Source organism: Photorhabdus hainanensis (assembly GCF_018448965.1).
Taxonomy (GTDB): domain Bacteria; phylum Pseudomonadota; class Gammaproteobacteria; order Enterobacterales; family Enterobacteriaceae; genus Photorhabdus; species Photorhabdus akhurstii.
In genome coordinates, this window is record NZ_RCWD01000030.1 from 1 (window position 1) to 57,671 (window position 57,671).

The following is a 57,671-nucleotide window of genomic DNA, read 5'->3' on the forward strand; positions in this document are numbered from 1 at the left end:
CTACCAGGATTGCGCCGTCCATCTGAGCCGCGCCGGTGATCATGTTTTTCACATAGTCGGCGTGGCCTGGGCAGTCAACGTGCGCATAGTGGCGGCTTGGGGTGTCGTATTCTACGTGAGAAGTAGAGATGGTGATACCACGCGCTTTTTCTTCTGGCGCGTTATCGATTTGATCGAATGCGCGAGCGTTACCACCGTAGGTTTTAGCCAGTACAGTAGTGATAGCAGCAGTCAGGGTAGTTTTACCGTGGTCAACGTGGCCGATAGTACCAACGTTAACGTGCGGTTTTGTACGTTCAAATTTTTCTTTAGACACGACTCTATTCCTTAATATCGCTCCCTCATCATAGGGGGAGGGAGCTGAATCTAGATATTAAACCCGAAAAACTTATTTAGCTTTACGAGATTCGATAATAGCCTGAGCGACGTTGCTCGGCGCTTCATTGTACTTCAAGAACTCCATTGAGTAAGAAGCACGACCTTGGGTCTGAGAACGCAGGTCAGTAGCATAACCAAACATTTCAGATAATGGTACCTGAGCACGTACGATTTTGCCGGTAGTCATATCTTCCATACCGTCAATCATACCACGGCGGCGGTTTAGGTCACCGATAACGTCACCCATGTAGTCTTCTGGTGTTTCAACTTCAACTTTCATGATAGGCTCCAGCAGAACTGGTTTCGCCTTCATAAAGCCTTCTTTGAAGCCCATAGAACCTGCGATTTTGAACGCCATTTCAGAAGAGTCAACTTCGTGGTAAGAACCATCGAACAGCGCCACTTTGACGTCAACAATCGGATAACCGGCCAGAACACCATTTTTCATTTGTTCCTGAATACCCTTATCTACTGCCGGGATATATTCTTTAGGAACAACGCCACCAACGATTTCGTTAGCGAATTCGTAGCCTACGCCACCTGGTTCCATTGGCTCAATACGCAGCCATACGTGACCAAACTGACCACGACCACCAGACTGACGAACAAATTTACCTTCTTGTTCAACAGTAGAGCGGATGGTTTCACGGTAAGCAACCTGAGGTTTACCAACGTTCGCTTCAACTTTGAATTCACGACGCATACGGTCAACCAAGACATCCAAGTGAAGCTCACCCATACCAGCGATAATCGTCTGACCAGATTCTTCATCGGTAGACACGCGGAATGATGGGTCTTCCTGAGCCAGACGGCCTAAAGCGATACCCATTTTTTCTTGGTCAGCTTTAGTTTTCGGCTCGATAGCAACAGAGATAACTGGCTCTGGGAACTCCATACGCTCCAGAATAATTGGCGCGTTGATATCACACAGCGTATCGCCAGTCGTCACGTCTTTCAGGCCAATCGCAGCGGCGATGTCACCTGCACGAACTTCTTTAATCTCTTCACGTTTATTAGCATGCATCTGAACGATACGGCCAAAACGCTCTTTTTTGTCTTTCACTGGGTTAAGAACGGTATCACCGGAATTAACTACACCAGAGTAGACGCGGAAGAAGGTCAAGTTACCAACGAATGGGTCAGTCGCGATTTTAAACGCCAGCGCTGAGAATGGTTCGTTGTCGTCAGAATGACGTTCTGCCGGCGTATCTTTACCGTCTGGCAGAATACCTTTAATAGACTCAACATCCGTTGGTGCTGGCAGGTACTCAACAACCGCATCCAGCATTGCCTGAACACCTTTGTTCTTAAATGCAGAACCACAGGTAACCAGGATGATTTCGTTAGTCAGAACACGATGACGAAGACCAGCTTTGATCTCTTCTTCAGTCAGTTCTTCACCGCCAAGGTATTTTTCCATCAGCTCTTCTGATGCTTCCGCAGCGGCTTCAATCAAATTGTTACGCCATTCTTCCGCCAGATCCTGCATATCAGCCGGGATATCTTCATAAGTGAAGGTAGTTCCCTGATCTTCATCGTTCCAGTTGATGGCTTTCATTTTCACCAGGTCAACAACACCGGTGAAAGCATCTTCTGCGCCAATGGCTAATTGCAGAGGTACTGGGTTTGCCGCCAAGCGAGTTTTGATCTGCTCAACAACACGTAAGAAATTCGCTCCCATACGGTCCATTTTGTTAACGAACGCGATACGTGGAACTCTATATTTATTTGCCTGACGCCATACGGTTTCGGACTGTGGCTGAACACCACCAACCGCACAATAAACCATTACCGCACCGTCAAGAACACGCATGGAACGTTCTACTTCGATAGTGAAGTCAACGTGCCCTGGGGTGTCGATGATGTTGATACGGTGCGCGTCAAACTGCTTAGCCATACCTGACCAGAAAGCAGTTGTTGCTGCGGAGGTGATGGTAATACCACGCTCCTGCTCCTGTTCCATCCAGTCCATAGTAGCAGCGCCATCATGAACTTCACCGATCTTATGGTTTACACCAGTGTAGAACAGAATACGTTCGGTAGTGGTGGTTTTACCGGCGTCGATGTGTGCACTGATACCGATGTTACGGTAACGTGCAATGGGTGTTGTACGAGCCATTTGATTCCTCTATATCCTAGGACGTTCAATGTAAATCTGGGTGGCAGAACAGCCACCCAGGGCATCATCACTACGATGGGATTACCAACGGTAGTGTGCGAACGCCTTGTTAGCTTCTGCCATACGGTGAACGTCTTCACGTTTCTTAACGGCAGTGCCTTTATTTTCGGCTGCATCAGATAATTCGTTCGCCAGGCGCAGAGCCATAGATTTATCACCGCGTTTACGAGCAGCTTCAACGATCCAGCGCATTGCCAACGCATTGCGACGAACCGGACGAACTTCAACTGGTACCTGATAAGTAGAACCACCAACACGGCGGGACTTAACTTCCACGGTTGGACGCACATTATCCAATGCAAGTTCAAACGCTTCCAGATGTTCTTTACCAGAACGCTGAGCCAGGGTCTCAAGCGCACTATATACAATTGCTTCCGCAGTAGATTTTTTACCATCTACCATCAGGATATTGACAAATTTGGCCAGTAATTCAGATCCGAACTTTGGATCTGGCAGAATTTTACGCTGACCAATTACACGACGACGTGGCATGGAAATACTCCGTTTCGAATTCAGGGTTGTCCAAAACTCTACGAGTTTATTTTGACATTAAAGTAAATAATGTTTGGCCTTACTTAACGGAGAACCATTAAGCTTTTGGCTTCTTCACACCGTACTTAGAACGACCTTGTTTACGGTCTTTAACACCGGAACAGTCCAGTGCGCCGCGAACAGTGTGGTAACGCACGCCTGGCAAGTCTTTAACACGACCGCCACGGATCAAAATTACGGAGTGCTCTTGCAAGTTGTGGCCTTCACCACCGATGTAAGAAGAAACTTCGTAACCGTTAGTCAAACGCACACGACATACTTTACGCAGTGCGGAGTTTGGTTTTTTAGGAGTGGTGGTATATACGCGAGTACATACGCCACGCTTCTGCGGGCAAGCTTCCAGAGCAGGAACGTTGCTTTTTGCAACCTTCATGCTGCGGGGTTTGCGCACCAGCTGGTTAATAGTTGCCATTATTAAAAAAACTCCTGGTTTTTTTGCTTCGTAAACACGGATTAAATCTCTTGTCTGCCCAACGGCAAAACACGAGGACGCGGAATTTTATGGCTGACTCGTCAGGGTGTCAAGAAATATACAGCGTTTTCTCAACTACCAGGCGAATTGTTGATGGTGTTTTACCGTCAGGTTAACAAAGTCAGTATAGTCGATCACTTGCACTTTGTCTGAAACCTGCCCGTTCAATCCCCGCGCCTCGATATCTTCTTTCAGCGCATACAAGGCTGCGCCACAACTGATCAGAGTCGGCAGATAACAATTACCTTCAATTCCTGCCAGTACGCCATCCTGAATAAACAGGATGTCATCACCACGGGCAAGCAGCTTGAATATCGCATTGAAATCACATTGATAAGGCGATCGGCCAACAGTATATAGCATATTATTGTCCTTCCAATAGCTCAGAATGTCAGCACAACATCATAGTCAACCAACTTCTCACGGATTGTTTCTGCGGGTATCACTTCCGTATCCAGAACAAAACGATTGATTGAGCTTAACCCACGCATCGTAAGGTCTTCCTGGCACAAATAACATTCTTCAATATCGTACAAAGGCAACACCTTAAAAGTAGCGATATAGTTTCTGGCAAGGATTCCGTCAGGCTGCTGATTCGGTAATAGTTGGAGTACGCCGTCAGAAATAAAAAACACACCTATCTTTTCTGTTAATGCCGAAGTTGCCAGCAATGCGTCTAAGCCTTCTCTACCCCCTGCGTCACCATGAGGCGCTTTAGTGAAGACAAAAGCAATTTTTTTCATTTTTGCCTCTCAAAATTGCACCACACGGTCACAAGTCAACATAGCCTCAGCCAGTGTTCCCAATCCACTTAATTCAAACCCTTCAGCCAAGTTCGCTACCGGTAAATTCAACTCATTCGCCTGCTGAACATCAAGAACACCACGGCGCAGGGCAGCGGCAATACAAATATGCATGCTAAACCGGTGCTCCTTTGCCATCACTTGCCATGCAGTAACCAAGTTAAACTCATCACCGGCTGGAGCAGTCAACTGATTGCCGTTATAAACCCCTTCCCGATAAAAAAATACGGTATTAAGTTTATGTCCCATCGTAATCAAGGCTTGCGCGAATTGGTAAGCGCTGCTGGCTTGTTGGGCGCCATATGCAGGCCCCGTCACCAGCAGACAATAAGACAGTGAAGACATTACCGCTCAGGCCCTAAACATTCACCATTTTTAAACTGACGAATATAGAGATAAACAGTATGTTTAGAAATATTTAAACGCTCTGCAACCTGATTGATTGCATCTTTAATATCAAAAATGCCTTTCTCATAGAGATTTAGAACCACCTGCCTATTCTTGGCATTATTGGAGACACTGCGATCAATATTGACTTCTTCGATAGTATATTCCAGCGTTTGCGCGACCAAATCATCCACGGATGAGGCAAAATTTACATTTGGTGCGACATCATGTGTTTCCTCTGGAATAAACGTCTGAATAATTTCAGAGAAAGGAACATCAAGATTCATATTAATGCACAGGAGGCCGATCACTCGGCGATTCCGATTGCGGATAGCGATCGTGACTGATTTCATCAATGAACCGCTTTTCGCCCGGGTGAAATAGGCTTTGGATGCACTACAATCTTCGTCTGTAATGTCATGCAACATGCGCAACGCAAGATCAGTGATAGGTGAACCTATTTTACGACCTGTATGTTCTCCGTTAGCTATTCTGACGGCTGAACATTTAAGATCTTCCAATGAGTGAAGGACAATCTCGCAATGCCCACCAATCAGCATAGCCAAGCCATCAACTGCGGCTTCATAAGATTTTAAAATTTCGTGGTCCGTTTCAGTAAACGGTTGGTTTTCCAGTAAATCGACATCACTGATATCACCAGATAATAACGGGTTAGACATTCAATACACCATCCTTCAAACGCAGACAATAACGTCTTGCTAAAAACACAACGTGATAAACCTATAAAAATTTCTTGTGAAAACTCAATTGTTGCAGCTTAACAGAGATCCTAATCAAAGATCTTTGCATTCACATGAAATATTGACGTTAAAACCACATGACATCATCGTCAAGCCATTGCAGCTCAGACATTTGGTCTCTATCACAGCTTTCAGCAATAAAAAACCGTTGACAGAATCTCTACCAACGGTTTTATCCGTATTGATCAAAGATATTTAGCTGACAGATTACTTAGCTTTGGTATCCGCTTTAATATCCAACAACTCAATATCAAATACTAATGTGGAATTTGCAGGAATACCCGGCAGATCCGCTTTACCATAGGCCAGCTCTGGTGGAATAACCAGTTTAATTTTTCCACCTTTTTTCACATTCTGTAAACCTTCTGTCCAACCTGGAATAACGCCATCTAGGCGAATAGAAAGCGGCTCATTACGCTTATAGGAACTATCGAACTCTTTACCATCAATCAATGCTCCCCGGTAGTTCACAACTATCGTGTCGCTTGCCACAGGTTTCTTACCACTGCCGTCCTTCTCTATTTTATACAAAAGGCCGGTTTTGCTCTTAACGACGCCTTTTTCCTTAGCAAATTCTTCACGATATTTAGCGCCTTTAGCTTCATTTTCGCGAGCTTCTTTTTCCATCTTAGCTTCAGCGGCAGACTTCACTTTTCCTTCAAATGCACGCAGCGTATTTTCAATTTCGCTGTCAGTCAGTTTGCTTTTGTTATTAAAAGCATCCTGCACACCCGATAACAATTGATCTTTATCCAATGGGATACCCAGAGATTTCTGTTCTTTCAGGGTGTTTTGCATATAACGCCCTAAAGATGCACCCAGAGCATAAGCATTTTGCTGATCTTCTGTTTTAAATGCGCTGTTCAATTCTGTGCTACTCTGACTATCCGCTTTAGCCGCCAACACCTGAGGGGCGCTGAAAGCCATCGCTAATGTGGTAGCAAGCAGGGTAACTTTAAACAATGATTTCATCTGTTTCTCCAATAGCTTTGGGGGATTTTACCGTCAGCAAAAGTTATGCAATCAAGCCACTATAACTGCCTACAGGAGCACAACACAATATTTGTTGAACACAATGTTTGTTGAACATAATGTTTATTGAACACAATATTTGCTGTTTTAGTGCCCTAAGCTTATTAGGACAACATAAATGGCAAGAGGTTTCATAATAACCGCATTTCACAGAATATTCTGGGCATAGTAGGCTACTCTTAATTAATATGGGACATTTAACACTGGCAATACAGGGCCTGAAATGGGAGGAGATCATGGATCTGTCAGAATTTGAGCAACGGCTTGAACATTTGGAAAGTCGAATTGCCTTTCAAGACATAACTATCGAAGAATTAAATCAGGTAGTGACTGAGCAGCAAATGGAGATCGCCAGATTAAAAGAGCATTTGCGGTTGATGACAGAACGATTAAAAGCCACTCAACCCTCAATGGTCGCTTCACCATCAGAGGAGACGCCTCCGCCTCATTACTAGAAAAACATTAAATTACAATAAATCAGGGCAAGCATCGAAACTGAATACTCCGAACTTGCCCCGCTTTTTTAAATATTAAAAATGTACCATCCGCTTTAGCTTATCAGTGGCAACTGCCGCCACCGCAGCATCCGTGCCCTTCATCATGATGGTGGTGATGACCGTCGTCATGACCATGACCACCACAGCAACCGCCCTCGCCATGCTCGTGACCATGAGCGCCATGAACATGACCATGAGCCAATTCTTCTTCAGTCGCTTCACGAATGGCAATGACTTCAACATTGAATTTCAGGTTCTGACCAGCCAGCATATGGTTGCCATCAACCACAACATGCTCATCTTCAACCGCTGTAATTTCTACAGGCACTGGCCCCATATCAGTATCAGCCAGGAAACGCATGCCAACTTCCAGCTCATCAACACCAACAAAGACATCTTTTGGCACACGCTGAACCAGATTGTCATCATACTGACCATAGGCGTCATCAGCCTGTACGCTAACATCAAAACTCTCACCAGCCTCACGGCCTTCTAGCGCCTTTTCCAAACCGCTAATCAATGAACCACGGCCATGCAGATAGTCCAACGGCGCACTCGCCGGTGACTCATCAACTAAAACACCATCTTCTGTTCTTACTTGATAAGCCAGGCTGACTACCAAGTCTTTTGCTACTTTCATGACATCTCCTACCCGTGGGTCTAAAAATTTTTACCGATTGTAGCGGAATTTTCAGTCTCTGTACTCACTCGCGCTAATATTCACATAATTATTGTGGGGTAAAAATACCAATAACCTGCTCTTGCTTTCTGACATGAGAGGTCACTTTCTCATCAGTCTGGCGTTGTTGGTAACCACAATGGACACATTCCACCACATCTACCTGATCTTCTTGCCACATTGCTAGTGTGTCCTGAGAGTGACATTCTGGGCAGACAGCACCAGCAATAAATCTTTTACGACTTACTGACATGATTCGCTCCGCTATTATTCATGTATTCATGCTCATTCCAACCATCCGGTTGGCGGCGTTCATTGAGCATTTCCCGTTCGAACAGCTCTTCCAGTTCCCGCCGCGCCTCTTTTATACGAGATATGTGAGCGACATCACCCTGTAGCTGCGGCATAAGTTCTCTCAGCATCCGCATATCTAACCGCTGGAAATGTTGTTTTGCGCGATTAGCTTTATGCGGATGCATTCCTAATTCAACTAAGGTTTTACGCCCCAGTTCCAGGGCACTGGAAAAAGTTTCACGGGTGAAATTTGTCACTCCATTTTGCAACAATTCGTGCGCTTCCAAGCGTCCTCTGGCCCGCGCCATGATATGCAGATTCGGGAAATGTTTCTGGCATAAATGAACGATCATCATGGTATCTTCCGGCTCATTACAAGTGATGACTATCGCTTTGGCTTTATCCGCACCCGCCGAACGTAGCAACTCCAATTCAGCCGCATCACCATAATAAACTTTATAGCCATAACGCCGCATAGTACTCACAGCGCTGACATCGCGCTCTAACACCGTTACACGGATTTTATTCACCATCAGAAGACGACCGATTACTTGTCCGAACCGGCCAAAGCCCACTAAAATCACCTGCGGATCATCATTTTCCACAAAGGGCTGTTCATCAGTCTCCTCTTGGGCATTAAAACGGCGTGCCAGAATAGCATCTATCAATTGCATGACAAGCGGCGTTGTCATCATCGATATTGTCACCACGACCAGCAGCAAAGCCATCTGCCCGCTGTTAAGCACATTCTGGCTCAGCGCGGCGGAAAACAGAACAAAGGCGAATTCTCCCCCCTGACTGAGTACGCCGGAAAATTGCAGACAGGATGAACCCCGTAAGCCAGCGCTCATTGCGATAAGATAAAGAACAATGCCTTTCACAATCACCAAAACCAGCACACCAAGTAACACTTCGGGCAAATGTATCAGTAACACCCCCAAATTCAGCGACATACCGACCGAAATAAAAAACAGCCCCAACAGTAATCCTTTGAACGGTTCTATGGATATTTCCAGTTCATGGCGATATTCACTATCTGCCAATAATACTCCGGCGATAAAGGTTCCCAGCGCCATAGAAAAACCGAGCGCCTCCATAAACAACGCCGAACTGAGTACCACCAGTAACGCCGCCGCCGTAAATAACTCACTAACTCCAGCTCTAACAACCAAACGAAACAGAGGACGTAACAGATAACGGCCACCGAGCAACATGCCAGCAAAAGCAGCAATTTTTAATGCTATTCGATACCAGTCGCCGGATGCCGTTCCGCCGGCCAACAGCGGAATCAACGCCAAAGCCGGAATTACCGCCATATCTTGAAATAGCAAAACTGAGAAACCAAGCTGCCCGCCTTCATTGCGGTTCATCCCCTTCTCTTTCATGAGTTGCAGGGCCATTGCCGTTGAGGACATCGCCATACCGATACCACCAATAACCGCTGCTTGCCATGAAAAATCAGTCAGATAAAGCAGCACGGCCAGCACACTCGCCGTGAAAATAACTTGAGCCGCACCGACACCAAAAATAGATCGCCTGAGTTGCCAGAGTTTAGCCGGATTAAGTTCAAGCCCGATGATAAACATCAGGAAAACAATCCCCAACTCAGAGAAATGAAGAATATCATCAACATCCCTGATAAAGCTCAGCCCCCACGGCCCCAGGACAATCCCCGCCAACAAATAACCTAATACGGCTCCAATCTTGCATTTCTGTGCGATTGGCACTGCCACAACGGCAGCAAATAAAAACAATACACCGGCGCTCAATTGCGCTGAATGCTCCATAACTTATAGCCCTCCTAGTGACAATGGCGATTTGAGCCATTCACGATAATCATTAGCATGGATGGCGAGAAGTTCAGGTTTTTGGCGACGTGCCCAATAAATAATAATCGGTGATAACCAATGCATACGGCACATCGCCGCGGTGAGTTCAAAAGGACGAAGGATCTCTTCCATTGGATAGAGATTATACCCATCGGCCCGGAAAGTGCTTTCCGGTTCCCCTGTAGTAATCACTGAACGCCAATATTTTCCCTGTAATGCCAATCCGGTAATACCACTGGCAACCCCCCGAGTCAGTACACGATCCATCCACTCCTTTAATAAAGCGGGACAACTGTAGGTGTACAGTGGGTGTTGAAAAACAATCACCTGATGTTCTCGAAGCAGTTGTTGCTCATAATGAACATCAATAAAAAAATCTGGATAAGCTCCATATAAGTCGTGAACTGTGACATGCTCTAAACCCTGCACAGGTTGTAACAAAACACGATTTGCTACTGAATCCTGTGGCTCAGGATGGGCATACAGCAGCAGGACTTTAGGCGGCTGTAACATCGTTCCCTCCTCAAGAACGTGTCAGGACACGTATTTTCCGTTAACATGCATACAAAGTTATAAAATAAGACGCTTATTATCTGTTACTGCTAATTTAACATATTTTATACAAACGATACTTATGATTGTTTTCTCTTCATTACAAATTCGTCGCGGAACCCGTGTCTTGCTGGATAATGCCGGCGCCACTATTAATCCCGGACAGAAAGTGGGTCTGGTAGGGAAAAATGGCTGTGGCAAATCTACCCTACTTGCATTATTAAAAAATGAACTTCAGGCTGAGGCAGGAACATTCACTTTTCCCAGTAACTGGGCGCTGTCTTGGGTGAATCAAGAAACGCCCGCCCTAGAAATACCTGCTCTGGAGTATGTTATTGATGGTGATCGTGAATTCCGCCAACTGGAACAACAACTGCGGATAGCCAATGAAAAAAACGACGGCAATCTGATTGCTCACCTGCATAGTCAACTGGACACAGTTCAAGCCTGGACAATCCGTTCAAGAGCATCAAGTTTGTTGCACGGCTTAGGTTTCTCTCAGGAGCAACTTGATCAACCGGTACGTGCCTTTTCCGGTGGATGGCGTATGCGCCTCAATCTAGCTCAAGCACTACTCTGCCGTTCTGATTTGCTGTTGCTTGATGAACCAACTAACCATCTTGATCTGGATGCAGTTATCTGGTTGGAAAAATGGCTGAAAAGCTACCCCGGAACATTAATCCTTATCTCCCATGATCGGGATTTTCTCGACCCTATTGCCGATAAGATCCTCCATATAGAGCAACAATCTCTATTTGAGTACAGCGGCAACTACTCATCTTTCGAACGCCAACGCGCGACCAAGCTAGCGCAACAACAGGCCCTTTATAAAAGTCAGCAAGAGAAAGTCGCCCATCTGCAAAGTTATATTGACCGTTTCCGAGCCAAAGCCAGCAAAGCTAAACAGGCTCAGAGCCGTATCAAGATGTTAGAGCGGATGGAATTGATCGCCCCTGCCCACGTTGATAACCCATTTCATTTCAGTTTCCGTAAACCGGAGAGTCTGCCCAACCCACTCCTGAAAATGGAAAAAGTCAGCGCAGGCTATGGCGAACGGACTGTTTTAAACTCCATCAAACTGAATCTGGTTCCCGGCTCTCGCATTGGTCTGCTTGGCCGTAATGGTGCGGGGAAATCCACGTTGATTAAACTGTTAGCTGGAGAACTGCAATCTCAGAGTGGAACCGTAGAATTAGCTAAAGGGATCAAACTGGGGTATTTCGCCCAGCATCAACTGGAATATTTGCGTGCTGATGAATCACCATTACAGCATTTAGTCCGCATTGCGCCACAGGAAACAGAACAACAACTCAGAGATTATCTGGGGGGTTTTGGTTTCAAAGGCGAGCAAGTGACTGACCCAAGTGGACGTTTCTCCGGGGGAGAAAAAGCGCGTTTGGTTTTGGCATTAATGGTCTGGCAACGCCCTAACCTTCTGTTGCTTGATGAACCAACGAACCATCTCGACTTGGATATGCGTCAAGCACTGACAGAAGCTTTGATCGACTTTGACGGTGCATTGGTTGTAGTTTCCCATGACCGACATCTATTACGTTCAACAACAGATGAATTGTATTTGGTTCACGATGGTCAGGTAGAATCGTTCAATGGCGACTTAGAAGATTATCAACAATGGCTGACAGATCAACAACGTCAACAAAATCAGCAATTACGTGAAAACAACGATAAGGAAAAAGAGTCATCCAGCCAAAGCGCTCAGGAAAGAAAAGATCAAAAACGGCGTCAAGCTGACTTCCGTAACCAAACGCAACCATTGCGCAAACAGCTTGCTGATCTGGAAAAACAGATGGAGAAACTGGGTAACGAACTGGTCGCACTAGAGAATCAACTTTCAGACAGCGCTATCTATGATAACAGCCGTAAAACCGAATTGACTGAATATCTGCAAAAGCAGAATCAGACCAAATCAAAATTGGAAGAAATTGAATTATCATGGATGGAAATTCAGGAACAACTTGAAAAAATGACACAAGAGTTTGAAGGATAAATGATTTCATAAATTATCATTCAATAAAAATAGAGCGGAGAAAATAATCCGCTTTATTTTTCGATAATAGTCATATTATTTCATTTAAAATAGCAATAGATAAATCCAACCATAATACCCCATATATATTTCATCTTTATCCACAATAATATCACCACACAATTTCAATATAATCACCCCTATATAAATAACAGCTATCTTTCTGATTCACATATTATCGATTAATGAAGAGAATAATTCCGCTTCACTTACCAACTCATAATCGATAACAGGACTCCATAAGATACCAAAGTCAATCTCCATATCAGTTTTCAACACCTCTAATGAATCCAGATATTGTGATGGAATTGAGCGAATAACTTTTTCCGGCACTAAAGAAAAACCATTGCGTTTAATGATCAACTCAATCATGACCATAATATCATTAGTTCTTAACATTAAATTCATATTATTATTATAAATAGAAAATGTATTAATACCATCGGTAAAATCAAACGATATATTACTCTCACCAGTATCAACAAGGTTATATAATGATACTATTTCCTTATTTAACTCAGCAAAATTCTGATTCCAATCACTGCCTTTTTTAAAAAGATAAACGAGTTTTTCAGTAAAAATCTTCCTTGGCATAAGTGATGAAGTTAACGGTAAAGGAACAATAGCGATATGTAATAGACCTGAGTTTAATAGATTCATTTGCTGCTCAAATGTCAGCCCCGTCATTAGCACAAGCACCACCTTTTCCTTACTACCTAGAAAAAGCCGCTCTTCCATTTTCCCGGAATCATAAATAGGAAAACAAGAGCTAACATAGAGGTAATGTGGAGAATCATATTGCAAATCATGATTCACCTGAGTCTGAAACTGCTCAAAATGACTCAATAACTTCTGAGCATTCTCAAAGGTCTTTTGCCCAAAATCAGTCAATCTAGTACCATTCGGCCCTCTGGAAAACAAAGAAGCCCCGAACTCTTCTTCCAGCGCATTAATTTTCTTAGTCAGCCCAGGTTGTGAAATATGTAGTATTTGAGAAGCCTGATGATAATTAAGTGTTTCAGCCAACACGATAAAAGCTTTGAGATTACGTATATCCATATCTCCACCATTCGGGTTTATCTTTCAAACTTTGCTTGCGTTATTATTTCAACAATAGCCTAAATATTTTAGACTTAACTGAAATTAATTAAACAGAGATTAAACAACAATTATAAGATGATCAATTAATTTATTATAAAAATGTTGACAAAATTTTATTTTTACCATAATTCCTTTCTACTCCCTGAGGTAAATGACTAAATAATCCATCTAAATTAAACGCTTTAAAATATAATGAATTTTACGCTTTTTAGGTGTTTTACCTATAGCAATCCCTATACATCCTGTGACATACATTCGCTACTACACAAGGTAGATAAATTTATCTGGTGAATATCATTATGAAAACATCGCTATTAGCCTTAATTTTTAAATAACACAGGCAAAATCAGCGATAATATGGAGGTATTTATTATCTATAAATGATGATATATCATAAAATACGCAATTATAGATAAATCATTATTTGATTCTTATTTTTTCGATAAACAATAATAAAATGGCATCGTATAAAAATACTCCTATATAGCCAAACTAATATTAATCACACAGTTTAATATCTTTTACATAGGTATTAGGAGATTTCCATGATATTCTTTTACATACTAAGTAGCTCTCACTTTTTAATTTATAATCCACATAGAAAGATATGGGAAAACTTAGAAAAAGCGCGACAATAGCTATCGAAAAGAAATATTTAACACAATTATCATGATGCTTTGGATAATGACCAGTCACAGTAAAGAAAATAATAAGGAATGTAGCATAAGAGATCAAAGGAAAAGAAAAGAATATTATAAAAACACTACCTGAGAATGTTATTTTTTCATTCATTCTAACTAAAGAAATTAAATTTTCTCCTGTCAAAAAGAAAGCGAATAACATCAAAATAAAAATAGCAAGAGCGCCGAGGATCTGTATAACCTTTTTTTTAGTTTCCATAATCACCCCAATCATTAAGAGATTAATTAGAATCAAAATAAACAATATCAATCACACAGTTTAATATCTTTTACATATTTATTCGGTGACATCCAAGATATCTTTTGGCATATCAAGTAATTCTCACTCCTCAGTTTATAATGCACATAAAAAGATACAGGAAAACTCAAAAAAAATGCAACAATAGCTATCATACCAAGATATTTAACATAAATATCATGATATCTCGGGATACGCGTTGTTAAATTTAAATAAATAGAACAAATCAAGAAATAAAAAACCAACGGGAAGAAAAAAAACGCAATTATTATACTGTTGGAAAAAGAGATTACCTCAGCCATTGTAATCAATGAAAATAGACCATCAACAGAAGCAAACATACCCAGAAATACCAGAAACAATACAAAAATCGCCAAAATAATATGTATTATTCTCCTTTTTTTATCCATAACCCTATCACTCATATCAATCACATAGCTTCATATCTTTCACATAAGTATTCGGAGACATCCAAGATATTCTTGGACATACCAAATAGTTATCACTTTTTAACTTATAATGCACATACAAAGATGTAGGGAAACCTAAAAAAAATGAAATAATAGCTATCGTCCCAAAACAGTTAACAAAACCATCATGATGCTTTGGATAATGACCACTTATAGTAACAAAAACTATAAAAAATATAGCATAAGAAACCAAAGGAAAAGAAAAAAAATATTATAACAACACCACCCGAGAATGTTATTTTCTCACTCATTCTAACTAAAGAAACCAAATTTTCTCCGGTTGAAAAAAAAGCAAATAAAGCTAAAAGAAAAATAGCAAGAGCAGCGATGACATGTATAATCTTTCTTTTATTTCCCATAACTCCCCCAGTTATTAAGGAATTGATTGAAATCAAATACAACCATATCAATCACATAGCGCCATATCTTTCACATAGGTATTAGGCGACATCCAAGATATTCTTGGGCATACCAAATAGTTATCACTTTTCAGTTTATAATTCACATAGAAAGATATGGGAAAACTTAAAAAAAGTGAAATAATGGCTATCGAACCAAAGTATTTTATGAAACTATCATGGTATTTTGGGCAACGGTTTGTTATATTAGAAAAAATAATAGAAACCATACAATACGAAATCAAAGGAGAAAAGAAAAATATCATAAAAACACTACTTGAGAATGTTATTTTCTCATCCATCTTAACTAAAGAAACCAAATTTTCCCCTGTCAAAAATAACCCTAATGATACTAAAATAAAAGTAGCAGCAGCAACGATGATATGTATAGCCTTTTTTTTATTTCCCATAACTCCCCCAGTTATTAAAAATCAAACACAAAAATATCAATCACATAACTTCATATCTTTCACATAGGTATTAGGCGACATCCAAGAGATTCTTGGACATACCAAATAGTCATCACTTTTTAATTTATAATGCACATACAAAGATGTAGGGAAACCTAAAAAAAATGAAATAATAGCTATCGTCCCAAAACAGTTAACAAAACCATCATGATGCTTTGGATAACGGCCAGTTATATTAACAAAAATAATAAAAAAAACATAATAAAAAACCAAGGGAGAAGAAAAAAATATCATAAAAACACTGCCTGAAAATATTATTTTTTCATCCATTTTAATTAAAGAATTTAAATTTTCACCTGTCAAAAAAGAAGTGAATGACGTTAGAATGAGAAAAAAAAGAGCGCAGATGATATGTATAGCCTTTTTTTTATTTCCCATAACTCCCCCAGTTATTAAGAAATTGATTGAAATTAGCTTCTGGAATTCTTGGTTTCCTCTCCATTTCTTTTCTAATTAAATTAATAACAGTTTCGCTAATTTTAAATCTTTTATCTATAATATCAAGTGCATATGTCATACCAAAACCTACAATAAATACAACAAAAGCCACACCAACTACACTGGCACCAGCAATAGATGTAGCTATCATTATAGACCCAAAAGTCCAAGCAACACAGGCTATTATTACTGTCTTAGCCAGATCTACCGCAATATTACCTAGAAAATCAGCCAGTGTGTATTCATCCTTAAACATAAGCTCAACCGTTCGATAAGCCGCGGAAAAGAATATACTAAACTTCATTCCTTTAACTATGCCGCTATTTAGTCCTTTCTGCCCAATCCCCATAGATATCACCTTCATATTAGAAGCTTTGTATCTTGAAGCAGTGATGATCTTTCTAACTCCCGCATAACCTGATATTTTAATATATCTGTTTCCATCTTTACCCACATACTCTGTGGCTTTAATTCCTAATGTTTTAAACTCACCTATAACATTAAAGAGATCAAAAGAATCATGTATGTTACCTGCATAAGGTGATATGGGATCGGTAATCTCAAATATCTTCTTTATAAATGGACTTTTTGGCTTCGGCGAATCAAGCTCCTCCAGAACATCTTTCGCTTCATCTAACGATAGCAGCGCAATATAGGTTGTATTCTCTCTTAACTGCTTTTCGAGACCAATGGCATCAAAGAATTCATGCTGAGGTTTTAATTGGTTAACCCCAACCTGACCTCTCAGGAAATCCCCCATATAGCCCTCTGGCGAGGGGTTGTATTTTTTATATGTCATTGTGAAACCCTTTTAATATTCTTACTGCCTATCCCAATAAGACTATTGGGATAGGCACTTTAAAATCAAAAATCATCACATCAGTGTTTAACCGCCGGAGCTTCCATTTCCAATTTGAGTGAAAGGACGCGGCCATCTGAAGTCTTCATATCAATCGCACTGGCTTGAGTTGACAATAATAGCTGGAAACACTGCATCATCATCATTGCCAGTTTTTCCTCTGGGATTAACGGACTATTCATTAATACGTCGGTGAGCTGTTGTAATAACTGTTGTCTATCTCTATCGTTCATACGGCTAATCCCATTAACAATTAAAGGTTCAAATACCGCACTATATTACATAAGAAATAGACATGTCGACCATATAATAGCAAAAAATTAAACAACCGTAGAATACCAACAGTTAAGTTCCTGTATAGCAATACAAAAATAACAGCTGATGTTTAAGCGTGAAAGTAATAAATACATCATCGAACAAAGAATTTTTTATTCTTTATCACTGCTTCTATCCTTTAAGAAAAAAACCAACATTGAACTCTTAATTTCTTTATATTTTAGTGGTAAGGTCGTACCTTGACAGCCTAAACATATCGTTCTAGGTAAATTAAATAAAGAATTTGCATGGTAATCGCTTATGTCACATATAATCTATTTATCGTTAAATGGTAAGAAGCAAGGTTTAATTTCTGCCGGTTGTTCAACGCTAGACTCTATAGGGAACCGATATCAAAATGGGCACGAAGATCAAATACAAATATTGAGTTTAAAGCACTCGATAACTCGCCAACAACATGTCGATCATCACCCTATACAATTTCTCAAACCAATAGATAAATCATCCCCGTTGTTAGCCTCCGCAATATCTTCAAACGAGCTAATCAATGCGATTTTCTTCTTTTACAGAACAAATCTGGCTGGACAATTAGAACTTTTCTATGAGGTCAAATTAACAGAAGCGAGTATTACTGATATTGCTTGCGTTTACCCGCACTCAATAAATGATCATGAAGTGATGCCGTACGAAAAAGTCTTTCTCAAATATAGATCCATATCCTGGAATCACATAACCGCCGGCACATCTGCTTACAGTATATGGGATGATAGAGTTTATTGAAAATAAACCGAGTTAGGCATGTATATTTATATATGCTTAACTCTTTCTAATACGCAAAAAAACAAAAATGGTAACAACAACAATACCTAATAATGTCAATCGACCCCACATATCAGGAAAACAACCGGCGGCCATAGCCGACCAAGCTATAATCACTATAAAAGGGATTGTGTTCCATAAAAGATCTTTAATCCATATAAAAAAAAGATCCTTGAACCATGCCTTACTAAAAATCCTTCTTTTTTCATTCATATTAATATCCTAATTCATCATTTCAACAAATACAGAAATTATATCATCTTTCCCGATTTATAGCCCTTTTTGCTCTACACCCCATAAAATGCATTCACAAAGTTATCACTTTTATCGAAACATTGACCAAATTTGCTCTTTATGACAAAGAAGAGTAAATAACTATTTATCACTTCAAGAATATTCCATCAGGAAAACAATATGAAAATCAATCTCAACAGTATGGTCACTGAAAGCCGCAATCCCGTCAGTGCCAATATTGATACTTTGCCGACCCTTGAAATGCTAAAACTGATTAACGATGAAGATAAAAAGGTCGCACTGGCTGTAGAGCAAACTTTGCCGAAAATCGCTGAAATCGTAAATAAAATTGCCGAAGCATTTCGTCAGGGAGGTCGTTTAATTTATATCGGCGCCGGGACATCGGGCCGATTAGGGATTTTGGATGCCAGTGAGTGTCCGCCTACTTATGGCGCCAAACCGGAACAAGTGGTTGGATTAATTGCTGGCGGGCATCAGGCCATCCTAAGCGCCGTTGAAAATGCAGAAGATAACCAACAACTGGGCGTAAATGATCTTCAAGCGCTAAACTTTAATGCAAAAGATGTATTGGTTGGTATTGCCGCCAGCGGCCGTACACCTTATGTCTTGGGTGCAATGGCGTATGCGAAATCCGTTGGCGCCACCGTCGCCTGCATTAGCTGTAACCCGGAAAGCCCGATGACACAAGCAGCCGATATCGCCATTACACCGATAGTGGGGCCGGAAATTGTCACAGGTTCATCACGTATGAAAGCCGGTACCGCACAAAAGCTAATTCTGAATATGCTGACCACCGGCGCCATGATTCGTACAGGCAAAGTTTATAGCAACCTGATGGTGGACGTAGAAGCGACGAATGCCAAGCTGGTTGAAAGGCAGAAAAATATCGTTATCGCCGCCACAGAATGCAATCGTGAACAAGCAGAGCAGGCATTAACTGAATGTGATGGGCATTGTAAAACCGCCATTGTGATGATTCTGGCTGGCGTCAATGCTCAACAAGCAAAAGCTTTGCTGGAAAAACATCACGGTTTTATTCGACCGACGATCTCAGCCGTTCGGTAACGATTTCCCTGCTGAGAAGGAGTAAGCAAGATGGCTCAAATTAATCAGACAATCATTGCCCAGATCCTTAAAGCTATCGGCAATGCGGATAATGTGGCCCAATGCGGCAACTGTATGACCCGTCTGCGATTGACATTGCGTGATAATACTCTGGTGGATAAAACCGCGTTAAAACAGATCCCCAATGTGTTAGGTATTATTGAAAGCGATGATCAGTTTCAGATTGTGCTTGGGCCGGGAAAAGCCCAAGCAGCGGCTGAAATAATGAATGAATTGCTAAATTCTTCTCCTCCTACAGAACAATCGAAACCGAGCGGCACTGATTTAACCAATATTGCTTCTGCGAATAAAAAGCAACTTAAAGAGAAACAGGTGAGTGCGGTACACAAATTCCTGACCAAGTTCGCGACCATTTTTACGCCATTGATCCCCGGTTTTATTGCCGTTGGTTTGCTTCTCGGTTTTGCCACTTTACTTGAACAGATAGCCATTCAAGGCGTTAAACACCCTAATACTGTTTTAGTTGAAATCATCGGCTATATGAAAGTTTTCAGTAAAGGCATGTTCAGCTTTCTGAGTATTCTGATCGGTTATAACGCGCAAAAAGCGTTTGGCGGTTCGGGAATAAATGGCGCCATTATTGCCGCGCTGTTTGTACTCAGTTATAACCCAGACGCCACCAGCGGTTTCTATTCCGGTATTTCCACTTTCTTTGGTTATGGCATCGATCCACGCGGCAATATTATCGGCGTTCTTATCGCCGCTATTCTGGGAGCATGGGTAGAACGGCAGGTTCGTAAGATTATTCCAGATAATCTGGATATGATCCTAACTTCGGCTATTACGCTGCTAATCGTGGGAGCAATCACCTTTATTATTATCATGCCATTGGGGAGTTATCTGTTTAGCGGCATGTCATGGTTATTCCTTCACCTTAACGGTAATCCTTTTGGTACGGCGATATTGGCCGGGCTATTTTTACTCGCGGTTATGTTTGGTGTTCATCAAGGGTTTGTTCCGGTCTATTTCGCACTGATGGACGCACAAGGCTTTAATTCTCTGTTCCCAATCCTGGCAATGGCAGGCGGCGGACAGGTTGGTGCAGCATTGGCGCTGTACATCAAGGCGAAAAAAGACTCTCTGCTACGCACGCAGATAAAAGGCGCCATTATTCCAGGCTTTCTCGGCATCGGCGAACCCTTGATTTATGGCGTCACACTCCCACGGATTAAACCTTTTATCACCGCCTGTTTGGGCGGTGCCGCCGGAGGTTTCTTTATCGGTTTGGTAGCTTATTTAGGATTACCTGTCGGGCTGAATACGGTTTTTGGTCCATCTGGATTGGTAGCACTGCCACTGATGACCTCAAACAGCGGTATTTTTGTCGGAATGGCTGTGTATGCCGCCGGACTGGTGGTTGCTTATATCAGCGGCTTTATAATGACTTTGCTATTTGGCAGTAAAAATGTCGATTTAACCTGATGATAGTGAATGACTCCCTTCATTCGCTATCAACTCACTTTTTCATCGGTTCTATAATAATAACGCGGTTTGTCACCCAGAATCGTTGCTCGGTGCATAATCCTGCGCTGAGGTAGATAATCCGCGTTGGCGTAATGTTGAGTCACCCGGTTATCCCAGATAGCAATGTCATTCTCCTGCCAGCGCCAACGCACCTGAAATTCAGGTTTTGTGACATGGGCAAATAGAAAGTTCAAAATCGCTTCACTCTCCTTATCACTGAGACCAACAATCCGGGTAGTGAAGCCTTCATTAACAAACAGCGCTGAACGACCAGAAACGGGATGTGTTCTGACAACCGGATGTAACAGAGGCGGGTTTTTCTCTTTACCCACTAACCAGCGCTGATGTTGCTCTTTAGAACCACGATGCCGATGTTCAGGAAAAGACTTAGTGAAATCGTGCTCCGCCTCAAGCCCTATCAGCAATGTTTTGAAAGGCTCTGACAATGCTTCGAACGCAGCGATGCCGCTGCACCACAAGGTATCTCCACCAAACGGCGGAACTTTTTTAGCCGCTAGAATGGCCCCCATCGGTGGTGTTTCAATGAAAGTCACATCCGTATGCCAGTTATCATTATCCGGCGGATTGTTGTCATGAGTATCCAAAACAATAATCTCTTCACTTTCTGGTGTATGAGGGTAAACCGGGTGAATATGTAAATCACCAAATTGGCCTGCTAAATCACGTTGCTGTATTGGCGTAATAGGTTGATTACGAAAGAATAATACCTGATGCTTTAACAGCGCGTGATACAGTTGTTCAAACTGAATATCCGTCATCGGCTTAGTGAGATTCGTCTGTTCCACAAGCGCGCCAATATAAGGTCCTAACGGGACGATTTTCAGACGTTCATTCATGACTGTTTACCCCATGCCACGGCATTAAGTGACGTTGAATAGCCCGCAATCCCAACTCCAAACCACATGCAATTAACGCAATGACAATGATTCCCGCCACCACCATGTCAGTTGCCAAAAACTCACCCGCCGATTGCACCATAAAGCCTAACCCTTGTGTGGCGGCAATCAGCTCTGCGGCCACTAAAGTCGACCAGCCAACACCAAGCCCGATACGCAGACCTGTCAATAGCTCCGGCAAAGCATTAGGAAGAATAACGTGTTTCAGCAATTGCCAGCGACTGGCGCCCAACGCCTGTGCCGCTCTTATTCGCACTTGCTCAACATTTTGTACCCCCACCACGGTAGATAACGTCACCGGCGCAAAAATGGCTAGCCAGATCAGTAAAACCTTTGAGGTTTCTCCGATCCCAAACCAGATGACAATCAAAGGTAAATACGCTAACGGCGGGACAGGTCGGTACAGCTCAATCAAAGGGTCCATCACCGCTCGGATTTTTTCGTTCAGCCCCATTGCTATTCCTACCGGAATAGCAATGGCTACCGCGGCTAATAAAGCCAGTAACATTCGGCTCAAACTGGCGGCCAAATGTTGCCACAACGTCGCTCCCATAAATCCTTGTTCACTCGCTGCGGTTATGAGTTGATGTACCACCTGACCCGGCGCCGGTAATAATACGGATTCAATCAAGCCGAATGTTGTCACCAACCACCAGATAAATAATAAAGTAACCACGGTAATTAATCGCCATAACACCCCGACAGGAATCGGTTTAAAACGTCTTTTACTATTTTTCAGCAATGCCACCACACCGGCTTCCTGTTCCTGATAAAGAGTCATACCAAAGCCCTCCGGTATCTGAACACGCGTTCCAACACGTATTCACGGCAGATAATAAAATTGGGATCAGATTTAATGCTGCGGCTACATTCTCCATCTGCAAATCGTTGGCCAAAGTCGAGGGTAATCCGTTCAACAATCCTTCCCGGCGAAGATTCCATTAAATAGAGATCAGTTGCCATAAATATGGCTTCTTCAATATCGTGAGTAATCAACAGGCACTGTTTTTTACTGTCACGCCAGATAGTCAGCAAAAGCTCCTGCATCTGTTCTCTGGTATAAGCATCAAGCGCTGCAAACGGTTCATCTAGCAGTAATAGTTGAGGTTCAACCGCCAATGCACGCGCAATCCCCACCCGCTGTCGCTGGCCGCCAGACAGTTGCCAAACATATTTATCTTCATAATCACTCAAACCAACTTGATGAATGATCTGCCGAGCGATCTCCAATCTCTGTTTTTTAGGCACACCGGCAAATTTCAGCCCCAAAGCCACGTTATCCAGTACCTTCAACCACGGCATCAATCCTTCATGTTGAAACACCACACCACGCTCTACACCGGGGCCAGTTACCGGTTTAGCATTCAGCCAAATATCACCGGAGAAAGGGGTGAGAAAGCCCGCGATCAGATTCAACAAGGTTGTTTTGCCGCAACCGGATGGCCCTAGGATCACCACAAATTGCCCGGCGGTCATATCAAAACTGATATCACGAAGAACTTCTTGGTCCTGATATCTGGCGGTTAAGCCACTAATTTGTAGCATCGTTCCCTCCAGCCATTGTTGATGGAATGATCGCCTTGATAAATTTATCCGTCACATAATCCTGATAATTATCAGCAACCTGTGAAACTTTACCCTGTTGTTGCAGAAATCTAGCCGTATCACGAATCACTTTCGCCATTTCTGACTTTAATAAATTCAACTGCTGATCAGCATTCAGATAACGATTGGTGAGTATCCATTGACTGATTTTGTCTTCCGACAAACCACTCAATCTCGATACCGCAGCAATATTCTTGTTATTTGCCAGCCATGTTTCAGGAGAAGTCAGATAGCGCTGATTTTCATCCAATACACTTTTCACGAATATGGTGACCAATTCAGGATGTTGTTCCGCGAAATCATTACGGACAACCCATACGTCCAGCGTTGGCGCTCCCCATTGGGCAATTTGCGCTGCATCGGTCAGCACGCGGCCTGTTGCAGCTAATTCATTCACGGCCGGTAACCAGACAAAAGCACCATCAATATCACCGCGCTTCCATGCGGCAACAATCGCCGGTGGTTGTAGGTTAATAATCTGGATCAGCTTTGGATCTATCTGCCAGTGATGCAATGCGGCTAACAGGCTGTAATGGGCGGTAGAAATGAAAGGAACAGCAATTCGCTTGCCGATAAGCTGAGAAGGCTCGGTGATTTTTTGATTAACAATCAGTGCTTCCGATTGTCCCAACTGGGAAGCAATGAGAAAAATCTTCACCGGTAGTTTTTGGCTGGCAGCAACCGCTAACGGACTGGAACCCATATTGCCTATCTGAACATCACCAGAAGCTAACGCTCGCAGCACAGCGGAACCACTGTCAAATTTTCGCCATTGAACATCAGCACCCGATTGCCGGGCAAAATCGCCGTTATACTGAGCGACTTTTGCCGGCTCTGGTGAAGTTTGATAAGCAATCGTGACTTGCTGACTGTGCGCCTGAACAGCGGGAGCCAATAGCAAGAGCACCAGAAAAAAAAGATAAACCACAAGAGCGGATCTACCCACTTAAACACCCCCAATGTCATAAAAAGACGAGGTACATCAGAATAAGTGTTGTAGATATTTGCCAAAGTAAAAAAGAATAAAATGATATTTTCTATAACTAAAAACGCAATTAACTGCCTGAATTACCCAATCCAGATTAATGGCACACAAGTTGCCGTTAATACGCCCATCATGATATTGAAAATAAACCAGGCATTGCGACTACGGAGTAACGTCCCTATCAATGAACCAAAACCCGCCCACACCATGCCGCACAAGAAATTAATAAACATCACCGCGATACTGATCACGATGATGGAATAGAGGTAGTGATCACCGGCAATACTGTAGCTGCCAACCGCTCCCAACCCCATCAGCCAGGCTTTCGGATTTAAAAACTGCAACAACCAACCTTGATACCACCGAACCGGCTTGATAACAGCGCTGTCTTTGGTATCCAGACGCCGGTAACTGGCCGTTGCTGTTTTCCATGCTAACCATAGCAAATAGAGGCTACCTGCTATTTTCATCACCGTGTGAATAGCAGGATAGACCAACAACAATGCCGCTATTCCGAAAGCAGCCAGATATAAAATCGTCTGCATGCCCAGAACAACGCCAAAGAGCAACCCCAAAGAGCGGGTAAAACCGAAGTTAGCGCCCGATGAAGTCAGCAACATGTTGTTTGGACCCGGGGTAATGGCAGAAATAAACAAGAAAGTCGTTAATGAAAAAATCAGGCTTGCTGTCATGAAGAGTTACCTTTCATCCTGAATATTGGCGTTTCCCTTTCACAGAAAATATCAGTATGTTATTCACCATACAAGATAACTAATCAATTTAACTCGAAACCATTATGACTGATATCTTTCGTCCTCTAACCGGAGCCAGTAATCCGCATGTGCAGACACTACTCCCGCGTCTGGTGCGGCGGTATCCTGAACTGCAACCATATTGGCAACGACTTAATTTACCGGACAACGATTTTGTTGATCTGGCATGGAGTGAAGATCCCGCCACCGCAACACATAAGCCGCGACTTATCCTGTTTCATGGTCTGGAAGGCAGTTTCCACAGCCCCTATGCCCACGGTTTGCTTCATATCTGCCAAGAGAAAGGCTGGCTTGGGGTTGTCATGCATTTCCGCGGATGCAGTGGTGAACCAAACCGCCAAAAGCGTCTCTATCATTCCGGCGAAACAAACGATGCCCGCTATTTTCTGAACTGGTTAAAACAGACTTACGGTGATGCGCCCACCTCAGCTGTCGGTTATTCAGTCGGCGGTAATATGCTGGCTTGCTATCTGGCAGAAGAAAAAACAAACGCCCAGATCAATGCCGCCGTCATTGTTTCCGCCCCTTTGATGCTGGCAGCCTGTTCCTTTCGGATAGAAAAAGGATTTTCTCAAGTTTATGAGCGCTATTTACTTAATAGTCTGAAACGTAATGCCACCCGTAAATTGTTACGCTACCCCGGTTCCCTCCCCATCAATCTGTCTCAGGTAAAAAGATTGAAACATATTCGAGAATTTGATGAAATTGTAACCGCAAGAATCCACGGCTTTAAAAATGCAGCGGACTACTACCGCCAGTGTAGCGCTCTGCCGCGTCTGCCAGATATTACTGTGCCACTGCTGATTATTCATGCTAAAGACGATCCCTTTATGACACCGGAAGTTGTTCCTGATCTCAAAATGTTACCCAAGAATATTGAATACCAAATGACAGAATATGGTGGACATGTGGGCTTTGTCAGTGGTTCGTTGAAGAAACCACAAATGTGGCTGGAACAACGCATCCCAAATTGGCTGTCATCTTATCTGGAGCAACCACAATGATTATTCCGTGGCAACAACTGGAGCCAGAAACTCTGCTAAATTTGATAGAGAGTTTTGTCCTGCGGGAAGGCACTGACTATGGCGAAGATGAAAAATCGCTGGAACAGAAAGTCACTGACATACGCCGTCAGTTGGAACAGGGTGATGTTATGCTGGTGTGGTCTGAACTGCATGAGAGCATCAATATTGTGCCAAAAGAAATGTTCGATTCTTAACATTATGGAGTTTACTGTATGTCCGCCAAACATCCGATTATTGCAATTACCGGCTCCAGCGGCGCCGGAACCACCACCACCAGTTTAGCGTTCCGTAAGATTTTCCAGCTACTTAACATCAGTGCGGCACAGATAGAGGGAGATAGTTTCCACCGCTACACTCGCCCTGAAATGGATGCCGCAATCCGTAAAGCCAAAGAGCAAGGCAGGCATATCAGTTATTTTGGGCCGGAAGCCAATGATTTCGGCATGCTAGAAAAAACCATGATTGACTATGGTGAAACCGGTGAAGGCCGCCGTCGGAAGTACCTTCATACCTATGACGATGCCGTCCCTTACAACCAGCTCCCCGGTACATTTACGCCGTGGGAATCTTTACCCAAGCAGACTGATGTGCTGTTTTATGAAGGTCTGCACGGCGGCGTTGTCACACCGCAACATAACGTTGCCAGTCATGTTGATCTGCTGGTGGGAGTCGTGCCGATTGTCAACCTTGAATGGATACAGAAACTGATCCGCGATACCGGAGAACGAGGGCACTCGCAGGAAGCCGTGATGGATTCTGTCGTGCGTTCTATGGATGATTATATCAACTACATTACGCCACAATTCTCGCGAACACATATCAACTTTCAACGTGTCCCCACCGTTGATACATCCAATCCATTTTCAGCTAAAGCCATTCCATCATTGGATGAAAGTTTTATCGTCATCCGCTTCCGTGATCTGACTCAAATTGATTTCCCATACTTGTTAGCCATGTTACAAGGCTCATTCGTTTCAAGCATTAATACCATCGTGGTTCCCGGCGGAAAAATGGGATTAGCAATGGAGCTAATTATGACGCCATTGGTACAGCGACTGCTGGAAGGGGGAAAAATTAGTTAATCAGCGCCTGAGATAAATCGAGAAAATCCGGCACTTAAAATTTACATCTTATATTATTCAGTTAAAAAAACAGGTAACTGAGATATTAGTTACCTGTTGTTATTTTCTAACCAAGAAATAATTTTTCAATCTATATCTTTAATTTCAAAACTGTGAGTAATTTCAACTGATTTCCCCAACATCAATGAAACAGAGCAATATTTTTCCGCGGACAACATGACGGCGCGTTCAACCGCTTTATCTGTCAAATCCTTACCCGTAACAATAAAATGCAGATTAATATGAGTAAACAAGCGTGGCGCCTCTTCACGACGGCGGGAAGTTAATTTTACTTCACAATCTCTTATGTCGTACCTGCCTTTCTGCAAAATAGAAACTACATCAATCGTACTGCAACCACCGGCTGCCATTAATACCATTTCCATTGGGCTTGGCGCCTTATCGCCGGCATTACCATCCATCATGACCTGATGACCGGAAGATGACTCCCCCAAAAGAGACAATCCTTCAACCCATTTTACCCGCGCTTGCATAAATACCTCTTAAGTCGTTCTTTGCATCCAAGCCTACTCTTTCAGTATTAAACTGGCAATCTAATGAGCGGTTTATTATGCTGAAACAATACAAGACGAGACAGAAGCCTTTTCCTGTGTTAAAAACAGAAGCGGGCCAAGTATATAGGTTAAGATCAATACGTAAGGCTCAAATTTCAGATAACCTATATAAAACCCTTATCTGTCGGTTTTTCAACAAACTAATATGTTAAGCTAGTGTCTTTATAAGCCAGCCTGACGAGAAACTTTTAGATTCTCGTGTTATTTAGGCAGCGATAACAACAGAGGATGAAACGAATGGTTCTCGGCAAGCCACAAACAGACCCGACTCTTGAATGGTTTTTGTCACACTGCCATATTCATAAATATCCATCTAAAAGTACGCTTATTCATCAAGGCGAAAAAGCAGAGACGCTTTACTACATCGTAAAAGGCTCTGTTGCGGTTTTGATTAAAGATGAAGAAGGCAAAGAGATGATCCTCTCCTATTTAAATCAAGGAGATTTCATTGGTGAACTTGGATTATTTGAAGAGGGGCAAGAGCGTACAGCCTGGGTACGGGCCAAAAGCGCCTGTGAAGTGGCTGAAATCTCCTACAAAAAATTCCGTCAACTGATTCAGGTAAACCCGGATATTTTGATGCGTTTATCTGCCCAAATGGCAAACCGTTTGCAAACAACTTCTGAGAAAGTCGGTAATTTGGCTTTCCTGGATGTTACCGGCCGGATTGCCCAAACTTTATTGAATCTGGCGAAACAACCAGATGCAATGACCCACCCGGACGGAATGCAAATCAAAATCACGCGTCAGGAAATTGGTCAGATTGTTGGCTGTTCCCGCGAAACGGTTGGTCGTATTCTGAAAATGCTAGAAGATCAAAACTTGATCTCCGCACACGGTAAAACTATTGTTGTTTACGGTACACGTTAACGCTTGATTAATCAGCGCATAATCCTGCGCTGATTTTTCTTGTACTTAATACACCATCTGATTAATTGCCTGTTCCAGCCGTTGCATGCCCTGAGCAATCTCTTCTTCACTGATAATCAACGAAGGCGTGAAACGTAATACATCACCACCCGCACTCAACAACATCAAGCCATTTTCAGCCGCCAGTTGCAGAATATCTTTTGCTTTTCCCTGATACGGCGCTTTGAGTTCCGCGCCAATCAGTAGACCTTTTCCTCGGATTTCACCAAATATCGAATATTTCTGATTGATATCATTCAGAAAATTCACCATCAAATTATGGCGTTTTTCAACTCCCTCCAGAACCGCTGGTGTATTGATAATATCAAAAGCAACATTTGCAACCGCACAAGCCAACGGATTACCGCCATAAGTTGTACCGTGAGTTCCCGGCGTCATCGCCAAAGCAATATTCTCTGTCGTCAGCATAGCGCTGATAGGAAAGCCATTTCCCAATGCTTTTGCTGTGGTAATGATGTCCGGCGTAACATCATAATGCATATAAGAAAATAGTTTACCGGTACGTCCCATCCCACTTTGCACTTCATCAAACACCAACAATACTTGATGCTTATCACACAGCTCGCGCAACCCACGAATAAATGCCGGTGCTGCCGGCGTAACTCCCCCTTCTCCCTGAACAGGCTCCAATACAACAGCACAAGTATGGTCATCTATGACGGCCTTAACTGCGTTTAAATCATTAAAAGGCACATGAATAATATCCGCGGGTTTTGGCCCAAAACCATCAGCATATTTTGGCTGACCACCCACAGAGACGGTAAATAAGGTGCGACCATGAAAACCCTGATGAAATGCGATAATTTTGGTTTTATAAGGGCTGTGACGAGTAATTGCATAGTGGCGAGCCAGTTTAAATGCCGCTTCATTCGCTTCCGCGCCTGAATTGGCAAAAAATACCCGTTCGGCAAAAGTGGCATCAATCAGTTTCCGCGCCAGAATCAAAGCCGGTTCATTGGTGAAAATATTACTGATATGCCAAAGTTTCTCCCCTTGCTGCTTCAAAACATCCACTAACGCAGGATGACAATGGCCCAAAGCCACAACAGCAATCCCCCCCGCAAAATCAATATACTCTTTCCCTTGTTGATCCCATACACGACTACCTTGCCCTCTCACCGGAATAAACTGCGCCGGTGAATAAATTGGCAACATAACTTGATCGTATGTGTTTCTATTTACTGCGGCATGCCCCTTCATTTTCCCACCCGTTTTTTATATATACACCATTCAGAAGTGAAATTATAATCACTGAATATGCATAAAAAATCAAAGATGGGCAAATGAAAAAGGTGGATAAATGAAGAAATTATCGGTATCTGGTTAATATCTCAGAAAGTTGCTCAGTAACTGGTGACCTTGTTCACTGAGAATACTTTCAGGATGGAACTGCACCCCTTCCAGTGGTAGCGTGCGATGACGAATGCCCATAATTTCATCGACGTCACCGTTATGCTGGCTCCATGCGGTGACTTCAAATGAGGCAGGTAATGTCTCTGCGGCAATCACCAATGAATGGTAACGCGTCGCGGTTAATGGCCGGTTAAGCCCTTTGAACACACCTTGCTGATTATGGTGAATAGCCGAAGTTTTTCCATGCATCACTTCCCTGGCTTTTACCACGCTGGCGCCAAACGCCTGTCCAATTGCCTGATGCCCAAGGCAAACACCAAGAATCGGCAATTTATCCGAAAAATGAGAAATCGCCGCCAGAGAAATTCCTGCTTCATTTGGGGTACAAGGACCTGGGGAAATCACCAAATGAGTAGGCATCAATCTCTCAATATCTTCAAGTTGCAATTCATCATTGCGCTTAACTAAAACATTTGTACCCAATTCACAAAAATATTGATATAAGTTATATGTAAAAGAATCATAGTTATCTATTATTAGTAACATAGGAGTCTATCCTACTCATTTTCATCGCTGTATTTGTTGCCCTGCCACTCCTGCAATTTGTTTATCCTGCACAACATGGCTCCAGGTAAAACGGCCTCGCGACAACGGGGCGGCTATCATAGCACATCAATATTTGTAGCATAGTATAACAAAATAGATGGCTATTTTTTCCTCAATCAACTTACTTCATACCCTACAAAACATAGGCTCTATTTTGATATTCAATAAGTAAAGGTAATTGTTATGAAGACAAAACTGATTATAGCATCTCTTTTTTTACTGTCCTTCTCCACGCTGGCTGTGACTAAAACTGCCAACATTTTCTTCCCGGAAAAAGGGGTGGTTTGTGATAAAAAAGGAAAATATTGCGCTGATCAACAAGGGGTATCGATAAAATTAACCGAAAGGTATTTAGGGAAAAAAGCCGCAGGACGCCTGAAAAAAGAGTTTGGTGATGGGCAATATATTGACTTTTCATCTTACACTTTAAGTAATGGGGTACATTGTGAGAGTAAAGAGAAAAAATGTTACAAAGACAGATATTATCCACAAACCGAAGTAAATAAAGAATTTACCCAAAAGATGTATGAATAACGGCGAAACTGGCCTTCATTTAATGCAGGCCAGTTTTTCAATCTGATGAGAGTTAACTAGAAACTACCACAATCAAGATAATAAAATTAAGGAATAATCTCCGCAGACAGAATAACGACAGGCTTAACCGGTACATTCTGATATGGACCAACGTTTCCCGTTTTGACTTGAGAGATTTTATCCACAACATCCATGCCTTTTACGACCTTACCAAATACTGCATAACCAAAGTCACGCTGACCGTGATCAAGGAAAGCATTATCCGCTACATTAATAAAGAATTGACTGGTCGCACTGTCTTTATCGGCGGTACGTGCCATAGAGATAGTTCCGCGTAAATTACGCAGTCCATTATCTGCCTCATTTTTAATAGCGGCTTTAGTCGCTTTTTGCTGTAAATCTTTGGTAAAACCGCCACCCTGCACCATAAATCCAGGGATTACCCGATGGAAGATTGTATTGTTGTAATAACCCTCATTGACGTATTCAATAAAGTTTTTCGTTGTAATTGGTGCTTTCTGGTCATTTAATTCCAGTTCAATATTACCCTCCGTTGTGGTCAGCTTCACATGGGTTTCTCCCACAGCCAAAGCCAGAGGCGCCATTGCGCTCAGAGAACATGCAGTTACAAGTGCTACTAAAATACGTTTAAACATTCTGGGTTCCTATATTATTAAGGTCAACAACACAAATTAAATCAATTCTAATAATCTCTTCAACATCGTGCTCAATATTTACCTACATTTACGCTATCAATCGACGGGGGCTTTAAAGAAAAATTTATCCTTTCAATAATAGGTTAGATTTTATTTCACAAACCGGATCACCATCGGTAACAAAATAGCAAGCTTGGTTCAACCCATCAGAAATATGTCATTATTTTTAATCCTGTCAACCAACAGTGGCTATCGGTATAATCTCCTTTGCCATATATTCAGTGCATTTCTCAGGGAGATAATCATTTTGACCATCAAAAACCACAACTATCATATGACCCGTTTTATCACGAGTGCGCCTGATATTCGCCATCTGCCTCAAGATATGGGCATTGAAGTCGCGTTTGCCGGTCGCTCAAATGCAGGTAAATCTAGCGCTCTGAATGCTCTGACAAAACAGAAAAGCCTCGCCCGTACCAGCAAAACCCCTGGCCGAACTCAACTCATCAATCTATTCGAAGTAAAAGAAGGTATTCGCCTAGTTGACTTACCGGGTTATGGCTATGCCGAAGTGCCGGAAGAGATGAAACGCAAATGGCAAAAAGCATTGGGTGAATATCTGCAAAAACGTGAATGCCTGATCGGACTGGTCGTACTAATGGATATCCGTCACCCATTGAAAGATCTTGATCAGCAGATGATCCAATGGGCAGTTGCAATGCAGGTACCGGTTATGGTGTTGTTGACTAAAGCCGACAAATTGGCGTCTGGCGCCCGTAAAAGTCAACTGAATAAAGTTCGTGACGTCCTACTGGCGCTTAATGGGGATATTCAAGTGGAATATTTCTCGACCCCGAAAAAAATCGGTATCGATAAACTACAACAAAAACTGGATATATGGTTCAGCCAGAAAGCCGTTCAAGTTGAAAACCACAGTTAATCCATCCTTTCCCTATATTTTTACGTGTTAAATTCAGTTGAAAAAAATGCCCCAGTCAAAATTGACTGGGGCAGCTAATATTCAGCTAAATCCGATTACGTGAAGTAAAAGGTCTGAAAGATAGAACATCTTACCTCTGTACCCTACGCCAATAACTCTACCCTATTTTATTTCTTAGAAAAAGCCTTTTTGTAATTTATTTTCAGCAATTATCTCGATTCAGCCGGTAATTTTGTTCATTTTGACGCCATTAAATGTAGTTTAATTACATATTTATGCGATCTGGATCTAATATGCATTACATGGACAACAAATCAGTACTAATGAGTACAAAAAATATTACATTAGTTATGTTGACTTTACAGCAACACATGAACTTAAAACCGTCAAGTAACCTTTTCACATTACACTTATCTACCTCTAGGTCAGTAATATTGCTAAATGGAAAAACAAAAATTGCTCTGTTTCATCCACAACTGAAACCATTTTTTAATGTCATCACTGAGATAGTGAATAAAAAAATGTAAAATTCTTATTACAAGAATACATATCCAAACAACTATATGATAACTACCCCTTTCATTCTGCAATTGTTCAGCTACAAGATATCGGTTGAAGAAGGAGAAGCCATAAGCATAAAGACCAGAATTGAAATTGGATCACATAGAACCACAGATATTCCGAGATAATATCAGGGTAAGAACATGTGAGGATGACTCAAAAGAAGAAATTTATATGATTTATCTGATCCTTAGTTGCCATGCAAAAAACAAAAAAGTCATTATTAACAATGAATTCGAAACTTATACGTAGGCAGGAAAGATGATTTATATAAATATTATTTAAATGAATAAACTAAAATAACGTTAAAATAAAAAAGTCTAATTTAGAAACAATCGTTGTATCTCCCCAGTTAGAAGACCAGGGAAACACGAAGAATCAGAATATAACTTGATTTTTTTCAAAAGCTTAAATAAATACCAAACATAATATCACAGCTCATGAGAGCTTTATTTTGCAAAAATATATAAGCCATATAATCAACTGGTAACTTTTTCCTATTACACTTTTTTGCATTAATAAATTAATATTATTTAATTAAAGTAGTCATCTAACTTACCCCACAAGGGATAGGTTTCACAGCACAAACTCCCTGCGGGCAAAGGTAAATCCTAATACAACCACATCAGGAGAACAAGATGAACCATACGGGAAAATGGCAAGAGAATAGCTTGGGGAGGCGGTGACACCAGAGCTCATGGTGACTATGATTAGCAGAGCTATTAAACATTGCTGTGTATTGTGAACAGTTCAAAAAAGGCTGAGCCAAATACACAGCTCAGCCATCACTGTTAATTCAAAATATCAATGCGCCTGATCCCAATTGTCACCGATACCTACATCTACTTTCAATGGAACATCAAGCACCATACTCTTCTCCATCAATTCACGGATTTTCTGTTCTGCATTTTCAAGTTCTGATTCATGAACCTCAAATACCAGCTCATCGTGCACCTGCATAATCATACGAACTTTCGGCGCTTCACTGACAATCCAGTCATCCACCGCAATCATCGCTTTTTTGATGATATCCGCCGCAGTTCCCTGCATCGGCGCGTTAATAGCTTCACGTTCTGCTGCCTTACGGCGCATGGCATTGCGAGATTTGATATCTGACAGATAAAGACGACGGCCATCCAGCGTTTCAACGTAACCCTGCTCTTCCGCTTGTTTACGAGTACGCTCCATATACGCCAATACCCCCGGATAGCGCTCAAAATAGAGATCCATATAGCGTTGCGCTTCGCCGCGAGGAATACCCAACTGACGGGAAAGGCCAAATGCACTCATTCCATAGATCAAACCAAAGTTAATCGCTTTGGCACTACGGCGCTGCTCACTGGTTACTTGTTCCAGTGGCAAACCAAAGACTTCCGCCGCCGTTGCCCGGTGAATATCTTGCCCCTCAGCAAAAGCCTTCAACAACCCTTGATCCTGAGATAAATGGGCCATTATCCGCAACTCAATCTGAGAATAGTCAGCGGCCATAATCCGGTAACTTTCAGGTGCCACAAATGCCTGACGAATGCGGCGGCCCTCTTCATTACGGACAGGAATATTTTGCAAATTAGGATCACGTGAAGAGAGACGCCCGGTTGCCGTTACCGCTTGGTGATAGGAAGTATGCACCCGTTTGGTCAGCGGATGGACCATCTGTGGTAATTTATCGGTGTAAGTGGATTTCAATTTTGCTAGCCCACGATGCTCCAAAATCACTTTCGGCAACACATGATTATCCGCTAACTCTTCCAGCACTTCTTCATTCGTAGATGGAGCACCGCCCGGCGTTTTCTTTACCACCGGTAATTGCAGTTTTTCAAACAATATCGTCTGTAATTGTTTTGGCGAAGCCAGATTGAAAACCTCACCTGCCAATTCATGTGCTTCTTTTTCCAACTCATCCAAACGGGCTGTGATCTCTTTTGAATGTTCAGCCAAAATATTCGCATCAATTAGCACACCTGTACGTTCCATACGGGAAAGCACCATGACCAGTGGCATTTCTGTATTCAGGAATACTTTTTCTAGCGTTGGCGCTTTCTCCAATTGCGGCCACATGGCCTGATGCAACAATAAAGTAACATCTGCATCTTCTGCGGCGTACATTGCGGCCTGTTCCACCGGGACCTGATTAAAAGTAAGCTGATTTTTACCTTTACCGGCAATCTCTTCAAAAGTCGTGGTCTTATGATTCAAATGACGTTCAGCCAAGCTATCCATATCATGCCGACCCATGCCTGCAACACTATTCAGTACGTAAGATTCCAGCATGGTATCGTAAGCAATGCCTTGCAGTTCAATGCCGTAACGCGCCAACACTCCACGATCAAACTTAATATTCTGACCAATTTTCAGCAGGTTACTATCTTCAAGTAGCGGTTTTAATGCAGCCAACACAACTTCTCTGTCAAGTTGTTCAGGCGCGCCCAGATAGTCATGGCCTAGAGGTAGATAAGCCGCATCGCCGGCAGAAATCGCGAATGACATTCCCACCAAATTAGCAGTCAAAGTGTCAAGGCTGTCAGTTTCGGTATCAAAAGCAAAAACCGGTGCTTTTTTCAGTTTCTCAATCCACTCATCAAAGCTTTGCTGATTAAGAATAGTCTGATAATTATCAGAAGAGAGTGTAGCCGCAGCAGATTTATCTTCCGTCGGAGATGATTCATCATTACCAGTGGATACCGGTTTTTTGCCTTTCTCTGCCAGCCAATCGCCGTTTGCCACATCACTTAACCAGCGTTTGAACTCATAACGAGAAAACAACTGGTGCAGTTTCTCCGTATCAGGCTCTTTGACTGACAAAGCAACGCAGGTTTTATCCAACTCAACATCGGTTTTAATAGTTGCCAGTTGATAGGAAAGATAAGCGACATCTTTATGCTGCTCCATCTTATCCGCCAGCGTTTTCGCCCCACGGAAACTGAGCCCGGCAATTTTATCCAGATTGGCAAAGATATCATCCATGCCACCAATCCCTTGCAGTAACCCCAGTGCGGTTTTTTCTCCCACCCCAGGTACGCCAGGAATATTGTCAGAAGAGTCTCCCATCAATGCTAGAAAATCGATAATCAAATCTGGCGGCACGCCATACTTTTCAACGACGTCTTCCGGTCCCAAGATGGTGTTATTCATGGTATTGATAAGCGTGATATTTGGCGTTACCAGTTGTGCCATATCTTTATCGCCAGTACTGATAAGTACCGCACGCCCCTCTTTTTCTGCCTGTAACGCCAAAGTCCCGATAACATCATCAGCTTCTACTCCTGGCACCACCAGCAATGGTAATCCCATAGCTTCGACCATCTGATGTAGCGGTTCTATCTGAGTACGCAGATCATCCGGCATCGGAGGACGATGAGACTTATACTCAGCGAACAATTCATCACGAAAAGTTTTGCCTTTAGCATCAAATACCACCGCTACATGGCTTGGTTTATACTGCATTATCAAGCTGCGTAGCATATTCAATACACCATACATGGCTCCGGTCGGCTCTCCTGCGCTATTCGTCAGCGGAGGGAAAGCATGATAAGCACGATAAAGGTATGAGGAGCCATCAACCAAAATCAGGGGATTGTCTGCTATCTGAGCCATAAATCTTCTTCATTATCTGTATTTATTACGGGTGTGATAAGGAACTAGGATGCCACAGCAAGAAGTAGGAAACGAATTTTATGTGAATTTTCTTTGCTGAAACCCGATTCAGATATTCACACTCTACTATAAATTCTGTGGATAACTTTGTGTATAGATATTACAAGTTTTATTTAGGCAGTGATCGTTGATAAAAAAAACTAATCAACCTCTAGTAAAAAATCAATGACTTATAATCTTAGTCATCAAACTGTCATATTGCCTTATAGATCACAGAGTTGTGGATATAACCAGAGTTTGTTTTACAAAAAAGTCTTTCTGACATGCAAGTCTTTCTGACACACATTGTGCCAAAGGTTCTCACTCCGGCACATGCTTACGTCATTCTATTTCAGTGTCACGTTTTCCTCTAAGGGAGGGATATTGGCAGTTGTAACGAGTTTAGCAACCGTGATAAGCCCGCCAGAATGGCCGGCGAGCTTTCTCGCTTCTGTTTCTGCTGACGTCCGGAATGATCATTCCACTACAATCGGCCTGGTTTTGTTGACTCAAACTGAGGTTGGAAAGGCGGTATCTTATGGTTTCAGTTTCTATGCTCATTTGTGTAATAGTTAGTGGGTAGGCCGTTTGTGATGTAACTTACTTTTGTCTTACCAGAAGTTGTTCTATTTCAATGTCAATTCTTGCTTTTTTACATCCTTTATATAAGCACGTTAGTAGTGTTAAATATGAGTGAAAACGAGATTTACAGACGCATAAAGCTTGCTTTTGACAAAGCGCCAAGAAACCAGTTTACGGTTGAGTTACATTTACAAATGCTCAAGCATGCCGACGAATTAAAACACATTACAGCGAGGGAGTTTTGTGAAGGAGTAAGTCTTCACCCGAACTTCGATGCGGAGTTTAGTAAAATGCGTAATTTGACCCCTCATCTTAAAGCTGCTGGTCTTGACACGAATCTTCTTTAACAAAATATTTTTGGAAGGGGGTATTAATGAGTGACGACACTTTTGAATATGGCAGCCGGTGGCTCAAGACAGATTTTCACCTCCACACCCGTGCGGATAAAGAGTTCAAATACACGGGTGCAGATAACGACTACGTGAATCAATACGTACATTCGCTAAAAGATGCCGGTATTGGCCTTGGTGTGATTACCAACCATAACAAATTCGATATGTCTGAATTTAAGAGTCTGCGCAAAAAGGCCCAAAAATCCGGCATTGGTTTGCTGCCCGGTATTGAGCTCTCAGTAAAAGATGGGAAAGCGGGTGTGCATACCCTGGTAGTGTTTTCCGATGAATGGATAAGCAACAAGGAGCAAAAAAATTATATCCAGGACTTTCTCAATGTGACCTTTGCCAAGCAAGCTAATTTTGAGCAAGAAAATGCGTGTTCGAATCACGATATTCTCGAAACCATTAAAATTTTGGATAATTATCACAAAGACTACTTTTTAGTTTTTGCTCATGTGGAAGCACCCAACGGTTTATGGGGTGGTTTATTGCCGGGTCGGATAAAAGAACTTTTCGACAATGCTTTTGTTCAATCCAGAGCTTTGGCATTCCAAAAGGTTCGCACCCGAGATGAGCGCTCTAAGATCCAGCAAGCACTGGGTGACTTATATCCTGCTGAAGTGGAAGGTTGCGGCGCCAAGAACCTTGCCGATATGTCGGCCAGAAAGGAAGCCAGTTATCTCAAACTCGGTACGTTCAGCTTTGAGGCTGTAAAATTTGCCTTGCGGGATAAGACGTCTCGCGTACAAGCTAAGCTACCTGACTATCGCCATTCGTTTATTCGTAAAATCAGTTTTGAAGGTGTGGGTACCTTGGGTGGCACTGAAATCTGTCTATCACGGGAACTGAATACTCTGATTGGTATTCGTGGCAGCGGCAAATCTTCCGTATTGGAAGGCATTCGCTATGCCCTGAATATCCCGTTTGGCGATAAGTCCTCTGATGTTGAATACAAAGAAGGTTTAGTAAAGCACCTGCTATGTAGTGGCGGGAAGATCACTATCGACGCGATTGACCGGCGAGGCCAGCCTTACCAGATACGCCGTATATTAGGTGAACGTCCTGATGTATATGTTAACGGGCAATTACAGCCGGGTGTGTCGATTCGAGAAACCGTCCTACATCAACCCATTTACTTTGGTCAAAAAGACTTGTCGAGCACTGGCGCAGGGTTTGAAAAAGACCTCATTGAAAAGCTGGTTGGGGAAGCTTTAATTTCTGTTCGCCAAAAGATAGAGCAAGGCCGTCAGCGTGTAGTGGATGCTATTGATCAGATTAAACGTTTAACCCGTGATGCCTTGCAGAAACAAGAGTGGCAGCAAAAAAAGCAGGATGTTGAGTTTAAGTTAAGGTTTTACCAGCAACACGGCGTAGAAGCCAAACTGCAAAAGCAGATTGATTTTGATCGGGATGAGCGCAAAGCGCAGCAGGTGATCCAAGGGGCGCAGCATTATCTGACTGAGCTAAATAGCTTTATTGCCAGCTTTGAAGATGAACTGAAAAACCAAATTCTGTATAAATCAGCACAGAATCAGCCTTTTTTTGATGACTTTTTTGCGGTATATCAACAGTTGCTCACCGGCTTTGATGGAATTAAGCAAGTGACTGGAAGTGACCAAGCGACAGTTCAGCAATTGCAGCAAAAGTTGGTGGGCTTTCAACAACAAAAACAAGCGTTGAAAGAAGAATTTGCGGAAATCGAGCGCAAGTTAGCCAGTGAGTTTCAACAAGCGGGTGCACAAGCAATCAGTCCGCAAGAGTTTAAACAGCTTAAAAGTCAGCTCGATCATGCTGAGCAAATGCTGGCTGTATTGACCAAGAGTGAGCAGCAATATACGGATTTGAATCAAGGAGTTGAACGGGAATTGGTTCAACTGAATAGTCTTTGGTTTGAAGAATACTGCGCTATTGAGCAAGTGCTGAATAAAATCAATCGAGTGGATTCGCCGTTAAAAATTGTGCCGAAATTTAAAGATAACAAAGCGGCCATGCTCAAGCATATTCAAGATTTATACCGAAGTAGCTGTATTCGAGAAGCTACATTGAAAACAGTGGTGGACGAGTTCAGCGATTTTGGTGCGGTATGGCGAGAAAAGGATAAGTTGAAAGCGCTGCTTGGTGGTTCGTTCGATACCTTCTGTCAGTATTTTGAAGATAATCTAGACGCTTTGCTGACTTGGCAGGTGCCGAATGTTTTCACCATTGAATACCACGGTAAGGCTCTGGCTCATCATTCATTAGGGCAGCGCGCATCTGCATTAATACTGTTTGTTCTAAGCCAACAAGAAAATGATGTTGTGATCATCGATCAACCAGAAGACGACTTGGATAACCAGACGATCTATGGCGATGTTATCAAACTCATTCGTGAGTTAAAGCCAAAAACGCAGTTCGTCTTTGCCACTCATAACGCCAACATTCCAGTGTTAGGCGATGCTGAGCAAGTCATCGCCTGTGAATATAAGGATGATCATATTAATATTGTCAGTGGCAGCATTGACTGCGCGGATGTTCAGCAGCGTATAGTCGGTATTATGGAAGGTGGTGCAGAAGCCTTCGAGAAACGTAAACAGGTATATGAAGCATGGAAACCCAAGAACTCTTAGCAATAATTGCACGTGATGAAGATAGCCGCCATCAATTTAAAGCAGACGTCAACAATGCATCTTCGTTAGGTGCCGAAATGGTAGCGTTTTCCAATGGTACTGGAGGCTTAATTCTCATTGGTGTTAACAATGGCGATGGGTCTCGATCTGGATTGACGAGAGAAGATATCGGTCGAATTAATCAAATCATAGCGAATGCTGCTACAAATAATGTTCGCCCCCCAATAAATCCTGTTACGGAAAACATTCAACTCCCCGATGGCCTGGTCATTGCAGTACATATAGAGCAAGGCATCAGTAAACCTTATATGGATACTCAGGGCTATGTTTGGGTGAAAAATGGTTCTGATAAGCGAAGGGTGACCGCTCGCGAAGAGTTGCAGCGAATGTTTCAGGAGGCGGCACTGATTCATGCAGATGAGACACCGGTAAGTGGTACGTCAGTAGCCGACATCGATCAGGAGTTCTTTGATTCGTTTTTTGAGGGGGAATACGGCGAGAGGGTTGAGGAACAAGGTGTATCTCGCTCTCAGCTTTTAGAGAATATGAATTTGGCTAAAAATGGTCAGTTGAATATTTGTGGTACTTTGTTGTTTGCATCGCGGCCTCAGATTCGCCTTCCTGTTTTTATCGTAAAGGCGGTTGCCTTCCCCGGCGTAGATATTGAAGATGAGCACTATATTGATAGCCAAGATATCAATGGCAAGCTGTCGGATGTGTTCCAAAAGGCGCTGGGGTTTGTATTGGCAAATATACGACATATTCAAAATAAGCAGAGCTTTAACTCACTTGGCGAGGCTGAAATCCCGAGGATTGTTTTAGAAGAACTGATTTCCAATGCGCTTATTCATCGCGATTACTTTGTGTCAGCCCCCGTTAAAGTGCTGGTTTTTGCAGATCGAATTGAAATTATTAGCCCCGGCCATTTACCCAATAATTTAACCATTGAAAACATCAAGATGGGGAACTCAAATATTCGCAACCCAATCTTGGCTTCATTTGCTTCTAAGGTATTGCCATATAGAGGCTTGGGAAGTGGTATTAAGCGTGCAATTAAAGCATACCCAGATATTGAATTGATTGATAATAGGGAGGGAAATACATTCAAAGCTATCATTAGCCGAATGTTACCTAATGAGTGACGCCAAATCACTTCACTGAATATTTTCCGCCTGTATTTTGTGGCGAAAACTAGCAAAAGCAGAAATTCGGCACCTGAGCAATCAGATTGTCGCCCACTAAAGGGAATCCCCCCCTCCCGAGTCACGGAGTGCGAAGGTGGGGGAGGATGTCGAAATATTACTTCTGATTTAACAGGAAGTTAACAACGTCTGAATAGGATTTCGCATAGTTATCAGCAGAAGAGGCATCGATACCGTCACTTTTCATCATATACTTGCCGTTAACAAACATTGCCGGTACACCTCGCAGTTGCAAATCCTGAGCGGCTTTTTGCTGCTTAACAACTAAGGATTTCACCACAAAACTACTCATGGCAGCATCATAATCCTCAGCCGTCACCCCAGCTTTGATAAAAGCATCGCGAATATCATTCGGAGTCTTAATAGCCAGTGTTTTCTGAATACCCTCAAACAGCACTGGAGTCACTTTGTCTTCAACCCCCATTGCCATTGCCGCAGCCCAGGCAGTAGTCAATTCTTTACCCAGCGGCCCTAAAAAATCCACATGATAACGGACAAGTTTTGTCCCTTCCGGTAAATGCTGTTTCACCGTCTGAGGAACTTTAAAAATCTCTTCAAACTGATAACAATGGGGGCAATAGAAAGAGAAGAATTCTAACACCGGTGGTTGATCCGCCACCGGCGACTTCAATTCAACATACTGTTTTCCTTCGGTAAAATTGGCAGCAGATGCGCTAAATGCCATCACCATTCCGACTAAAGCTAACCAAAACTTCTTCATAACTATCTCCATGATAAATATTAATACATCGGGTTAAGCTGCAAAGGTGGTTCCTGCAACAGCTTAATCTGTTCAGAAAAAAGTGACGTCTGTTTTAACCAAAAATCGGTATCTGTCATCCAAGGAAATGCTTTAGGGAAAGCTGGATCCTGCCAACGTCGGGTAACCCATGCTAAATAATAGACCATCCGCATCGCGCGTAATGGCTCTATCAATGACAACGCCTTCGGATCAAAATCTGCAAATTCACTATAGGCTTCCAACAGTGTATCTAACTGCAATAGTTGTTCCTGACGGGAGCCATGAAGCAACATCCATAAATCCTGAATTGCCGGACCGTTACGCGCATCATCAAGGTCAACAAACCAAGCTTCGTCACGCCACAAGATATTACCCGGATGACAGTCACCATGAAGCCTCAATATTTGCCAATCATCGCGCCAATATGATGCTACGACATCTATCAAATCATCCAATACCGCCAAAAATTGCCTTTTCTGTCCCGCAGGAACCAACTCACATGCAGCCAAATACTGGCGTGGCTGATGCAGATACTCATTTAACCCGATAGTTGGACGAGAAGTGAATTTTTGTCGGCAACCAATCTGATGAATTCTCCCTAGTAAACGCCCTACATCTTCTAACTGAAAGAGATTATCGGATTCATACTGACGCCCCCCAATGCTTGGAAAAACGGCAAAAAAGAAATCCTTAAACGTCAGTAAAGTTTGCTTATTAAATACCAAAGGCGCCGCAACAGGTAAATCAGCCTGTTGTAACGCCAAAGCAAAATCGTGCTCTTCCTGAATCTGCTGCTGGTCCCAACGTAGTGGCCGGTAAAATTTCACAACATAACGTTTACGATCTTCATCCGTAAACTGATAAACACGGTTTTCATAACTGTTTAATTCTGTCAGCCCGGAATCGACATACAGCCCGGTCTGCACCAATGCATCCATAATCAAATCCGGCGTTAACTCCCGGAAATTAAAAGCAGACTGGTTTGTTAGCACATTCTATTCTCTTGATTAATCTGTAATAACGCCACGGCACACAATAGCGCAGTTTGAAAATCCACTTGGTGATCCTTTTTCAGCCATTAGTCAACGTAGATAAATGACATTGCATACCGAATTCCTTATAAATAAATCCTATACAAATTAACAGGGATGACCACATAGAGAAAGGATTGCTCTGTCAATAAGCGTAAAGATGACCCTTTTATCAGCAAGTTATCCCGTGCTCCTATTTTAAAAACACGTGGCTGAGCCCAAATAATCAAGCCGAAAGCAGTTATATTAGTGGTAATAACTATAAGCGTTGATAGCTGCCTCAGCTGATAACTTGAACATTATGCAACCAAAAATAAGCGGTGTGATCCTTGCAGGAGGTCGCGCCACCCGTATGGGCGGCAATGATAAAGGGTTAATTTTTCTAAATAAAAAACCACTGTATCAACACATTGCGGATAAGTTACTTCCACAAGTAGATGAATTAATTATCAACGCCAACCGCAATCTGGATATTTACCGACAAAGTGGTTATCAGATTGTTCCAGATTTAACGCCAGACTTCTCAGGCCCCCTTTCAGGCATGCTGACAGCCCTAAAATCAGCTAGTCACGACTGGGTTGTATTCGTTCCTTGTGATGTACCAGGCCTCCCTACTGATTTGGTCACTCGCTTATGGCAAGGAAAACAGCAAGCATTAGCAGCCTATGTAAATGATGGCAACCGAGCTCACCCTACCATCGCTTTACTACACCGCAGTCTTTTTTCTCAATTAGAAAATTATCTGGCTGATGGTGAGCGCAAATTGATACTGTTTATGCATAAGATCAAAGCGATAGCTGTTCAGTTTGATGACAATCCTACTGCCTTTACTAACCTAAACACACCGGAAGATTGCCAACATTGGGAGCATATACAGGAGATCAGAAAATGAGTACAAAACCGCTTCCGCTACTGGGTATAACAGCCTATAGCGGAACAGGAAAAACAACACTTCTCAAACACGTGATCCCACTATTACGTCAGAGGCAAATCCGGGTCGGTCTGATAAAACACACCCATCACGATATGGATGTGGATAAACCGGGCAAAGACAGTTATGAACTGCGCAAAGCTGGCGCAGAGCAAACTCTGGTCGCCAACCAACAACGCTGGGCGTTAATGACGGAAACGCCAGATTTGCAGGAATTAGATTTGAACTATCTTGCCAGCCGTTTTGATCCAAATTCACTGGATCTGATTCTAGTGGAAGGTTTTAAAGATGAACCAATCAATAAGATCGTTCTATACCGCAACACTCTTAACCACCGATTAAGCGATCTGCTTGATCAACATGTAATTGCTGTTGCCAGTGATGAAAAACTGGAGACTATTTTGCCACAGTTGAATATCAATCAGCCTGAACAGGTGGCTGATTTTATTGTCGAATGGCTAAATATGGAGCGTTAAGTCACTTCCACCTGCACTCAGATGTGAAGACTCCCGAAACTCTGATGAGAGAGATTGATAAGAGAAAGGCCGAATGGAATCGGCCTTTAGAAAAATATTATAGATAGGGTTCAACAATATCACCGCATCGTTACAAACTCTTCCGCCGCGGTGGGATGAATCGCAACCGTGTTATCAAAGTCTTTCTTCGTTGCCCCCATCTTCAATGCAACAGCGAAACCTTGCAGCATTTCGTCCATTCCGAAGCCGATACCATGAATGCCAACAATTTTCTCTTCCGGCCCGACACATACCAATTTCATCCGGCACGGCTGGCGATGTTGAGTAACAGCGGTATACATCGCAGTAAAAGAAGATTGATAAGTTTTTACCTGCTCTTCACCAAATTGCGCTTTCGCCTGAGGTTCAGTCAGCCCCACAGTACCAATAGGCGGATGGCTGAATACGACAGTTGGAATATTGGTGTAATCCAGATGTTCTTCGGGTTTATTGTTAAACAGACGCTCAGACAAACGACGACCTGCGGCAACCGCGACAGGGGTTAATTCCACTGCGCCAGTGTTATCGCCTACTGCATAAACACCTTTCACATTCGTGTTCTGGTATTCATCAACGTTGATATAGCCTTTTTCATTCACCTCAACACCGGCTACAGACAGGTTCAGATTATCCGTTGCAGGTTCCCGGCCAATAGCCCAGATTAGGGTATCAACGGTTTGTTCTTTGCCGTTCTGCAATTGCAAGGTCAAGCTGCCATCCGCATTTTTACTTACTGCTTTTGGCACCGATTCTGTATGCAGAGTGGGTCCTTCGGTATTGATAACTTCCAAGAGTGTTTCAACAATCATTGGATCAAAAGAGCGCAACGGTGCATGTTGACGCACAAATAGATGGGTTTCACTACCAAGCGCATGCAATACACCGGCAATTTCTACAGCAATATAGCCTGCGCCAACAACCGCAACCCGCTTTGGCATCTCTTCCAATGCAAAAAAACCGTCAGAATCAATACCATATTCTGATCCTGGTATATCAGGCCGCACAGGACGGCCGCCTGTCGCAATCAGAATATGATCAGCAGTGATTTTTTCACCATCCACTTCAACAGTATGTGCATCAACAAAACGGGCAAACCCTTGGATCACATCAACTTTATTGTTACCCAAGCCACGTTCATAAGACTGGTGGATACGATCGATATAAGCAGCGCGACTGGCAATGAGTGTCTTCCAGTTAAAGCGGTTGATTGTCGTATCAAAGCCATAATCTGGCCCATATTGGTGGATAGATTCAGCAATTTGCGCCGCATGCCACATCACTTTCTTCGGCACACAGCCCACATTGACACACGTTCCACCCAATGCTTTAGCTTCAATTAGGGCACATTTCTGCCCATACATAGCCGCACGGTTAATTGATGCTATGCCGCCACTGCCGCCGCCAATCGCTATATAATCGTAATGTTTGCTCATCCGGATTGTTTCCATCTAATCAATTCAAGGGAGTTAATACCCAAAGCCTATTTTGGCAAAAAATATCAAGCAGTCGCGATGGTTCTGGCTCTCGCTGCCATTGCTAAAAGCTATTCCGGCGCCACCCATTTAACCAAGGTGTGACCAATTCCTTCCGGCACCAGAACCTGATGTAACCACGGCAATACCGATTTCATCTGCTGTTCCAATTTCCAAGGCGGGTTAATCACGATCATGCCAGAGGCGGTCATTCCTCGTTGATCGCTATCAGGCCGGACAGCCAACTCAATTTGTAGAATACGGCGGATGCCCGTTGCTTCCAGCTCTTTAACCAGTCGTTTAATATGCTGGCGTAATACCACTGGGTACCACAACGCATAAACACCGGTTGCAAAACGCTTATAACCTTCCTGAATTGCCTGTACAACCGCCTGATAATCCGATTTCAGTTCATAAGGCGGATCAATAAGAATGAACCCACGGCGACTCAGTGGCGGCAATTGTGATTTTAATTGCTGATAACCATCTTCACGCACAACCCTGACGCGGTTATCGCGGGAAAATTCATTACGTAATAAAGGAAAATCACTCGGATGCAGTTCTGTCAGATTGAACTTATCATTCTGCCGTAACAAATTGCGGGCAATTAAAGGCGATCCCGGATAGTAACGTAAGTTGCCACTCTGATTCAGTGCGGCCACTGTACTTATATAAGCGTTCAATTCCTGCGGTAAATCTTCACGCTGCCAAACGCGGGCAATCCCTTCCAAGTACTCACCAGTACGCTCAGCATGTTCACTGCTGAGTTGATAGCGCCCCGCACCAGCATGAGTATCCAGATAGAGAAAAGGTTTTTCTTTTTCTTTAAGAGATTCAATGATTAAGCTTTGTACAGTGTGCTTGAGCACATCGGCATGATTACCAGCATGAAAACTGTGGCGATAACTTAGCATTAATTTCAGACCCCAGAGCAGAGAATAGGTTGATTGTCAGATAGAGTACCTGACAACTAAAAACCCATCCCAGTAGATGGGACAGATAGTAAGGCCCTATTATAGCCCCATTAACGACAAAAATGTCAGGCTCCTCATCTTTCTCCTGACGATCCCTTTAATCATATTAATAAAAATTTAGGATAAGTGAGAAACTCTGTCAGACCAACGCGATATTTAATTAAGTAATACTATTTACACTTTCACTGAAAATCATAAGTAATACTTACGTAGTTACAAACAATAAGAATTGTGCAATTAAAAAAACAAGACATTAAACGAACAGTTAAATATACAAGATTTTATGTTGATGTTCACGAAATCACCAATCAGGAACAGAGATTGGAAAATGTAAACATTCGATTATGGAAAAATAATCAAAAGAAAAACCAGAAAAAATGACTGAATGTTATCGATGCTATTAAGCAATATCGTTAAATAATACGTGTAAAAAATTGAAGGGAGAATAAAGAAGAAAATCAAAAAAAGCTGAAAAAAGTTGAAGACAGTTATTAAGAATCTTCAACTTAAGATAAAGAAAGATTAAGCTTTTCAGCCAATGAAAAGATATTTCATTGGCTGAATAATTATATTACCTATCAGGCAACAATAGGCGCACGCCAATCATCTGCACCGGAAGTACCCGCGGTTGTATGCTCCCAGTTAATCTTACGATAAGACAGAGAAACACGAACCAACTGAGTAAATTCAGCTTTTGTTGGGTCCTGGCAATGAGGCATATTGCAATCGATGTCGATAATAGTGGCATCTTCCAACTGCGTCGTGAAGAAGTGTTCTTGTTTCCCTTCAACCGAAGTGCGATACCATTTCAATACTACACTTGTCAGCATTTCACCCGAAGCCAACGCATTATAAAGCAATGGAACAGACTTATTTAATGCCACGGTAAAACGGAATGGTTTATGAGCACGCTGACCTGAAGGCTGACCTGATTGAGGATCAGTTGGTACGGTGACGATATGATCAAATGCTTGAACCAGCATTTCATCTTCGTGGCCCTGAACGTAAATATTACCCACTGATTCAGCAGTGAATGAACCCGCGGTAATATTGCCCTGTGTTTTTCCAGTGATAGAAATATAACATGGAGTAGGCATTGCAAATATCCTTTATAGAGATTGTGTCAACATTAAGGTAACGCTCATATTACTTTCAATAGTGATTATTTCATCTTGGAAAAGATCACTTATAGATACATTGAACGCTGAAACGAATAATAAATACCAACCAGCTCATTTCAAAATAAAATCTAAATTGCAAAATCATTAACCCATCACCAACAAATGAAAATATTATAATTAATGCCATTTAAAAAAATAAATTTAAAATTAGCTAAAATAATAGAATAACTAACTGTTAACACTCATTTAACTTAAAGGAAAAATGACATATCCATATGAAATGCAACAATTTTAATAATTCCAACCTAAATTATATTTTGATCAATTACAAATTGAGATCTAGATCAAAAAATTGAACTTTTTTGCTTAGTTAATAACTCAACTAATATTTTCAATATGAAATCAATTCTAATATGTAAACAAAAATACATCTAGAAATACTTTGTTACACAATGAAACAAAAAATCATAAATTCTCACAAATACAAAAAAACAGACGCTATTCAATAACTATATGGAGTTCTTTTACCAATAAACAGCTTAAGAAAACGCCTAATTGTAACGTATTGCCAAATATCATAAAATCATCAAAATGCCGAATAAGGGGGTATATCTACATATATTTTAGCTTTACAATAAAAAAACAAAATGCGAAACTCTACTTTGCAGAGCTATCTATATTGATGCTATTGCTCGATGAGTAAGAATATTCTGAATTTCGTATTTATCTATATGCTCATAGAAAATCAGCTTACTATCCAATTCAATGCAGTGAATCTCCCGCTCCTTAATCCGGGAAAATTTTATGTTCTCCGTCACATATAGGTAGGTATCAAGGGCAACTCTCTCATCAATATTGTTATCAAACAATTCCTAATTGCCTAATTGTATTACCCAAAGGATTTTAACATGAGTAAAAATAGTTCAGGTAGCGTAGCGCCAAAAGAAAGGATTAATATCAAATACGTTCCGAATACCGGTGATCAGGTAGCCGAAATTGAATTACCTCTCAACCTGCTTATCGTCGGCGACCTTAAAGGAACAAAAGAAGATATGCCCATTGAAGAACGGCAAGCTGTTTCTGTGCACAAAAATAACTTTAATGCCGTGATGAATGAAGCCAATATCAATCTCACTTTTAGTGTCCCCAATCGCCTCAACGATAATAACGGAGATGACCTGCCGATTAACCTGGAAATAAAATCACTCAATGATTTTTCACCCGACAATGTAGCGAAGAAAGTGCCTGAATTAAATAAACTTTTAGAGCTGCGTGAGGCACTTGTCGCACTAAAAGGGCCATTAGGAAATATTCCGGCATTCCGTACCCGCTTACAGGAATTATTGGGTGATGAGAAAGTCCGCGAACAACTTCTAAAAGAACTTGAAATCGTCAATCAAAAGTAATTGACTGAAAAGGAGTTTTTAACATGTCCTTGCATGAAGAGAGCAGTACAACATTAACCCCAGGGTCCACTACCTCTTTGCTTGACGAGATTATGTCTCAGGCAAGAATGACGCCGGAAAATGATGGCTACCACATCGCGAAACAGGGTGTGGCCGCTTTTATCAGCAGCATTTTGGATACCGGTACTAGCGAAGAACCTGTCAACAAGCTTGTCGTTGATAGAATGATTGTTGAGCTTGATAAAACACTCAGCACTCAAGTTGATGAAATTATGCATGCCAAAGAGTTCCAAGAACTGGAATCATCCTGGCGTTCGCTGAAATTGCTGGTTGATCGTACCGATTTCCGTGAAAACATCAAAATCAACATCATCCACGCGACCAAAGAAGAGTTACTGGAAGATTTCGAATTTTCACCAGAAATCATTCAATCAGGCTTATACAAACATGTCTACTCGACAGGTTATGGCCAGTTTGGCGGCGAACCGGTCGCTGCGGTCATCGGTAACTATGCGTTCAGCAATAGCTCACCCGATATCAAACTAATGCAATACGTCAGTGCGGTTGGCGCAATGGCTCACGCGCCATTCCTCTCTTCCGTTTCACCTGATTTCTTTGGTATCAGCAGCTTCACCGAGTTGCCAGCGATTAAAGATCTGAAATCTGTCTTCGAAGGTCCGGCACACACTAAATGGCGTTCGCTGCGCGAATCGGAGGATGCACGTTACCTTGGTCTGACAGCGCCGCGCTTCTTGTTGCGTCTGCCTTACTCAACTGTCGAAAACCCAATTAAAAACTTTAACTATCAGGAAGATGTCAGCAAAGATCACGAACATTTCCTATGGGGTAATACCGCTTATCTGCTAGCAACGTGTTTGACTGACAGCTTCGCCAAATATCGCTGGTGTCCGAACATTATCGGTCCACAAAGCGGGGGGACTGTCAGCGATCTACCGGTTCACCTATTCGAAGCAATGGGACAGATCCAAGCCAAGATCCCGACAGAAGTTTTAGTTACCGATCGTCGTGAATTCGAATTGGCGGAAGAGGGTTTTATCACCCTGACAATGCGTAAAGGCAGTGACAACGCCGCATTCTTCTCTGCCAACTCAGTCCAGAAGCCAAAAGTTTTCCCAAATACTCGCGAAGGGAAAATGGCTGAAACCAACTACAAACTGGGTACTCAACTACCCTATATGTTCATCATCAACCGTCTTGCACACTACATCAAAGTGTTGCAACGCGAGCAGATTGGTTCCTGGAAAGAGCGTCAGGATTTGGAACGTGAACTGAACACCTGGCTGAAACAGTACATTGCTGATCAGGAGAACCCACCAACGGATGTCCGTAGCCGTCGCCCTCTGCGTTCCGCCCAAATTCAGGTTTTGGATGTGGAAGGAGATCCAGGCTGGTATCAAGTGGCAATGCAAGTTCGCCCTCATTTCAAATATATGGGAGCCAGCTTTGAGTTGTCATTGGTAGGTCGTTTGGATAAGGAGTAGTGGGTCATGGCTACGCTGTACAGTTGGAATAGAGAAGGCTCTGCCAGCTTGTTCGAGCGTATTCAGGGGAAGAACTCCGGTTCTTCCCGCCAATCAAGAATGCGTGAACTGCTCAATTCCATAAAACGGCACCTGAATCATGTTCTCAATACTCATCCAGGTGCTTGTCAGAGTGCGGCTGATCTTGGCGTCATTGATCTCAATGACGCCACAACCACGGCAACTGACTTTAAACAGAGTATTGAGCAAGCAATAGTGCATTGCATCACAAATTATGAACCAAGAATATCGTCAGTCACTGTCAGTGCAATTCATGATGAGAGTGATCCGCTGTTGTTACGTTTTCACATCAGCGCGCAGGTATCCCTGGATGATATTCATGACGCTGTTGAATTTAACATTCAACTGGATAACAACCGGCGTTATTGCCTAGAGAGGACTCAATAAAATGTCACTTGAAAAATATTTTAGAGAGGAATTGGATTACATTAGGCAATTGGGGCGACAAGCTGCAATTGAACATCCTCACCTCGCCTCATTTTTGTCTGAACAAGGCTCTGACCCGGATGTTGAGCGTTTACTAGAAGGATTTGCCTTTCTCGCGGGTAACTTACGGGCAAAAATTGATGATGAATTCCCTGAACTCACTCATGGATTGTTGCATATGCTATGGCCCAATTACCTGCGGCCAACGCCTAGCATGACCATTATCCAATATACACCTAATGATAATGCCATCACAAAAGCGACTCAGATCCCGCGTGGAACTCAAATCAAAAGCCGTCCGCTGGCGGATGATAGCGAAAATGATGAGGATGAAGATAATTACTTAAGCAATACCAATACTCAAAAAACAGACCAAGACAATCATCGCTGTACTTTCACTTTATGCCGTGATGTCTGGCTGTTTCCGATGTCTATCCGAGACATTTCGGTCAATAATAGTAATGAGCAGGGTGTCATCGGCCTGAATTTCACCTCAAAAACAGAGCTTAACTTACCAGAACTACAACTTGATAAACTGCGTTTTTATCTAAGCGGCGATGATTACAGCAGTACACAACTCTATTTCTGGCTCAGTTACCATCTTGAAGACGCAAAACTTGTCGTAGGCGATACCACGATTCCATTACCGGATTTCGACTTCGTTCCAGTGGGTTTTAATCGGGAAGACGCCCTATTGCCGTACCCGAAAAATGCCTATATGGGTTATCGCGTCTTACAAGAGTACTTCTGTTTTTCCGAAGGTTTTCTATTTTTCGATGTTACTGGCATCCCTAAATTACCGGCGGATCTTAAAGCCAAAGATTTCACGTTGAATCTCTATTTCTCAGAAGCACTACCACCAGAAATCAAAATTCGCCAAGATACTTTCCGGCTGCATTGTGTCCCGGCAATCAATCTCTTTCCGATGGATAGCGAAGTTATTCAACTAAATGGCAGTCAGTCTGAATATCCATTAAGAGCCAGCTATAGTCATCCCAATCGTTACGATATTTTCTCTGTGGATAAAGTAGAAAGCTGGCTAGTCGGACCTGATGGTAAACCCAAACCAAGCCGCGATGGCAGACGGGCTTATGTACCATTTGAAAGCTTTCATCATCAGATCGAACATGAAAGCGAGCTCAATACTCGCTATTTCCGTATCAGAATCAAAGAATCTCCATTTCGTAAAGGTCTTGAACACTACATCTCTTTTGTCCGTGGTGATGAATCTCAGCTTCTACTAAGTGAAGAAAATGTCTCTATTCAACTGACTTGCACCAATCGCGAACTGCCACTGCAACTCCGGGTAGGTGATATTGATTACCCTTTATCGGGAAGCTCGTCATTTGCGACATTCCGCAACATAACCCGCCCATCCGTTCCACTCTATCCATTGATGAGCGGTGAGTATCACTGGTCGCTTATTTCCAATATGTCACTGAACTATATGACATTATTGGACAAAGACGCATTAAAGGCGGTACTAAGAACTTACGATCTCCCCAGCCGATATAACCGACAATCCTCACGCTCATCCCAAAAACGGCTAGATGCCATTGAACGGATTGAAACGAGGCAAATAGACCGACTATTTAAAGGTCTCCCGGTACGTGGTTCGGAATCAACATTGTATATCCGGCAACAGGCTTTCTGTTCTGAAGGCGAGCTTTATCTGTTCTGCAACATACTGTCACGCTTTTTTGCCTTATATGCCAGCGTTAACTCCTTCCACATGTTGAAGGTGATCAATTTAGATAATCAGGAATGTTATCAATGGCCGGAACAGACAGGTCAACATGCGTTGATGTAGCGGGTGAAAACTCGCCAGAAAATCAGACACTGGATGTGTCAAGGTATAACTTTTATCAATTGGTTGAGTTACTCAACCAATTGGCGGTAGCGTGGGAAAAAACGGGGCAAACCAACCGCCCGGACCGTGAAGCAATCCTATTTAAATCCAGTGCAAGCTTGGCTTTCCCAACCAGAGATATTACTTCTGTGAAACGTTCTAAGGAGGGTCGCTTCCAGGTGGAAGTTTCCTTTCTTGGACTACATGGCAGCCAATCCCCCATGCCAGGTTATTACCTTGATTCGTTGGCATGGGAAGACGCTCAGGATGAAAATCGACTGACTGATTTTCTGAATGTTTTCAATCACCGTTCAGTCGTCATGCTTCATCAGATTTGGCGAAAATACCGTTATTACATCTGTTTTGACAAAAACGGACAAGACAGATTTTCTCAGCGCATGTTTGCGCTGGTGGGACTTGGTAGTGATGTTAATCGTTCTCACTTGAATATCAATCACAGCAAAATGCTGGCCTATGCCGGTTTGTTAGCCAGTCCTGGTCGATCACCAGCAGTGATATGCAGCCTGGTTTCACACTGTTTTGATCTACCCGATGTAACGGTACGCGGTTTGCAGATCAGAAAAGTCGCTATTGAGCCATCGCAACAAAATCGCCTAGGTGGAACACTGAAAATAAAGGGACGGAAACAAAAGGTTGAACAATCCGTAATGGGAAAGAATTTTTTCCTCGGTTCATGGGTGAGAAGCTGCGATAGTAAATTTACTTTATGTATCAATAATCTATCACGAGAACACTTCCTATCATTTCTCCCGGACGGTAAGCATTTCCTGCCACTAGTGATGTTTCTCTGTTTTGTCCTACGTGATCAATTGGCCTGGGATCTGCGTCTTGGTCTGGCCGAAAACCAAGCAGGCGGCATGGTACTTGGCACGAAACTAAACAATAACCTAGGGTGGACCAGCTTTCTCGGCGAGCCGGAAAAGAAACCCTTTATCACGATTTCAGTAAATGGATAAAGACGATGGAAAAACAACAGCCAACTCTCTCATTACGAGTGATCAACAGCGATCAATTGGAAAGCGGCAAAGCGGCTAGCTGCCTATTCTCGACTCAAGGTGGCACAGTTGGCAGCAGTGAAAGCCATCTTTGGTCCGTTCAGGATCTGCAAGGAAATATCAATCCATCACAATTTACTATCCAGTGGCGTGATGGTGCATTCTGTCTGCAAATGATTGCGGGTCCCCTGTTTGTGAATCAGTCACCCCTGACTGCTGACGCTGGTTTCATCCGCCTGCAACAAGCGGATGAAATTACCATTGGTAAACTAGTGATCAAAAGTTATATCAGTTTTTCCGATGCAGATCGCATTGATCCCATGACGGTATCACCGGAATCACTGGTTTCCAGCTATAGCAATCCACTGGACGCTATGATGGAAAAAGATCCCGCTCAAGATTCCGCTTTCACTGATCATGGTTCTTTGGCCCCCACGATCAAACACGATTTCAGCCATGATCCACTCAAGGTTCTCGATAGCGAAAATCTGACCACTCTGGACCAGACGTCAGTGAGTAACGAGGTAGACCAAAGCCTGCAACAAGACCACTACCGCGCCCCATTATTTTTTTCTTCCCTCTCAGATAACAGAGGCAATGCTATGGATCAGGATTTTGTTGATTTACCCGGTATCTCTTCGCCTTTTAATGAACAGTATCAGGACATGGAACAGCAACATGTTGCTATCACACCATTGATGCGAGGATTGAACACACAATTGCCTTTGCATAACAGCCAACAGGCCAACGACTTTCTGGAAGAAATGGGTAAGACCATGAAAGCGGCAATTGAAGGTCTACTGGTACTGCAACGTACACAGCATGGGCTGCGTGATAAGCAATTGCGTCCTATCGAAGATAATCCGCTACGGCTGAACATGGACTACAACACCACTATGCAGGTGATGTTTGCGGATCAAAAAAGCCCAGTCCATCTCTCTGCTCCTTCCGCTGTCGCTGAAAGCTTACATAACCTGCAATTACACTATCAGGCTAACCGGATTGCGATCACTGCCGCATTGAACACCATGCTGGATGCTTTCTCACCGGAACACCTACTGAGTCGTTTTGCCCAATACCGCCGCAGCAATGAGACACAGGAAAAAAATGCGACCTGGGCATGGGAAATGTACACCAGTTACTACCGCGAATTGGCTTCCAGCCGCCAACAGGGATTCGAAAAACTGTTCGGTGAAGTCTATGAGCAAGCTTATGACCGTGCTCTGCGTCAAGGTTTAGAGGATAGCCAGTAATGAAACGCTCCGGCTGTAATACCTCATGGTCCGGTAGTTATACCGTATGGTTCGTATTGCTGGCAGCGCTGATATTAAGCGGCTGTAGCAGTGCATGGCAAGCAACGAAGAAAGTCGGACAGGTAGTCTGGGACCCATCAACTCCTGTTGGTCAACCTGCGAACTTACCTTCCACCGTCGCGATCACTTTGCTGGCAGAACCTGATATTAACCCCAATAAAAATGGAGAAGCCACTCCGGTTGAAATGCATCTGCTCTATCTCAGTGAAGATTCCCGTCTACTTGCCGCTGATTATGACCAACTGGCGAGTGACAAACTGGATAAAGCGCTGGGGAAAAATTACATCGACCATCAGGATTACACCTTATTGCCGGGGCAGTACAAACCACTGCCAGTCATCCCGCTGGAAAAAAATAGCCGTTACATCGGCGTTATCGTTCGCTATGCCGATATTAATCAATCCGAATGGAAAAAGGTCATCCGTGTGAAAGACACAGGACAGCAATACCACATTCTGGTGCACATCAGAGCGAACGAAGTTGAACTTAGAAAAGAGGAACAATAACTATGTCAGGTAAGAATCGGGTGATTTGGCGTGAAGGATTATTCATCAAGCCACAACACTTTCAGCAACAACAAAAACATAATGACTATCTGGCTCATAGTCGCCAGACCTCCTTAACCAGTTATAGTTATGGCTTCAGTTCTTTGACGCTGGACGAAGACCTTCTCGCTCTGGGACGCATCGGCATCATCGAAGCCAGCGGTATCATGCCAGACGGCACAGTGTTCTCTATTCCTCATCAGGATGCAACTCCTCAACCGCTTGATGTTGTGAATATTCACGAAAACAACAGTAAAAATATCTATCTGGCACTGCCAATAGCCAACGATATTCTCAATGAAATCTCTCATTCAGAATCCAATCATGCAGGAGCTATGCGCTACCGTGAACACATGGAAGATATCCGTGACCTGCATACAGATGGCGGTGATATCTGCCAAGTCATGCTGGCACAACTGACGCCGATTCTGAAACAGGGCTCAGAAGATCTCAGCGCTTTCTCCGTACTACCGCTATGCCAGATAATAGAAAAGCGCCCTACCGGAACTATCATACTGGATGAAGAGTTCGTACCAACCTGTACATCGATCAGGGTCTCTACTCAATTAAAAAATTATATGGATGAAGTGGATAGGGCGATGACAGAACGAGGTAGATCACTCGCTAACCGGATTGGTTCTCCCGGCCAGCAAGGGGTCGCTGATGTTGCTGAATTTATGATGCTCCAGCTAG

At 42.7% G+C, this 57,671-nt stretch carries 61 protein-coding genes and 1 pseudogene (1 of these 62 running past the window's edge); 24 read left to right on the top strand and 38 right to left on the bottom strand.

Going from position 1 to position 57,671, the window contains the following annotated elements:
- The 9 genes from EAE92_RS16890 to fkpA form a co-directional block, all read right to left on the bottom strand.
- The coding region (locus tag EAE92_RS16890; RefSeq protein ID WP_246545385.1) for a GTP-binding protein at positions 1–316 on the bottom strand (316 nt) is incomplete at its 3' end.
- Positions 317–388: 72 nt separating this feature from the next.
- Positions 389–2,497 carry an elongation factor G gene (gene fusA, locus EAE92_RS16895; protein ID WP_036813535.1) on the bottom strand — a complete coding sequence of 703 codons (2,109 nt, stop codon included), beginning with the start codon at positions 2,495–2,497 and terminating at the stop codon, positions 389–391.
- An 81-nt stretch (positions 2,498–2,578) separates the two neighbouring features.
- Entirely contained in the window at positions 2,579–3,049 is a 471-nt protein-coding gene (gene rpsG / locus EAE92_RS16900; protein ID WP_011144816.1) for a 30S ribosomal protein S7, read from the bottom strand.
- Between the two features lie 97 nt (positions 3,050–3,146).
- On the bottom strand, positions 3,147–3,521 hold the full coding sequence (gene rpsL / locus EAE92_RS16905) for a 30S ribosomal protein S12 (protein WP_011144815.1): 375 nt from the start codon (positions 3,519–3,521) through the stop codon (positions 3,147–3,149).
- A gap of 135 nt (positions 3,522–3,656) precedes the next feature.
- Complete coding sequence (gene tusB, locus EAE92_RS16910; protein WP_214068927.1) at positions 3,657–3,944, bottom strand: sulfurtransferase complex subunit TusB; 288 nt, start codon at positions 3,942–3,944, stop codon at positions 3,657–3,659.
- A gap of 20 nt (positions 3,945–3,964) precedes the next feature.
- Positions 3,965–4,324: a sulfurtransferase complex subunit TusC gene (gene tusC / locus EAE92_RS16915; protein ID WP_036813530.1), complete on the bottom strand. Its 360-nt coding sequence runs from the start codon at positions 4,322–4,324 to the stop codon at positions 3,965–3,967.
- Positions 4,325–4,333: 9 nt separating this feature from the next.
- A complete protein-coding gene (gene tusD, locus EAE92_RS16920) occupies positions 4,334–4,729 on the bottom strand; it encodes a sulfurtransferase complex subunit TusD (protein ID WP_214068928.1) in 396 nt (131 codons plus the stop codon).
- On the bottom strand, positions 4,729–5,451 hold the full coding sequence (locus tag EAE92_RS16925) for a helix-turn-helix transcriptional regulator (protein ID WP_036779966.1): 723 nt from the start codon (positions 5,449–5,451) through the stop codon (positions 4,729–4,731). The genes tusD and EAE92_RS16925 overlap by 1 nt, the downstream gene beginning before the upstream one ends.
- 288 nt (positions 5,452–5,739) lie before the next feature.
- Entirely contained in the window at positions 5,740–6,504 is a 765-nt protein-coding gene (gene fkpA, locus EAE92_RS16930) for an FKBP-type peptidyl-prolyl cis-trans isomerase (RefSeq protein ID WP_214068929.1), read from the bottom strand.
- Positions 6,505–6,800: 296 nt separating this feature from the next.
- Between fkpA and EAE92_RS16935 the strand changes: the two genes are divergently transcribed.
- Positions 6,801–7,019, top strand: coding sequence for a protein SlyX (locus EAE92_RS16935; RefSeq protein ID WP_040149003.1), 219 nt, complete (start codon positions 6,801–6,803; stop codon positions 7,017–7,019).
- A 103-nt stretch (positions 7,020–7,122) separates the two neighbouring features.
- Here EAE92_RS16935 and slyD read toward each other — a convergent pair whose 3' ends face one another.
- The 4 genes from slyD to kefG form a co-directional block, all read right to left on the bottom strand.
- Positions 7,123–7,701: a peptidylprolyl isomerase gene (gene slyD, locus EAE92_RS16940; RefSeq protein ID WP_036779972.1), complete on the bottom strand. Its 579-nt coding sequence runs from the start codon at positions 7,699–7,701 to the stop codon at positions 7,123–7,125.
- 88 nt (positions 7,702–7,789) lie between these two features.
- Complete coding sequence (locus EAE92_RS16945; protein ID WP_214068930.1) at positions 7,790–7,993, bottom strand: YheV family putative zinc ribbon protein; 204 nt, start codon at positions 7,991–7,993, stop codon at positions 7,790–7,792.
- The gene (gene kefB / locus EAE92_RS16950) at positions 7,977–9,821 is read right to left on the bottom strand and encodes a glutathione-regulated potassium-efflux system protein KefB (protein WP_214068931.1); all 1,845 of its coding nucleotides are present in this window, start codon (positions 9,819–9,821) and stop codon (positions 7,977–7,979) included. Before kefB ends, EAE92_RS16945 begins: the two co-directional genes overlap by 17 nt.
- A gap of 3 nt (positions 9,822–9,824) precedes the next feature.
- Positions 9,825–10,376: a glutathione-regulated potassium-efflux system ancillary protein KefG gene (kefG, locus tag EAE92_RS16955; RefSeq protein WP_214068932.1), complete on the bottom strand. Its 552-nt coding sequence runs from the start codon at positions 10,374–10,376 to the stop codon at positions 9,825–9,827.
- Positions 10,377–10,497: 121 nt separating this feature from the next.
- On the opposite strand from kefG, the gene EAE92_RS16960 reads away from it, so the two are divergent.
- Complete coding sequence (locus EAE92_RS16960; protein ID WP_214068933.1) at positions 10,498–12,423, top strand: ABC transporter ATP-binding protein; 1,926 nt, start codon at positions 10,498–10,500, stop codon at positions 12,421–12,423.
- A 207-nt stretch (positions 12,424–12,630) separates the two neighbouring features.
- Here the strand turns inward: EAE92_RS16960 and EAE92_RS16965 are convergent, their stop codons facing one another.
- From EAE92_RS16965 to EAE92_RS17000, 8 genes and pseudogenes are all read right to left on the bottom strand, one after another.
- Positions 12,631–13,521 carry a LysR family transcriptional regulator gene (locus tag EAE92_RS16965; RefSeq protein ID WP_214068934.1) on the bottom strand — a complete coding sequence of 297 codons (891 nt, stop codon included), beginning with the start codon at positions 13,519–13,521 and terminating at the stop codon, positions 12,631–12,633.
- Between the two features lie 540 nt (positions 13,522–14,061).
- On the bottom strand, positions 14,062–14,463 hold the full coding sequence (locus EAE92_RS16970; protein ID WP_214068935.1) for a DUF1240 domain-containing protein: 402 nt from the start codon (positions 14,461–14,463) through the stop codon (positions 14,062–14,064).
- A 47-nt stretch (positions 14,464–14,510) separates the two neighbouring features.
- Positions 14,511–14,927: a DUF1240 domain-containing protein gene (locus EAE92_RS16975; RefSeq protein WP_246545266.1), complete on the bottom strand. Its 417-nt coding sequence runs from the start codon at positions 14,925–14,927 to the stop codon at positions 14,511–14,513.
- A gap of 1 nt (position 14,928) precedes the next feature.
- A pseudogene (locus EAE92_RS16980) lies at positions 14,929–15,331 on the bottom strand (DUF1240 domain-containing protein).
- 47 nt (positions 15,332–15,378) lie between these two features.
- Complete coding sequence (locus tag EAE92_RS16985; protein ID WP_214068936.1) at positions 15,379–15,780, bottom strand: DUF1240 domain-containing protein; 402 nt, start codon at positions 15,778–15,780, stop codon at positions 15,379–15,381.
- A 36-nt stretch (positions 15,781–15,816) separates the two neighbouring features.
- The gene (locus tag EAE92_RS16990; protein ID WP_113026440.1) at positions 15,817–16,218 is read right to left on the bottom strand and encodes a DUF1240 domain-containing protein; all 402 of its coding nucleotides are present in this window, start codon (positions 16,216–16,218) and stop codon (positions 15,817–15,819) included.
- Complete coding sequence (locus tag EAE92_RS16995; RefSeq protein WP_246545267.1) at positions 16,208–17,077, bottom strand: hypothetical protein; 870 nt, start codon at positions 17,075–17,077, stop codon at positions 16,208–16,210. Before EAE92_RS16995 ends, EAE92_RS16990 begins: the two co-directional genes overlap by 11 nt.
- An 80-nt stretch (positions 17,078–17,157) precedes the next feature.
- Positions 17,158–17,370: a hypothetical protein gene (locus EAE92_RS17000; RefSeq protein ID WP_036780271.1), complete on the bottom strand. Its 213-nt coding sequence runs from the start codon at positions 17,368–17,370 to the stop codon at positions 17,158–17,160.
- Between the two features lie 343 nt (positions 17,371–17,713).
- Here EAE92_RS17000 and EAE92_RS17005 point away from each other — a divergent pair, with 343 nt between their 5' ends.
- Positions 17,714–18,193 carry an Hcp family type VI secretion system effector gene (locus tag EAE92_RS17005; protein ID WP_036813498.1) on the top strand — a complete coding sequence of 160 codons (480 nt, stop codon included), beginning with the start codon at positions 17,714–17,716 and terminating at the stop codon, positions 18,191–18,193.
- A gap of 36 nt (positions 18,194–18,229) precedes the next feature.
- Here the strand turns inward: EAE92_RS17005 and EAE92_RS17010 are convergent, their stop codons facing one another.
- Positions 18,230–18,445 carry a hypothetical protein gene (locus tag EAE92_RS17010; RefSeq protein ID WP_040149012.1) on the bottom strand — a complete coding sequence of 72 codons (216 nt, stop codon included), beginning with the start codon at positions 18,443–18,445 and terminating at the stop codon, positions 18,230–18,232.
- Between the two features lie 201 nt (positions 18,446–18,646).
- Here EAE92_RS17010 and murQ point away from each other — a divergent pair, with 201 nt between their 5' ends.
- Together murQ and murP are read left to right on the top strand one after the other, a co-directional pair.
- On the top strand, positions 18,647–19,552 hold the full coding sequence (murQ, locus tag EAE92_RS17015) for an N-acetylmuramic acid 6-phosphate etherase (protein ID WP_214068937.1): 906 nt from the start codon (positions 18,647–18,649) through the stop codon (positions 19,550–19,552).
- A gap of 30 nt (positions 19,553–19,582) precedes the next feature.
- The gene (murP, locus tag EAE92_RS17020; RefSeq protein ID WP_214068938.1) at positions 19,583–21,034 is read left to right on the top strand and encodes a PTS N-acetylmuramic acid transporter subunit IIBC; all 1,452 of its coding nucleotides are present in this window, start codon (positions 19,583–19,585) and stop codon (positions 21,032–21,034) included.
- 29 nt (positions 21,035–21,063) lie between these two features.
- On the opposite strand, the gene tauD is transcribed toward murP, so the two are convergent.
- From tauD to EAE92_RS17045, 5 genes are all read right to left on the bottom strand, one after another.
- The gene (tauD, locus tag EAE92_RS17025; protein WP_214068939.1) at positions 21,064–21,933 is read right to left on the bottom strand and encodes a taurine dioxygenase; all 870 of its coding nucleotides are present in this window, start codon (positions 21,931–21,933) and stop codon (positions 21,064–21,066) included.
- Positions 21,926–22,774, bottom strand: a complete 849-nt coding sequence (tauC, locus tag EAE92_RS17030) for a taurine ABC transporter permease TauC (RefSeq protein WP_214068940.1) — start codon at positions 22,772–22,774, stop codon at positions 21,926–21,928. Before tauC ends, tauD begins: the two co-directional genes overlap by 8 nt.
- A complete protein-coding gene (gene tauB, locus EAE92_RS17035; protein ID WP_214068941.1) occupies positions 22,771–23,538 on the bottom strand; it encodes a taurine ABC transporter ATP-binding subunit in 768 nt (255 codons plus the stop codon). The genes tauC and tauB overlap by 4 nt, the downstream gene beginning before the upstream one ends.
- The gene (gene tauA / locus EAE92_RS17040; protein ID WP_422616063.1) at positions 23,525–24,544 is read right to left on the bottom strand and encodes a taurine ABC transporter substrate-binding protein; all 1,020 of its coding nucleotides are present in this window, start codon (positions 24,542–24,544) and stop codon (positions 23,525–23,527) included. The genes tauB and tauA overlap by 14 nt, the downstream gene beginning before the upstream one ends.
- A 122-nt stretch (positions 24,545–24,666) precedes the next feature.
- Positions 24,667–25,275: a LysE family translocator gene (locus EAE92_RS17045; protein ID WP_036780252.1), complete on the bottom strand. Its 609-nt coding sequence runs from the start codon at positions 25,273–25,275 to the stop codon at positions 24,667–24,669.
- 104 nt (positions 25,276–25,379) lie between these two features.
- Between EAE92_RS17045 and EAE92_RS17050 the strand changes: the two genes are divergently transcribed.
- From EAE92_RS17050 to EAE92_RS17060, 3 genes are read left to right on the top strand one after another with little or no spacing between them, the layout of a single operon-like run.
- Entirely contained in the window at positions 25,380–26,360 is a 981-nt protein-coding gene (locus EAE92_RS17050) for a hydrolase (protein ID WP_214068942.1), read from the top strand.
- Positions 26,357–26,575 carry a YheU family protein gene (locus tag EAE92_RS17055; protein ID WP_214068943.1) on the top strand — a complete coding sequence of 73 codons (219 nt, stop codon included), beginning with the start codon at positions 26,357–26,359 and terminating at the stop codon, positions 26,573–26,575. The genes EAE92_RS17050 and EAE92_RS17055 overlap by 4 nt, the downstream gene beginning before the upstream one ends.
- A gap of 18 nt (positions 26,576–26,593) precedes the next feature.
- Complete coding sequence (locus EAE92_RS17060) at positions 26,594–27,463, top strand: phosphoribulokinase (protein ID WP_214068944.1); 870 nt, start codon at positions 26,594–26,596, stop codon at positions 27,461–27,463.
- Positions 27,464–27,588: 125 nt separating this feature from the next.
- Here the strand turns inward: EAE92_RS17060 and EAE92_RS17065 are convergent, their stop codons facing one another.
- Positions 27,589–27,996: an OsmC family protein gene (locus EAE92_RS17065; protein WP_046395787.1), complete on the bottom strand. Its 408-nt coding sequence runs from the start codon at positions 27,994–27,996 to the stop codon at positions 27,589–27,591.
- A gap of 318 nt (positions 27,997–28,314) precedes the next feature.
- Here EAE92_RS17065 and crp point away from each other — a divergent pair, with 318 nt between their 5' ends.
- Positions 28,315–28,947, top strand: coding sequence for a cAMP-activated global transcriptional regulator CRP (crp, locus tag EAE92_RS17070; protein ID WP_010848517.1), 633 nt, complete (start codon positions 28,315–28,317; stop codon positions 28,945–28,947).
- Between the two features lie 45 nt (positions 28,948–28,992).
- Here the strand turns inward: crp and argD are convergent, their stop codons facing one another.
- Both argD and EAE92_RS17080 read right to left on the bottom strand, forming a co-directional pair.
- A complete protein-coding gene (argD, locus tag EAE92_RS17075; protein ID WP_214068945.1) occupies positions 28,993–30,207 on the bottom strand; it encodes a bifunctional acetylornithine/succinyldiaminopimelate transaminase in 1,215 nt (404 codons plus the stop codon).
- Positions 30,208–30,330: 123 nt separating this feature from the next.
- Complete coding sequence (locus tag EAE92_RS17080) at positions 30,331–30,906, bottom strand: aminodeoxychorismate synthase component II (RefSeq protein WP_105395796.1); 576 nt, start codon at positions 30,904–30,906, stop codon at positions 30,331–30,333.
- Between the two features lie 243 nt (positions 30,907–31,149).
- On the opposite strand from EAE92_RS17080, the gene EAE92_RS17085 reads away from it, so the two are divergent.
- Positions 31,150–31,500 carry a YcgJ family protein gene (locus EAE92_RS17085; protein ID WP_036780235.1) on the top strand — a complete coding sequence of 117 codons (351 nt, stop codon included), beginning with the start codon at positions 31,150–31,152 and terminating at the stop codon, positions 31,498–31,500.
- 86 nt (positions 31,501–31,586) lie between these two features.
- Here EAE92_RS17085 and ppiA read toward each other — a convergent pair whose 3' ends face one another.
- The gene (gene ppiA, locus EAE92_RS17090; protein WP_036780232.1) at positions 31,587–32,156 is read right to left on the bottom strand and encodes a peptidylprolyl isomerase A; all 570 of its coding nucleotides are present in this window, start codon (positions 32,154–32,156) and stop codon (positions 31,587–31,589) included.
- A 307-nt stretch (positions 32,157–32,463) separates the two neighbouring features.
- On the opposite strand from ppiA, the gene yihA reads away from it, so the two are divergent.
- Positions 32,464–33,096: a ribosome biogenesis GTP-binding protein YihA/YsxC gene (yihA, locus tag EAE92_RS17095; protein ID WP_046395783.1), complete on the top strand. Its 633-nt coding sequence runs from the start codon at positions 32,464–32,466 to the stop codon at positions 33,094–33,096.
- Between the two features lie 81 nt (positions 33,097–33,177).
- Here yihA and spfP read toward each other — a convergent pair whose 3' ends face one another.
- Both spfP and polA read right to left on the bottom strand, forming a co-directional pair.
- A complete protein-coding gene (gene spfP, locus EAE92_RS25605) occupies positions 33,178–33,225 on the bottom strand; it encodes a small protein SpfP (protein ID WP_438361642.1) in 48 nt (15 codons plus the stop codon).
- Positions 33,226–34,461: 1,236 nt separating this feature from the next.
- Entirely contained in the window at positions 34,462–37,251 is a 2,790-nt protein-coding gene (gene polA / locus EAE92_RS17100; protein ID WP_214068946.1) for a DNA polymerase I, read from the bottom strand.
- Positions 37,252–37,979: 728 nt separating this feature from the next.
- Here polA and EAE92_RS17105 point away from each other — a divergent pair.
- The 3 genes from EAE92_RS17105 to EAE92_RS17115 are packed head-to-tail and all read left to right on the top strand — an operon-like array spanning position 37,980 to position 42,015.
- The gene (locus EAE92_RS17105; RefSeq protein ID WP_036813453.1) at positions 37,980–38,219 is read left to right on the top strand and encodes an HTH-like domain-containing protein; all 240 of its coding nucleotides are present in this window, start codon (positions 37,980–37,982) and stop codon (positions 38,217–38,219) included.
- A gap of 26 nt (positions 38,220–38,245) precedes the next feature.
- On the top strand, positions 38,246–40,873 hold the full coding sequence (locus EAE92_RS17110) for a TrlF family AAA-like ATPase (protein ID WP_214068947.1): 2,628 nt from the start codon (positions 38,246–38,248) through the stop codon (positions 40,871–40,873).
- A complete protein-coding gene (locus EAE92_RS17115) occupies positions 40,852–42,015 on the top strand; it encodes an RNA/DNA-binding domain-containing protein (RefSeq protein ID WP_246545268.1) in 1,164 nt (387 codons plus the stop codon). Before EAE92_RS17110 ends, EAE92_RS17115 begins: the two co-directional genes overlap by 22 nt.
- 157 nt (positions 42,016–42,172) lie before the next feature.
- Here EAE92_RS17115 and dsbA read toward each other — a convergent pair whose 3' ends face one another.
- Positions 42,173–42,796 carry a thiol:disulfide interchange protein DsbA gene (gene dsbA / locus EAE92_RS17120; RefSeq protein WP_214068948.1) on the bottom strand — a complete coding sequence of 208 codons (624 nt, stop codon included), beginning with the start codon at positions 42,794–42,796 and terminating at the stop codon, positions 42,173–42,175.
- Between the two features lie 20 nt (positions 42,797–42,816).
- Positions 42,817–43,809 carry a serine/threonine protein kinase gene (locus tag EAE92_RS17125; RefSeq protein ID WP_214068949.1) on the bottom strand — a complete coding sequence of 331 codons (993 nt, stop codon included), beginning with the start codon at positions 43,807–43,809 and terminating at the stop codon, positions 42,817–42,819.
- Between the two features lie 340 nt (positions 43,810–44,149).
- Here EAE92_RS17125 and mobA point away from each other — a divergent pair, with 340 nt between their 5' ends.
- The gene (mobA, locus tag EAE92_RS17130) at positions 44,150–44,740 is read left to right on the top strand and encodes a molybdenum cofactor guanylyltransferase MobA (RefSeq protein WP_214068950.1); all 591 of its coding nucleotides are present in this window, start codon (positions 44,150–44,152) and stop codon (positions 44,738–44,740) included.
- Complete coding sequence (gene mobB, locus EAE92_RS17135; protein WP_214068951.1) at positions 44,737–45,255, top strand: molybdopterin-guanine dinucleotide biosynthesis protein MobB; 519 nt, start codon at positions 44,737–44,739, stop codon at positions 45,253–45,255. Before mobA ends, mobB begins: the two co-directional genes overlap by 4 nt.
- A 119-nt stretch (positions 45,256–45,374) precedes the next feature.
- On the opposite strand, the gene gorA is transcribed toward mobB, so the two are convergent.
- The 3 genes from gorA to EAE92_RS17150 form a co-directional block, all read right to left on the bottom strand.
- Positions 45,375–46,727 carry a glutathione-disulfide reductase gene (gene gorA / locus EAE92_RS17140; protein ID WP_214068952.1) on the bottom strand — a complete coding sequence of 451 codons (1,353 nt, stop codon included), beginning with the start codon at positions 46,725–46,727 and terminating at the stop codon, positions 45,375–45,377.
- 110 nt (positions 46,728–46,837) lie between these two features.
- Positions 46,838–47,680 (bottom strand): 23S rRNA (adenine(2030)-N(6))-methyltransferase RlmJ, encoded by an 843-nt coding sequence (locus tag EAE92_RS17145; protein ID WP_214068953.1) that lies wholly within the window; start codon positions 47,678–47,680, stop codon positions 46,838–46,840.
- 638 nt (positions 47,681–48,318) lie between these two features.
- Positions 48,319–48,837 (bottom strand): Hcp family type VI secretion system effector, encoded by a 519-nt coding sequence (locus tag EAE92_RS17150; protein ID WP_214068954.1) that lies wholly within the window; start codon positions 48,835–48,837, stop codon positions 48,319–48,321.
- Between the two features lie 932 nt (positions 48,838–49,769).
- On the opposite strand from EAE92_RS17150, the gene tssB reads away from it, so the two are divergent.
- The 8 genes in view from tssB to tssK are tightly spaced (at most 23 nt apart) and all read left to right on the top strand, a layout consistent with a single transcriptional unit that may run on beyond the window.
- Positions 49,770–50,267: a type VI secretion system contractile sheath small subunit gene (gene tssB / locus EAE92_RS17155; protein ID WP_105398691.1), complete on the top strand. Its 498-nt coding sequence runs from the start codon at positions 49,770–49,772 to the stop codon at positions 50,265–50,267.
- Positions 50,268–50,290: 23 nt separating this feature from the next.
- Positions 50,291–51,769, top strand: coding sequence for a type VI secretion system contractile sheath large subunit (gene tssC / locus EAE92_RS17160; protein WP_036813437.1), 1,479 nt, complete (start codon positions 50,291–50,293; stop codon positions 51,767–51,769).
- Positions 51,770–51,775: 6 nt separating this feature from the next.
- Positions 51,776–52,216 (top strand): type VI secretion system baseplate subunit TssE, encoded by a 441-nt coding sequence (gene tssE, locus EAE92_RS17165; RefSeq protein ID WP_112895439.1) that lies wholly within the window; start codon positions 51,776–51,778, stop codon positions 52,214–52,216.
- A 1-nt stretch (position 52,217) separates the two neighbouring features.
- A complete protein-coding gene (gene tssF / locus EAE92_RS17170) occupies positions 52,218–54,065 on the top strand; it encodes a type VI secretion system baseplate subunit TssF (protein ID WP_214068955.1) in 1,848 nt (615 codons plus the stop codon).
- Complete coding sequence (tssG, locus tag EAE92_RS17175) at positions 54,029–55,081, top strand: type VI secretion system baseplate subunit TssG (protein WP_214068956.1); 1,053 nt, start codon at positions 54,029–54,031, stop codon at positions 55,079–55,081. The genes tssF and tssG overlap by 37 nt, the downstream gene beginning before the upstream one ends.
- 5 nt (positions 55,082–55,086) lie before the next feature.
- Positions 55,087–56,373 carry a type VI secretion system-associated FHA domain protein TagH gene (gene tagH / locus EAE92_RS17180; RefSeq protein WP_214039962.1) on the top strand — a complete coding sequence of 429 codons (1,287 nt, stop codon included), beginning with the start codon at positions 55,087–55,089 and terminating at the stop codon, positions 56,371–56,373.
- Positions 56,373–56,939 (top strand): type VI secretion system lipoprotein TssJ, encoded by a 567-nt coding sequence (gene tssJ, locus EAE92_RS17185; protein WP_044467020.1) that lies wholly within the window; start codon positions 56,373–56,375, stop codon positions 56,937–56,939. The genes tagH and tssJ overlap by 1 nt, the downstream gene beginning before the upstream one ends.
- A gap of 2 nt (positions 56,940–56,941) precedes the next feature.
- On the top strand, positions 56,942–57,671 hold the 5' portion of the coding sequence (gene tssK, locus EAE92_RS17190; protein ID WP_214068957.1) for a type VI secretion system baseplate subunit TssK. It continues 623 nt past the right edge of the window; only the first 730 of its 1,353 coding nucleotides appear in the window; it begins with the start codon at positions 56,942–56,944; the stop codon falls past the right edge of the window.

Coding starts and splice junctions, on each gene's coding strand:
- EAE92_RS16995 (WP_246545267.1), bottom strand. CDS start 17,077: ATGACATATAAAAAATACAACCCCTCGCCAGAGGGCTATATGGGGGAT.
- tusD (WP_214068928.1), bottom strand. CDS start 4,729: ATGTCTTCACTGTCTTATTGTCTGCTGGTGACGGGGCCTGCATATGGC.
- mobA (WP_214068950.1), top strand. CDS start 44,150: ATGCAACCAAAAATAAGCGGTGTGATCCTTGCAGGAGGTCGCGCCACC.
- murP (WP_214068938.1), top strand. CDS start 19,583: ATGGCTCAAATTAATCAGACAATCATTGCCCAGATCCTTAAAGCTATC.
- EAE92_RS17005 (WP_036813498.1), top strand. CDS start 17,714: ATGTCACATATAATCTATTTATCGTTAAATGGTAAGAAGCAAGGTTTA.
- EAE92_RS17150 (WP_214068954.1), bottom strand. CDS start 48,837: ATGCCTACTCCATGTTATATTTCTATCACTGGAAAAACACAGGGCAAT.
- EAE92_RS17010 (WP_040149012.1), bottom strand. CDS start 18,445: ATGAATGAAAAAAGAAGGATTTTTAGTAAGGCATGGTTCAAGGATCTT.
- EAE92_RS16935 (WP_040149003.1), top strand. CDS start 6,801: ATGGATCTGTCAGAATTTGAGCAACGGCTTGAACATTTGGAAAGTCGA.
- ppiA (WP_036780232.1), bottom strand. CDS start 32,156: ATGTTTAAACGTATTTTAGTAGCACTTGTAACTGCATGTTCTCTGAGC.
- EAE92_RS16975 (WP_246545266.1), bottom strand. CDS start 14,927: ATGAGTGATAGGGTTATGGATAAAAAAAGGAGAATAATACATATTATT.
- tauB (WP_214068941.1), bottom strand. CDS start 23,538: ATGCTACAAATTAGTGGCTTAACCGCCAGATATCAGGACCAAGAAGTT.
- tagH (WP_214039962.1), top strand. CDS start 55,087: ATGGAAAAACAACAGCCAACTCTCTCATTACGAGTGATCAACAGCGAT.
- slyD (WP_036779972.1), bottom strand. CDS start 7,701: ATGAAAGTAGCAAAAGACTTGGTAGTCAGCCTGGCTTATCAAGTAAGA.
- tauD (WP_214068939.1), bottom strand. CDS start 21,933: ATGAATGAACGTCTGAAAATCGTCCCGTTAGGACCTTATATTGGCGCG.
- EAE92_RS17000 (WP_036780271.1), bottom strand. CDS start 17,370: ATGAACGATAGAGATAGACAACAGTTATTACAACAGCTCACCGACGTA.
- EAE92_RS17105 (WP_036813453.1), top strand. CDS start 37,980: ATGAGTGAAAACGAGATTTACAGACGCATAAAGCTTGCTTTTGACAAA.
- kefB (WP_214068931.1), bottom strand. CDS start 9,821: ATGGAGCATTCAGCGCAATTGAGCGCCGGTGTATTGTTTTTATTTGCT.
- fkpA (WP_214068929.1), bottom strand. CDS start 6,504: ATGAAATCATTGTTTAAAGTTACCCTGCTTGCTACCACATTAGCGATG.
- rpsL (WP_011144815.1), bottom strand. CDS start 3,521: ATGGCAACTATTAACCAGCTGGTGCGCAAACCCCGCAGCATGAAGGTT.
- polA (WP_214068946.1), bottom strand. CDS start 37,251: ATGGCTCAGATAGCAGACAATCCCCTGATTTTGGTTGATGGCTCCTCA.
- dsbA (WP_214068948.1), bottom strand. CDS start 42,796: ATGAAGAAGTTTTGGTTAGCTTTAGTCGGAATGGTGATGGCATTTAGC.
- argD (WP_214068945.1), bottom strand. CDS start 30,207: ATGAAGGGGCATGCCGCAGTAAATAGAAACACATACGATCAAGTTATG.
- EAE92_RS16985 (WP_214068936.1), bottom strand. CDS start 15,780: ATGGGAAATAAAAAAAAGGCTATACATATCATCGTTGCTGCTGCTACT.
- EAE92_RS17145 (WP_214068953.1), bottom strand. CDS start 47,680: ATGCTAAGTTATCGCCACAGTTTTCATGCTGGTAATCATGCCGATGTG.
- EAE92_RS17060 (WP_214068944.1), top strand. CDS start 26,594: ATGTCCGCCAAACATCCGATTATTGCAATTACCGGCTCCAGCGGCGCC.
- tssE (WP_112895439.1), top strand. CDS start 51,776: ATGGCTACGCTGTACAGTTGGAATAGAGAAGGCTCTGCCAGCTTGTTC.
- tusC (WP_036813530.1), bottom strand. CDS start 4,324: ATGAAAAAAATTGCTTTTGTCTTCACTAAAGCGCCTCATGGTGACGCA.
- EAE92_RS17115 (WP_246545268.1), top strand. CDS start 40,852: ATGGAAACCCAAGAACTCTTAGCAATAATTGCACGTGATGAAGATAGC.
- tssJ (WP_044467020.1), top strand. CDS start 56,373: ATGAAACGCTCCGGCTGTAATACCTCATGGTCCGGTAGTTATACCGTA.
- EAE92_RS16990 (WP_113026440.1), bottom strand. CDS start 16,218: ATGGGAAATAAAAAAAAGGCTATACATATCATCTGCGCTCTTTTTTTT.
- tssB (WP_105398691.1), top strand. CDS start 49,770: ATGAGTAAAAATAGTTCAGGTAGCGTAGCGCCAAAAGAAAGGATTAAT.
- EAE92_RS17050 (WP_214068942.1), top strand. CDS start 25,380: ATGACTGATATCTTTCGTCCTCTAACCGGAGCCAGTAATCCGCATGTG.
- EAE92_RS17080 (WP_105395796.1), bottom strand. CDS start 30,906: ATGTTACTAATAATAGATAACTATGATTCTTTTACATATAACTTATAT.
- rpsG (WP_011144816.1), bottom strand. CDS start 3,049: ATGCCACGTCGTCGTGTAATTGGTCAGCGTAAAATTCTGCCAGATCCA.
- EAE92_RS17045 (WP_036780252.1), bottom strand. CDS start 25,275: ATGACAGCAAGCCTGATTTTTTCATTAACGACTTTCTTGTTTATTTCT.
- mobB (WP_214068951.1), top strand. CDS start 44,737: ATGAGTACAAAACCGCTTCCGCTACTGGGTATAACAGCCTATAGCGGA.
- gorA (WP_214068952.1), bottom strand. CDS start 46,727: ATGAGCAAACATTACGATTATATAGCGATTGGCGGCGGCAGTGGCGGC.
- EAE92_RS17110 (WP_214068947.1), top strand. CDS start 38,246: ATGAGTGACGACACTTTTGAATATGGCAGCCGGTGGCTCAAGACAGAT.
- EAE92_RS17085 (WP_036780235.1), top strand. CDS start 31,150: ATGAAGACAAAACTGATTATAGCATCTCTTTTTTTACTGTCCTTCTCC.
- EAE92_RS16925 (WP_036779966.1), bottom strand. CDS start 5,451: ATGTCTAACCCGTTATTATCTGGTGATATCAGTGATGTCGATTTACTG.
- EAE92_RS16970 (WP_214068935.1), bottom strand. CDS start 14,463: ATGGAAACTAAAAAAAAGGTTATACAGATCCTCGGCGCTCTTGCTATT.
- tssF (WP_214068955.1), top strand. CDS start 52,218: ATGTCACTTGAAAAATATTTTAGAGAGGAATTGGATTACATTAGGCAA.
- EAE92_RS16965 (WP_214068934.1), bottom strand. CDS start 13,521: ATGGATATACGTAATCTCAAAGCTTTTATCGTGTTGGCTGAAACACTT.
- tusB (WP_214068927.1), bottom strand. CDS start 3,944: ATGCTATATACTGTTGGCCGATCGCCTTATCAATGTGATTTCAATGCG.
- fusA (WP_036813535.1), bottom strand. CDS start 2,497: ATGGCTCGTACAACACCCATTGCACGTTACCGTAACATCGGTATCAGT.
- EAE92_RS16945 (WP_214068930.1), bottom strand. CDS start 7,993: ATGTCAGTAAGTCGTAAAAGATTTATTGCTGGTGCTGTCTGCCCAGAA.
- tssG (WP_214068956.1), top strand. CDS start 54,029: ATGGCCGGAACAGACAGGTCAACATGCGTTGATGTAGCGGGTGAAAAC.
- EAE92_RS17055 (WP_214068943.1), top strand. CDS start 26,357: ATGATTATTCCGTGGCAACAACTGGAGCCAGAAACTCTGCTAAATTTG.
- EAE92_RS16960 (WP_214068933.1), top strand. CDS start 10,498: ATGATTGTTTTCTCTTCATTACAAATTCGTCGCGGAACCCGTGTCTTG.
- murQ (WP_214068937.1), top strand. CDS start 18,647: ATGAAAATCAATCTCAACAGTATGGTCACTGAAAGCCGCAATCCCGTC.
- tssC (WP_036813437.1), top strand. CDS start 50,291: ATGTCCTTGCATGAAGAGAGCAGTACAACATTAACCCCAGGGTCCACT.
- crp (WP_010848517.1), top strand. CDS start 28,315: ATGGTTCTCGGCAAGCCACAAACAGACCCGACTCTTGAATGGTTTTTG.
- kefG (WP_214068932.1), bottom strand. CDS start 10,376: ATGTTACAGCCGCCTAAAGTCCTGCTGCTGTATGCCCATCCTGAGCCA.
- EAE92_RS17065 (WP_046395787.1), bottom strand. CDS start 27,996: ATGCAAGCGCGGGTAAAATGGGTTGAAGGATTGTCTCTTTTGGGGGAG.
- tauC (WP_214068940.1), bottom strand. CDS start 22,774: ATGACTCTTTATCAGGAACAGGAAGCCGGTGTGGTGGCATTGCTGAAA.